Genomic DNA, 57,671 nt, shown 5'->3' with positions numbered 1-57,671 from the left:
GCCCTCTCTCCCGGCAAGGTGTTGGCCCAGTCGCGCTGAGCCCGCTTGGCGCTCGCATAGGCAGCGTCAATATCCGCGACATTCGCCTGCGGTACTTCGACGAGCGTCCGGCCGGTGTAGGGATCGAAATCCTTGAAGATCGTTCCTGCAGCGCCAGCGCCCGTCGATAAGGAGTTCGCCAAAGACATAAGGAGGGGGCGCGGAGGGAACAGAAGTGGTCATGAGCATGATCCTTTGTAGGTTGTGGAAACCCAGGCCGACAGCCTCATCGACAGCTTGGGGCCGCGTTTCCGTTGATGAAGGATCGTCTAGACATGGGCAATGTGGCGCGTTTTCCCTTAGGTGGACCGCGCCCGCCTGTACGTTGCTACTTCACGGGTTGTCCCGCAGCGGCGAGGATGAGTTCCGCAATTTCCTGCGGATGGGAGATCAGCGAGAGATGACCGGCCTTCACTTCGATTGTCCTGGCGCCCATACGCTTAGCCATGAAGCGTTCGAGATCGGGGTTGATCGTTCGATCTTCCGTCGAGACGGCATAAAAGCTCGGCTTCGACCGCCAGGCCGCCCGTGTGGTCTTACCCGTGAGCAGTTTCCTGTTGAACGGCTCCTGGACCGCATAGAGCACCATTGCCTTCGCTTCCGGCAGGTCGCCCGCGAAATCACGCAGGAACGCAGCTTCCGATAGGCGTCCTTCGTCGCCGTCGAAGACGATTCCCGCCGAGGCGGGTGGCGTCGGAAACATCCTGGCCAGCGCCGTATAGTCTTCGCCCGCGTCGGGTGCTCGCGCCGCCAGATACACGAGAGCAGAGACGTTCGGATGCATGCCGGCCTCGGTGACGATCATCCCTGAGAAGGAATGACCGACCAGAACCGTGGGGCCGTCCTGCCGGGCGAGCACCCGCTTTGCCGCAGCGACCGCTTCAGGTAGCGTCGTCAAAGGGTTCTGCACGGCTGTGGCATTGAGGCCCGCGGCCTGCAATCGTGCGATCACCTCTGACCAGCATGACCCGTCGGCGAACAGCCCATGTACCAGGACCACGTTTTTGGCGATGGACACGCTCGCCGATCGGGCCGTGGCCGGGAGGAGATTTGCCGCCGCCATCGCGGCAACTGCGATGGTAAAGGTGCGTCTGTCGATCTGAGGCATGAGCCCGTCCTTCCTTCGATCTTTGATCTTCGATGTCTTCGGGAGCGAGCGGGATCATCGCGTTCAGGTGCCCGAAGATGCGCTATTCAGTCGCGAAGCCACGGTAGGGCGCCAGTGGCACAATGCAGACCGCCTCTTGCATGCCCAAACCAAACAACGGCAGCCTGTTCAGGGCAGACTTTGCGCCGTCTTCGGATTCGACTTCGAGCAGGAGGCATGCACCCCCCACGTCGCCACGGTGCCAAATGTGGCGCACGATGCCCTCGCCATAGAGCTTGCGAACGGCGGCGGTTTCGGCTGCGAGTCTCTCGGGGGTGTATTCGGAGTCCGGAAATTTTTCGCTACGTCGGCGGGTTATGACGATGTATTGCATTTGATTGCTCCTGGTGTGTTGCCTCGAAGGGGAGCACAGCGGAGCGTTGCAGGAGCGGGATTGCGCCTGCAATGATGACTACGCGTGTCAGCTCTCAAGAGGTAGAAGGCATGAAAGCCTCAGGGTTCGAACGAGGTTGCGGTGGCCCGCTCGCGCCACGCCGCCATGTCGGATTGGACTTTCGCGATCTTTTCATCAATCCTGGCAAAGGCATCGGCGCCCAGCGGCAGCCGCAATGGCGGGACCTCGGATTCGGCCGCCGCGATGATCACCTGCACAGCCTTCGCCGGATCGCCAGGCTGGCTACCATCGCGGCTTCCGACGTTCGCGCGTGTCACACCGGCGGTCGACGCGTAGTCCTCGATCACGCGCTCGGCTTTGGACATGGATTGCGACGACAGGAATTCGGTGCGGAAGTAGCCGGGCTCGACGATCATCACGCGAATGCCGAAAGGTTTGACCTCCAGGGCAAGCGCTTCAGACATGCCTTCGACGGCAAATTTGGTCGCGTTGTAGATCCCGAACCCGGCCGAACCCGCCATGCCGCCAACCGACGAGAAGTTGATGATCAGGCCGGAACGCTGTTCTCTGAGTGAGGGCAGAACCGCTTGTATGACGTTCAGTGTTCCAAACACATTCGTTGCGAACACATGTCGCGCTTCATCCGGTGACACCTCTTCGACCGCGCCGACCATGCCGAAGCCGGCATTGTTGACTGCCACATCGATTGGCCCGACGGTCTCGATGATATCCAGGACGGCTGCACGCGCATCCTCAGGGTTCGTCACGTCGAGCTTGAATACAGTCAGATTTTCGTGACGAAGATCGCTGAGGCCGTTGCGTGTTGTACCAGCGACATGGTGTCCATTCTTCAGAAGTGCTTCCGACAATTGTTTTCCGAAGCCCCGGGAAATTCCAGTTACCAACCAATTCGACACGATTTAGCTCCTCTGCGTTGTTCATCTCGTGCAAAAAGGATACGATCGGCCACGCTCACCGTCCAATTGACTATCATCGGCTCTGTGATTAGAAAACCTTATGAGCCCGATCGGCGTTAAGCATCTGCGTTATTTTGTCGGCGTCGCCGACGAATTGCACTTCGGACGCGCGGCAGCAAAGCTCGCGGTGACGCAGCCGGCCTTGAGCCAGCAGATCGCGGCGCTGGAAGCGATTCTGGGTGTGCAGCTTCTGGTCCGCGATCGCAGAGGCGTCATACTGACGGCCGCAGGTGAGGTCTTTCAGGCGCAGGCCATCGAGATCCTGGCCCAGATGGACACGATGGTGGAGGTCACGCGTCGCACCGCGTTTCAAAATGAACAGCGAATCGCGATCGCTATGGTCGAATACACCGATCTGCCCTTTATCGTGCCGGCGTTGACGGAACTGCAGAAGCTCTATCCCAACGTCAAGATCAACCGCAAGGAGATGGTGTCGACGCAGCAAATCAAGGCGTTGATCACCCACCAGATAGACATTGGCATTGGTGTGCTGTTGGCGAATGAAGATCAGACGGCGAACGTTTCGACCCGGTTTGTCCTCGACGGGCGATGGCTATTGGCCGCGCCGCGCATTCACCCGCTAGCTCAAGTCAAGGTTATTCATCTGACAGATCTCCTGGACGAAAACCTGATCATCTTTTCCCGCAATGTCAACGAGCCGCTCTACGATGCTGTTCTGGCGAGCTTCCAACGAGCCAAGGTTGAGCCAAACTTCGTCTACGAGACAACACAAGCGCAGATCGGTCTGCGCATCGTCAAGGATAGTGGCGGACTCATGCTCGGCGCCGATTACGTGTTGAGAGAGAGGCACGATGACATCGTCTATATTCCGATCGAAGGACTCCCGAATTTGGACGTGCATATCTTTTGGCGGGAGCAGGAAAGCTCCGGTCTCGTCCTGGACTTTGTGGAGTTCCTCGCTGAGGCGGCACTACGTGGCTGAAGGCACACGGCATTTTTCCGCTGTGCTGGGATCCAGAAACCGCGTCGGGTAAGTATCTATCGACTATCTTCGCAACGGCCGTGGGGTCAACACCGTTGTACCGTTTTCTGTCTATGGCGAACCACAAGAATCAACATCCGGAATCGAACGCTACCCCATCGAATAGATCGCTCGAGCGCGGGCTTGAACTGCTGCGCGCGTTCGGTCCCGGTGCGACGCTTCTCGGCAACGGGGAACTCGCGGAACGCACCGGCCTGCCGAAGGCGACGGTGAGCCGCCTGACGCGAACGCTCGTGGAGGCGGGCTATCTCGAGCACGATATGGTACGCAGGGCGTACAGACTGGGCCTACCCGTGCTCAGTCTGGCGCAGGCGTTGCGCAGTGGATCCACAGTACTCAATGCTGCAGGACCGCTAATCCGCGATATTGCCCAGGCAAAGCGCATCAATGTCGGAATCGCGGGCGCCGACCGGGAAGAGATGGTCTACCTTGAGTCCATTCGTTATAACCAGCGAGCCTCATTACGCACGATCGTCTCTGGACAACGCGTGCCGATGGAACTGACTTCGCTCGGGCGCGCGTATCTCGCAGCGCTGCCGCTGACGGAATTCACCGCCCTGATGGACGCGTTCAAGCGGCGCAAACGGAGCGGCTGGGAGCGTCTCGCGCGGGAAATCACTGAGGCTGTAGACGATGTGCGCCGAAGCGGCTTCTGCGTTGCAAGCTGGCAGCCGGAAGTGATCGCACTCGCGACGCCCCTCGCCATTCCCGGACATCGTTTGCTGGTCCTCAACTTTAGCGTCCGCACGGCGGCGTCAAACGACAGCGTTGTAAGCGAACTCGCGGCGCCCCTGCTGCGTCTGCGCGACGAGATTACAGCCGCATGCGCCCGCCTGGAAGGCTGAAGACTGCAAGCCTCTCTTTCATTCCCGGCGTTCACTGATCGCGCGCGCTGGAATACCCAGCACCACTGCAAGACCGCCGAGAATGGAGACGAACGCAACCGCATAGAGCCCCACGGCGCTGCTGCCGAAGTGCGTCGATGCATAGCCGATGACCGAAGGTGCCGAAATCCCGCCAAACTGGCCGAGGCTGCTAATGAGGCCGATCCCGCTTGCTGCGGCGGTGCTCGACAGGTACGCGGGTGGGATCGTCCAGAACAGCGACAGCATGCCCAGATAACCAGCCGTCGCGATGCAAAGCAGTGCTACCAGAATGCCTGCGTGATTCGCCGCCGCCGGCAAAAGCGCGACGCCCAGCGCGGCCATCAATGCGCTTGCCATGAAATGCCACCGCCTCTCCAACATACGATCCGAGTTCCGGCCGAGCAGATACATCGCGACTGCCCCGGCCACATACGGAATCGCGGAAAGAAGCCCAATGTGCCAGTAGTTCGATACGCCGCTTTTCTGGATCACGCTCGGTGCCCAGATGTGCACGACGATGCTCGCCCACGGCACGCTGAAATAGGCGAACGTCAGGAAATAGAACTTTGGCTCCTTCAATGCGACCCAGATCGAACCATGAGCGCGTGCGGCCTTCGTTTGCGCGTCCCGGTTAAGCTCCGCAAGCAGGAGGGCCTTCTCGTCGTCCGAGAGCCAGGTCGCCTGCTCGGGGCGGTCCGTCAGATAGACATAGGCAAAGACACCGGCGATCACTGACGGAAATCCTTCGAGAAGGAACAGCCATTGCCAGCCGTTGTAGCCAAGTAAGCCCGACATGCTATTGAGAATCCATCCCGACACGGGCCCACTGATAATGCCGGATACGCAGATCGCCGTCATGAAGATTGACGTGACTCGGGCCCGCCGCGCGGCCGGAAACCAGTAGGTGAAGTAGAGAATCACGCCCGGGAAAAATCCTGCTTCCGCTGCGCCCAGCAATACGCGCGCGATGTAGAACTGCGTCGGCGTCTGCACGAATGCGGTGCCCGCCGAAACGATGCCCCATAGCGCCATGATCCGCATGAGCGTTTTTCTCACGCCGACTCGCGCGAGCCACAGGTTGCTCGGCACCTCGAAGAGCATGTAGCCCACGTAGAAGAGTCCTACACCCAGACCGAATGCGGCGTCGGAAAGACCAATGTCACGCGAGAACTGCAGGTGCGCAAAACCGATATTGGCGCGATCCAGATACGCGAAGACGTAACAAATAAAGAGGAACGGCAGCAGCCGCCAGGTGACTTTCCGGTAGACAGCCTCTGTCTGCGGTTGCGCGACGGCGCTTACGTCGATCGGATTGGAACGGGCTGCGTGCATCATGTCTCCGGGCTTGTATGGACCGCAGGATCGTCATGACAAGTGTCCTGCGTTGGAATCCATTATCGGTGCCGAACGCTCGATGACAATCAGCCAATTCCATACAGTGGAATTGCTCAACCCTTGGGATAAAACACGCTCCGTTCCACAGAATGGAATTGATGGGGTGTCGCGGGTGGGCGGTGGGGCTAAGCTGCATTGGCAGATTGACCAGTCAGTCGACTCCAATTCAACCATCGAGACACGCATGAGCACATCCACCATTCAAGTCACTATCGACTCACAGGTCGCCACGATCGCGCTGAATCGTCCTGAAAAGCGTAACGCCATCACCAACGAAATGCGCGCCGAACTGATCGCAGCGCTGGAGACCGTGTCGCGCGACCGTGACGTACACGCCTTGGTGTTGACTGGTAACGGCAAGGGATTTTGCGCTGGCGGTGATGTAAGCGGTATGGCGCAACGTATGGAAGCGCCCGCCGGCGAGGTTGCGTTCAATGGCTGGTCCCGTCAGCAACTCGTGCACTACACAGTCGATCTGCTTTACTCGATGCCCAAACCTACCATCGCCGCAGTCAACGGCGCGGCGGCTGGCCTAGGTGCTGATATGGCGCTCTCCTGCGACTTTGTCCTCGCGTCGCACGATGCGAGCTTCACGTGGAGCTATATCAAACGCGGGCTGATTCCCGACGGCGGTGGCATGTACTTTTTGCCGCGACGGGTCGGCCTCGCGCGGGCGAAGGAACTGATTTTCAGCGGGCGCAAGGTGGATGCGAAGGAAGCGTTGGAAATCGGCATCGCGGATCGCCTGAGCGAGCCGGATTTGCTCATCGCCAACGCCCACGCCTGGGCCGCCGAATTGAGCCAGGGTTCGGCCACAGCGCTCGCGCTGGGCAAGAGCATTCTCAACCAGAGCTACGAATTGTCCGCGCATCAGGTGTTTGCACAAGGCAGCCAGGCGCAGGCCGTCTGCTACACAAGCCGTGAACATCGCGACTCGGTGCTCGCATTTCTGAACAAAACCATGTGAGCACGAAGGACATCGACATGAACGCAATTTCAAAATTGATGCGTCCGGCGAGCGTAGCGGTAATCGGCGCATCGGCGGACGCAGCCAAGACTTCCGGCCGCCCAGTGGCTTACCTCAGGAAGCACGGCTTCGACGGCCACATCTACCCTGTTAACCCGCGTTACGACTCGATCGATGGCCTGCCCTGCTATCCCGATGTAGCGTCCTTACCGCACGCGCCCGATGTCGGTATCGTGCTGCTCGGGGCCGAGCGCGCCCACGTTGCGGTGCGGGATTTGGCGAGCCGCGGAACGAGCGCTGCAATCGTGCTGGCGAGTGGCTATGCAGAGATAGGCGAGGAAGGTGCCAGACGTCAGGCGCAATTGATCGAGGCAGCAGGGTCCATGCGCCTGCTCGGCCCGAATACGATCGGGCTCGTCAACCTGAGCGACCGCATCACGCTGTCGGCAAGCGGAGCACTGGAGACTGACACCTTCACGGTCGGTGGGATCGGCGTGGTATCACAAAGCGGGGGGATTCTTGGCTCGCTGTTGTCGCGGGCGGCAGCACGCGGTATTGGCCTGTCAAAGCTGGTGTCGACGAGCAATGAAGCAGACCTCGACATGGCAGATTTCGTCGATTATCTGGTGGACGATGATTCGACTTCCGTTATCGCGCTCTACATGGAAGGGCTGCGTCATCCGGAACGATTCCGGCGCGCGGCTTTACGGGCGGCGGCAGCAGGCAAGCCGGTCGTGGTGTTCAAGATCGGGCGTTCCGAATCAGGCGCGCGCTCGGCGGTCTCGCATACGGGTGCGCTGGCCGGTTCAGACCGCATGTACGACGCGCTTTTTAGCCAGGTCGGCGTGATTCGCGCCCAGACCTTCTCCGACCTGCTCGATATACCTCATGCGCTCGCTACGCGCCGCAAGCTCTCTGGGCGACGGGTGGCGATTCTGACCTCGACTGGCGGTGCGGGCACGCTCGTCACCGATGGCCTCGGCATGGCGGACTTTGAGACCCCGCCTCCTGATGAAGCAACTGCTGCAAAGCTGCGCGCGCTCCAGACCGGCGATCATGCAGTACTCGACCGCAATCCGATCGACGTGACGCTCGCGGGTCTACAGCCGGCTCTCCTGCGCGGTGCGATCGGCACGCTACTCGACAGTCCGACTTACGACGCAGTCGTGGTTATCGTTGGATCGTCGGGCCTCGCGATGCCCGACCTGATGGCTGGCGCAATCCGCGATTCGCTGCCCGGGAGTGACAAACCCGTGATGGCATTTGTGAGTCCTCACGCGCCGGAGATCACGCGTTTGCTTAACGAGCAGGGAGTGCCAGCCTTCCCTTCGCCCGAAAGCGTGACGAGCGCACTTGCAGCGATGTGGCAGCACGGCGAGTACATGCAACGCCCCGTGAGTGTTGCCGAACAACACGCTGAAGCAGAAGTCAACGTGAGCGATCTGCCCGCCGGATCACTAAACGAAGCGCAGGCGAAAGAGCTTTTTGCCCGCTTCGATGTGACAGCGGTACGCGAGCTTGTCGTCGGGAACGCGAACGAAGCCGAGAGCGCCGCTCGCGAGCTGGGTGACAAGGTCGTGCTCAAACTGCTGTCGAACACGATCACCCACAAGAGCGATGTCGGCGGCGTAGCGGTTGGGGTCACGGCTGACAGCATCGGGGCGCGCCTGAACCGCATGCGGGACGACGTTGAAACCGCGACCGGCGTATCCGCGAATGCGTTTCTCGTTCAGGAAATGGTGACGGGGGGGACGGAACTGATTCTCGGCCTTCATCGAGACCCGTTGGGCACAGCATTGCTGCTCGGCATGGGCGGCGTCACAGCGGAATTGTTCAAGGACACGACAATGCGACTCATTTCCATCGAAGTGCCGCTGTCGCGCGACGACGCGCTCGAGATGATTCACGAACTGAAAACGTGGCCGCTCCTCGACGGGTACCGTGGACGGCCACGCGCGGATATTGATGCCCTCGTGACCGCAATCGTTGCCTTTGCGCGAATGGCCGTGCGGCTTGGCGGGCGTATTGTCGAAGCAGAAATCAATCCGATCTTCGTGCTGCCGGCTGGACAAGGCGTGCGGGCAGTTGACGGCGTTGCTGTACTCGCATCGGAGCCTCACGATGAATGACGAGGCTCTGGTCGCACGCTTATCTGGATCTTGATGACATCGCTGGAGCCACACAACGGCCGCGCGATGTCGTCGGGTTGCGTTTCTTCAAAGCGGGCTGCCTCGGGCGCAAGACGGGCGGGGGTTACTGTCAATACGACGCTGGTTCAAACGCTCGCTAACGCCTCGATCGTCGCATCCAGAAGTGCACGTAGTCGCGCGACGCGACGCAGATCGCGGTGATAGCCAAGCCAGACATCGCGCCCAGGCGGCGCTTCGCCCAGATCGATCCGCCGAAGTCCAGGCGTCGCATCGCCAAGCGGGCACGGCAGCACGGCGAAGCCACTTCCTTCGACACACATGCGCGCCTGCACGCCACGATTGTTGCTGCCGAACACAATCTTCGCCTTGGGCAGCATGCGCTTGACCCACTCGACGTCGGGCAGCGAGCCGAACGCGCTGTCCATGCTGATCAGCTTATGACCGTCACCCTCCCCGCATGAAGGCGAGATCAGATCGACATGCCCGTACAGCGCATATTCGATGTGCATGAGCTTGCGCTGGATGACGTCGGGTTCGTCAAAGGGCGTGATGCGGAACACCAGATCCGCTTCGCGCCGAGCGAGGTTGTAGAGGCGCGAATCCGTGACAAGCTCCAGCGAGATACCCGGGTGCTTCGCCAGAAAGCGCGCGAACACCGGCGTGAGTATGTGCATGCCGAACCAGTCCGACGACGAGACCCGCAGCAGCCCGGTTAGCTGCGTTTCCTTGCCGGTTAACGCGCGCGTGAAGCCAAGCGCTTCCTCCTCCATTCTCTCGGCATAGGACAGCACAACCGCGCCGTCGTCTGTCAGGACGAAGCCATCGCTGGTGCGCTGAAACAGCGTGTGTCCGAGCGCTTCCTCGAGCGCGCGCAACCGGCGGCCCATGGTCGGCTGGGTCTGTCCAACGCGCTTTGCAGCCGCCCCCAGCGTGCCGCAGCGGGCAATCGCCAGAAAGATCCGAACATCGCTCCAGTCGAACGCCATCTCATTCATTTCTGTTTGACATCCGTGCAATAACGTTGATTTACATGCCTTTTGGCATGGCTCATTCTGCACGTATCGACTTGTTTGTTCCATCGGAAAGGAAATGATCATGACCATGCAGGCGCTCGTCCTCAATCGCTACAACGGCCCGCTCGAATTGACGGAAATCTCAATGCCACAACCCGCGCACGGCCAGGTGCGGGTGCGCATTGCCGCGAGCGGCCTCAATCCGCTCGACACCAAGATACGCGCCGGAAGCGCAGCGCATGCCAAACATCCGCTGCCGCTGCTGTTAGGCATTGATATGGCCGGCGTAGTTGACGCCATTGGCCCCGGCGTCACCGCGTTCAAGGTCGGCGACGAGGTGTACGGGATGACGGGCGGCGTTGGCGGCATTCAGGGCTCGCTGGCCCAGTATGCAGCAGTCGATGCCGACCTCCTCGCGATCAAACCGGCCAATCTTTCGATGCGCGAAGCCGCGGCACTGCCCCTCGCGTTTATCACGTCGTATTCCGGCATTGTCGACCGGGCGCGTTTGCAAGCGGGGCAAACCGTGCTGGTACAAGGAGGAGCAGGCGGTGTCGGGCATATCTCGGTGCAACTGGCGCGCGCACTCGGTGCACAGGTCTTCACGACAGCGAGTTCACGGGACCACGATCTCGTTGCGCGTCTAGGCGCTACGCCGATCGATTACCGGGCGCAGTCTGTCGAGCAATACGTCGAATCATTGACGCAGGGCGCAGGCTTTGACCTGGTGGTAGACACCGTTGGTGGCCCAACGCTCGATGCTTCGTTCGCCGCAGTCAAGCATTTTGGTCACGTGGTCAGCGCGTTGGGTTGGGGTACACATTCGCTGGCTCCGCTGTCGTTTCGCGAAGCGACGTACTCAGGGGTGTTCACCCTTTATCCGCTCCTGACGGGCCTGCATCGCGCGCACCACGGAGAGATGCTGCGCGAAGCCACACGACTGACGGAAGCCGGCAAGCTCACGCCGAATCTCGATCCTCGCCGGTTCGATCTAGGGTCCGCGGAACTAGCCTTTGACGCTATAACGGACGCCACTGCACGCGGGAAAATCGTGGTGGACGTCGCATAAGGTGCGCTGAGTTGACGTGGAAACTGGCTGAGGTTTCGATTTTTGCAGCAGCAAAGGGCAGCTATCAGCCGATGCCCCGCCGTTTGGCCGACTGTTGCCTACCCAGCTTCTATTGCCAGCCCGTGATTCAAAGAAACCAGCACCCGCTTGAAGCACGAACGCCGACCGCTGCCCCACCGCATGGCGACGGATCTCGGCGGCTGACCCGCAATCTTGAAATCTTGCGCTAGAATTACTGTATATTTATACAGTACTTTTGGAGCTTGATCGTGAATCGCACTGACGCGGCCGCTCGGCAGATACGTGCCCCAGATGAACGGGCCCGCTCCATCGATGCTGTCCTCGACTCAAGTATGTATTCGGAGGCGGGGGGAATAACGCTATGGCGCGCTTCGCAGCTGGCCGCCGGCTTCGATCGGGTGGTGTCGTGCGGCCACGCCGCGCTGGCCGCCGAGCTGCCGGGCGGCGGCTGGCCCGCGGGCGCGCTCACCGAACTGCTCACACCGCAGCCGGGCTGCGCGTCTGCTGCAGCCCGCATTGGCGACCGTTGGATCCCGCCCCTTGCTCTTGCTGCAGCCGCCGCACCGGCTGCAACCCGCCGGACTGGCGTGGCTGGGCGTTCCCGCAGGACAGGCCTGCGTGCTGCGCGCACCACGCACGGCTGATGCGCTGTGGGCCGCCGAGCAGATCCTGCGTGCCGGCACCTGCGGCGCCCTGCTCTTCTGGCAGGCCGAAGCCCGGCAGGAAGCGCTCCGGCGCCTGCATCTGGCCGCTCAGGCCTCGGACACCCTGCTGTTCCTGTTTCGCCCACTCGCGGCCGCCCAGGCGACGTCGCCGGCGCCGCTGCGGCTTGCGCTGCGAGCCGCCAGGGGCGGTATTGAAGTGATGTTCGTCAAGCGCCGCGGACCGCAGCGCGACGAACCCGTTTTCGTTTCTCTCGTACCTTCACCTGCCCTGTTGAGCCGATATGCAACTCTGGATCGGCGTACATCTGCCGCACCTCGCCCTCGAGTCGTTTCTCCCGCGCTGGTCGACGCCACGCAATGAGGTCGGGTTTGTCGTGCTGGAGAAGGACCGCGTTGTCGCGCTCGACCGCGCGGCGCACTCGGCCGGCATCGTGCCCGGCATGCGCCGCGGTGGCGTGTTGACGCTCGCCCCCGACGCGGTCATTCGGGAACGTGATCTCACCCGTGAAGCGGAGCTTGTTCGTGGCGTGGCGTTCGCCCTGCTGCAGTTCACCCCCCACGTGGTGCTGGCGGAGGAATCGGTCGTGCTGGCCGACGTCTCGGCGAGCCTGCGCCTCTTCGGCGGCATTCGGCCACTGCGCCGGCGGGCGGGTGAAACGGTGACCACGTTCGGCGTGACCGCGGCACTCTCTGTCGCACCGACGGGGCAGGCCGCGTGGCTCTTCGCCCGGTCATCGGCTGGCATCGCGCTCACGTTGCGCTCCGTCGACCGTACGCTGCGTCGCGTGCCGTTACCTGCCCTGCCGCCTGCGCGCCCCTACGCCGAATGGTTCGACGGACTGGGATGCGAAACGGTCGACGACGTCCGGCGACTACCCCGCGCAGGCCTCAAGAAGCGCTGCGGCACGGCGCTGCTGGATGCGCTCGATCGCGCAACGGGCGCGGCGCCCGAAGTGTACGAATGGCTGGAGTTGCCTCCCGCTTTCAGCGCGAGGCTCGAGCTGCCCGACCGGATCGAGCATGCGGAAGCCGGGGTTATCGTACTTTCCGTGCGAAATCTGGCGGTTTGATCCTGAAAGTCCATGTGGATCAACTACTTGCAAAATCGCCGAATGCGAGAAAGTCGCAGAACCGCTGAGCCTTACTGCAAGCGGTTCTTCACGCGACTACCGCCAGATTTTGCACGATTCGGACGAATTGAAATGAACGCGTCCCACCCCGTGACCAGGTGAGCAAAGAAAGGTGGATCCTCACGGGCCAACGGCATCGATGTGCCCACGTGGAAAATACGAAGTTTTCCAGGCAAACCGGAGGATCCATCGTGAAGCTTACGCCTGTTGGGATTGACATCGCAAAGTCGGTTTTTCAGGTGCATTACATCGATCAGGAAACCGGAGAAATCGTGAACAGGCCGATCAAGCGGGCAAAGTTCCTCGAGCACTTCGTGAATCGTGCGCCATGCCTGATCGGGATGGAGGCGTGCGGCGGAGCGCACCACTGGGCCCGGCAACTGGCGAAGATGGGACACCAAGTCAAGCTGATGCCAGCGGAGTTCGTCAAGGCGTTCAACATACGGAACAAAAACGATGCGGCGGATGCACGGGCGATCTGGCTGGCGGTACAGCAACCGAGCAAGGCAGTGGCAGTGAAGACCGAGATGCAGCAGGCGATGCTGGCGCTGCACCGGATGCGGCAGCAACTGATCAAGTTCCGCACGATGCAGATCAATAACCTGAGAGGGCTGCTCACGGAATACGGCGAAGTGATGAGCAAGAGCCGGAGCAAGCTGGACAAGGAAACACCGGCTGTGCTCGAACGGTTGGCTGAGCGTCTGCCCGCCGTGCTGATTGATACGTTTCGTGAGCAGTGGAACGCCCTGACGAAGCTAGACGAACAGGTTGCCGAGATCGAGCGACGTATGCGCGAGTGGAAGAAGGAAGACAAAGCGGTGAAGGCAATCAGTGAAATTCCCGGCGTGGGGCTGCTGACAGCAACGGCGGCAGTCGCGATGATGGGCGATCCGAAAGCATTTAGTTCGGGGCGGGAGTTTGCCGCGTGGATTGGGATCGTGCCGAAGCAGACGGGCTCGGGCGGCAAGGTGAACCTGCACGGGATCAGCAAGAGGGGCGACACGTATCTGCGCACACTGCTGATTCACGGCGCACGGAGTGTGGTGACACGCGGGAAGGCGCCCGGCGAGTGGGTTGAGCAGATGAAGACGCGACGGCCGAAGAACGTTGTGGTCGTCGCATTGGCCAACAAGATGGCCCGAACGATCTGGGCGGTGCTGGCCCATGACCGGCCCTACCAGAAGGACTATGTGAGCGTGAAGCCGGTCTGAAAGGCTCGCACACGATGTAGAAGATCAACTTTTAGCACAGGGTGAACGTCGAAAGGTTGCGCAGCAATCGAGTGTAATGACAAGCCAGGTAGGACCGGGACTCGATAGACCTGAGGGGTAATACGAGCTTTGAGCTCGCCGGACGAATGAGGATCGAGTCAGCGTATTTCATAGGGGCCAGCAGCAGACGTCGTGGCTGCATCAAGGCCGGATATAGATCCGCAGCCCATCCTGTCTATCGGAACACACGAGAAACTAGCGCAAACGGGACGCGTTCATATAGATTACCCCAACAGACAATTGTCGGAGCGCGCTATGGCGCGGCTGATCGCGAAACCCAAACAGCAACCATTTGATTTATATAAACTAAATATTAGGGGCTGACCGATAACCCTTGTTGAGCCTAGATCGCGCTATCGTCGTAATCTGCAATGAAATCACGGGGACGCCCAATTCGGCATCGGTCGGGGATTGGACCTTGAGGACTAGATCAGCCCCAAAAGCAGTAGCCGCATCGACGATTTCCGCGCCGGTGGCTGTAAAAGCTTCGTCAGGAAAGCTTGCGCCGGTGCCGGCGCCGCTCTGGATCGTGACCCGGTGGCCCTGGGTCACGTACTTCTTGACCGTTTCGGGCGTCGCGGCGACGCGGGTTTCGTGCGCCCTCGTTTCTGATGGAATGCCTATATTCATATGAGATCGTCTAATTTTCAGAATGTCTGAGGCGGTGGTAAATCAGCATGACTACGACTCTTCACCCCAGCGCACATCCGGCACACCGATTGCGGCCAGGCCGAAAACACAGGTTCCGCTGCACCTGTAGATGAAGGACCATCGAAACCCCCATATCCAGGCACGGCTCACAATGAGCGTTGCCGGAACTACGCACCCACAAATGTGAACCATGTATGATAATGTGAACGACAGAATCTGTCATCCACAGCGTATGAAAATGCTGCATATGCGTCCATCCTGGGCAGCGGCGCTCCATGCAGGCTTAGTCAGCGTGGCTCGAACGTCCAGCGGAAGCTCAACCAGGAGATGCAATGACTCAATCGGCAGGCACAGTCCTCATCACTGGTACCACCGGTGCGCAAAGCGATGCGACCAGTCCCGCACCCGGATCATATTCGCCGCTCATCAATGACGGAACTCGAGCGATGACTGATACCGCGCCGTCGTGGTTCGTATCGGCTCTGCGACAGCCACGCCAATCACATTTCACCCACTCCAGCGGCGTCCGTGTCCATTTCGTCTCCTGGAATGCCAATAACGTACACAAGCCTGGCTTGCTGTTTGCGCATGGATTTCTCGGCCATAGCCATTGGTGGGACTTTATCGCGCCCTCCTTCACGGACCGCTATCGTGTCTTCGCGCTTGATTTCAGTGGTATGGGAGAGAGTGGTCATCGCTCCGAATACCGCGCCGACAGTTTTGTTCGCGACATCGCCGCCGTAGTCGGGGCGGCGGGCATCGCCCCCGCTAACGTCGTAGCCCACAGTTTCGGTGGCTCACGCCTCCTGCAGGCTTGCGCGATGTTTCCCGAACTGATCCGTCAGGCTGTCGTGCTGGACTCTTACTACGCGCTGCCTGGAGATGACCTTCCGATCATCGGCAGGCGCCCCGCGCCGCGTCCCTATCCCGACGCCGGGACTGCCATTGCCCACTTCCGTCTCATCCCTGGTCAGGCATGCGAACCATGGTTGCTGGCGCATCTCGCGCGCATGTCGGTACGTCAAACCGATGCGGGTTGGACCTGGCGTTTTGATCCATCGCTGCGCGAGCTTCAACCGGTCGAAGGCGACGCCGGACTGCTGGGCCGCATCACAGTTCCGGTCACTTATGTCCATGCGAAAAAGAGCGCGGTGGTCAGCGCCGAGCGAGCGACCAGAATAGTGGCCGCCATCCCAGATGCGCGTGGGCCCGTGACGATGCCCGGCGCGCACCACCACCTCATGCTGGATCAGCCTCTTGCGCTGGTCGATCTTTTGCGGGACTTGCTGGAGCCGTCGACATGAACAGCGCCGCCCATCGCAACGACTGGATACCCGATGTCCCGTTGAATTTGCTGCTGTCGAGATCTGTGCAGGCCCATCCTGCAACACGCATGCACTTTCATACAGAGGAAGGCGTCGCGAGCGTCACCACGCTGGAACTGTTGAGCACGGCGGCGCGCCTCGCCAGCGGGTTGCGCGCCCTCGGGTTGCGAGCCGGTGACGCTATCGCCATGCAACTGCCAACGCAGCGGGAGACCGCGGTTCTCTACCTGGCCGCGCTGGAAGTCGGTGCGGTGCTGGTGCCGATCGTGCATATCTACGGGCCTGCCGAAGTGGGTTTCATCCTGCGGGATTCGCGGGCGCGCTTCCTGTGTGTGCCTGAGCGCTGGCGTGGGATCGACTTCCTGGAACGCATCGACGCGCTGGGCAGCCTGCCTGATCTGGAGCGCGTCATCGTCGTCGGCAATCGCACGCCACGCAACGGCATCACGCTCGAGGCCGTTGAAGCGCTTTCACAAGCATCGGCGATCGACGCCTATTCGCCGCCCCCGCAGCCACAGGACGTCTGCCTGCTGCTCTATACGTCGGGCACCACGGCAGCGCCAAAGGGTGTGCAACATACGCACCAGACCGTCGGCGCCGAATGGTCCATCCCCTTCATCGATGGCCCCGGGCCCTATTTCACCCCCTTCCCTGCCGGTCACATCGCCGGCTTCAATTTTCTGCTGCGCCCTTTCGTGACCGCGACGGAGATGGTGTACACGGACCGCTGGGATGCATCGCTCGCAGCCGAGCTGATCGAGCGCTATCGGGTACGCCTTTCCGGCGGCACGCCCTTTCATCTGCAGGGTCTGCTGGAGGCGGCCCGGCTCGAAGGGCATAATCTCTCGTCTCTCGCGGCCTACGGTCTGGGAGGAACCGGCGTCACACCCGAACATATCGAACTGGCGGATCGCGCCGGCTTCGCGGGCACTCGCGCTTATGGATTGACGGAACACTCGACGGTCAGCATAGGCTGGCGCGACAGCTCCTTCGAACAGCGCGCTTACACGGACGGACGCGTTCAACCTGGCAGTCTGGTGCGAATCGTGGATGAGATGGATCGAGACTTACCGTCCGGCAGCCAGGGGGAGATTCTGACCAAGGGCCCCGAGCTGTTCGTCGGCTACACCGACCCGACACTCAGCGCAAATGCATTTACCCCCGATGGCTGGTTTCGCACCGGCGACATTGGCAAGCTCGATTCGGCAAACTGTCTCACGATCGCCGATCGCAAGAAAGACATTGTGATTCGTGGCGGCGAGAACATTTCATCGCAGGAGGTCGAGCGCGTACTTGCCACGCATCCGGCGATACGGGACGTAGCCGTCGTCGGCCAAAACGACTCGCGGTACGGCGAGAAAGTGTGCGCCGTGGTCGTGCTTCAGAAAGGCGCGTTTCTCGACCTCGCGTCCGTACAAAAGCATTTTTCCGAGGCTGGCGTAGCGCGTCAGAAGACTCCGGAAAGTCTTTATATCGTTGCTGAGTTACCGCGCACAGCCTCGGGGAAAGTTCGAAAGCCCGACCTGCGCAGGCAGGTCAACGGGAGTTGACCGACTCATAACTGCTGGCACGTGGTTACGGAGAAACGACAACGCGCCGAGCACGACGGCATACCGTTTCATCCGGGATGGTTGTCCACTCAGATTTCCAGATTGTCGATCAGTCGCGTCGTGCCGAGCTTCGCCGCCGCCATCACCACGAGCGGTTCCACGCTGAGTTCCTGCGGATCAGGTGCTCGAAGGTCCGAGCGCCGGCGGATAGACACATAGTCTGGAACCCAGCCCCTTTCAGCGAGTATGCTAAACGCCTTTAGCTCGACCGATTTCAGATCGCTCGCGCCGCTTAGCATCCTGTCACGAACCTGATTCAGCGTCCGATACAAAGCAGGAGCTTCCGCTCGCTCCGAAGGCGCGAGGAAGCGATTGCGCGACGATAGCGCAAGGCCATCGACGTCGCGCACTGTTTCGGCGCCGATAATATCGACAGGCAAGGCAAACTGCGCGCACATCTCGCGAACGATCGTCAACTGCTGATAGTCCTTCTTGCCGAACATGGCCACCCGAGGCTGTACGCAAGACATCAGCTTCATGACAACCGTACACACGCCATGAAAGAAGCCGGACGGAACTCCCCTTCGAGCATGTCGCCAAGCGCATGCGGTGGATGAACACGATACTCCTGCGGCTGCGGATACATGTCACGCTCGGTCGGCGCAAATAGCACGTAGACATTTTCCTTCTGTAGCTTTTCGATATCGGCTTCGAGCGTGCGCGGATATTTTGCGTAGTCGTCATTCGGCCCGAATTGCAACGGGTTAACGAAGATACTGGCTACTATGGGGTCGCCATATTGACGTGCCAGGCGCATCAACGACAAATGACCTTCGTGCAGATTGCCCATGGTTGGAACGAAGGCGATTCGGCTCTGGCCACGCAGTTGGGCGCGCAATTCCTCAATGGATCTGACAAGTTTCATGCCGCTTCTTAACTCTATGTTCAGCTCGAAGATTGACTACATATTCGGATAGTTAGGACCGCCGCCACCCTCAGGCGTCACCCACACGATGTTCTGGGTCGGGTCCTTGATATCGCAGGTCTTGCAATGCACGCAGTTCTGCGCGTTGATCACGAGACGTTCGCTGCCGTCGTCGTTCTTCACGAACTCATACACCGCTGCGGGGCAATACCGCGCTTCCGGACCGGCATAGGTCTGCCAGTTCACGTTCACCGGCACCGACGGATCTTTCAGCGTGAGGTGAGCCGGCTGGTTCTCTTCATGATTGGTGTTCGAGATGAACACCGACGACAACCAGTCGAACGTCAGCTTCCCATCCGGCTTCGGATAAACAATCGGCTTGCACTGCGAAGCAGGCTTGAGCATCTCGTGATCGGAATGCTGGTGATGCAGCGTCCACGGCACGTTGCCGCCGAGCACCTTCTGCTCGAGGCCGACCATCAGCGTGCCGAGGTACAGGCCCTTGCTCATCCACTGCTTGAAGTTGCGCGCCCGATGCAGCTCGGTATGCAGCCACGAGGTCTTGAACGATTCCGGGTAAGCGGTGAGTTCATCGCTAGTGCGTCCGGCCTGCACCGCTTCAAACGCAGCATCGGCAGCCAGCATGCCGGTCTTGATCGCCGCATGCGAACCCTTGATCCGCGATGCGTTCAGGAAGCCCGCATCGTCACCCACCAGCGCGCCACCCGGGAACACGAGCTTCGGCAGCGACAGCAGACCGCCCGCGGTGATCGCCCGCGCACCGTACGACACCCGCTTGCCGCCTTCGAGTACCGCGCGGATCGCCGGATGCGTCTTGTAGCGCTGGAATTCCTCGAACGGCGACAGATACGGGTTCGTGTAGCCCAGACCGACCACAAAGCCCACCACCACCTGGTTGTTGTCCATGTGATAGAGGAACGAGCCGCCGTACGTGTCGTTCTCCAGCGGCCAGCCGGCAGTGTGCATCACCAGACCCGGCTTGTGTTTCGCCGGATCGATGTCCCACAGTTCCTTGATGCCGATACCGTAGACCTGCGGATCGACGCCTTCGCGCAGCTTGAACTTGTCGTTCAGCTGGCGGCCGAGGTGCCCACGCGCGCCCTCGCAGAAGAGCGTGTACTTCGCGTGCAATTCCATGCCGAGCTGGAAATTCTCGGTCGGCTCGCCATCCTTGCCGATGCCCAGATTGCCGGTGGCCACACCCTTGACCGAGCCGTCGTCGTTGTAGAGGATCTCGGCAGCAGGAAAACCTGGAAATATTTCCACGCCCAGCGCTTCGGCTTGCTGACCCAGCCAGCGTGTGACGTTCGCGAGGCTGATCACGTAGTTGCCGTGGTTCTTGAAGTTGTCCGGCAGCGCCCAGATCGGCACGTTCTTCGAGCCGGTTTCGGTCAGAAACAGGAATCTGTCTTCGGTCACGTCCACCGTCAGCGGCGCGCCTTTTTCCTTCCAGTCCGGGATCAGTTCGGTGATGGCGCGCGGATCCATCACCGCGCCCGACAGGATATGAGCCCCGATCTCCGAGCCTTTTTCCAGTACGCACACGCCAAGCTCGACGCCTTTTTCCGCCGCCAGCTGCTTCAGGCGGATCGCCGCGGACAGGCCAGCCGGGCCGCCGCCGACGATCACGACGTCGTATTCCATCGACTCGCGTGGACCGTATTGTTCCAGCGATACTCCTGCCATGCAAAGTGTCTCCCTGACCGACTTGCGGACATCTTTGTTTTGCAATCCAAAATTATCAATCCGGCCAGAAGGCACGAACTAGCGCATCAGAAGCACGCTTACTCAACGGAACCTCACCGCTGCATCAGTTCATATGCGCAAAGCGCCGCGATCTCCGTCACGCCGCCATCGACCGGAAGACACGCGCCGGTAATGAAGCGCGCTTCGTCGCTGGCGAGGAACAACGCGGCTGATGCGACGTCCCATGCGTCTCCTTCGATGCCGAGCGGCGCGATCTTCCGGCGCCGGTCCCTGGCCTCGTCGTCCAGCATGGATTCGACCATCGGCGTGAGGATATGACCCGGCGCAATCGCATTGGCGCGCATGCCGTCGCGCCCGTAAGCAACCGCCAGTTCACGCGTCAATGCAATCATGCCGGCCTTTGACGACCCGTAGGCAGCCGACCCATGACTCCTGATTCCCGCAGTTGAACTCACATTGACCACCGAGCCGCCCCCACCCGCGACCAGTTGAGGGGCCGCGCTGCGGCTCATCAGAAACGCGCTCGTCAGATTCACGTCGATGATGCGATCCCACGCGGCCTCGTCGAGATTATCGAAGCGGCCGCCCGCGCCTGCCACGCCGACGTTGTTCACCAGCACGTGGAGCGCGCCGTAACGCTCGACCGTGGCGGCCACGATACGGGCGCAGGCACTACTGTCAGTGACATCGGCAGCACAGACAAACGCATTGCCGCCCGCCTCATGAATCATCGCAAGCGTCTCGGCGGCTCGCGTCTCATGCTGGTCGACAAGACACACCGATGCGCCTTCACGCGCGAAAACACAGGCAATCGCCTTGCCCGTACCAACGCCGTTACCTTGCGAACCGGCCCCTGTCACGATCGCGACCTTACTCGCAAGACGCCGATGGAATGTTTTCGGATAAGGCATCTCGTTACCCAATACGAAGTAAACCGTTGAACAATTAATGAGGAGGACGCAAGACTGTCACGCGGCCTTCATGCGACGCCAGAATAACCTCGTCCCCGGGGTGAAAGCGCATGGGGATTTCCTCGAGCGGTACCTTGCCGCCATCGAGACCGCGGCTATACGTACTCTCATCGAGCATAAACGTTCCGCTGCGGCCGTCCTCGCCCTGCACCGCTACCTCATGCTGCGTGATAGAAGTGATATTGCCGACGATCGGCGTGTTACCGGACGCCGCCATCACCCGGATGTCCATCGAGAGCCGGAAGCGGTCCGAGTAATTCGCCACGCCGGTATGCGGAGTGTTCAAATGCATGATGACCACATCGCCCGGCCGATAAGTCGTGCGACGCCACGCGTGTGCGGGTACTGCGCCATCGGGAATCGGAAACAGCGGCGGCTGCGAAAGATCGTGCAAATATGGCCCTTTATGCAGCCCTTCGGCAAGTACCAGCCCGCCGACGTTCGCATCAATTTCCGCGAGCGGGATCCAGCAGATGAGGAACGGTATTCCCGCGTTGTAGAAACCGTCCTGATGAACGTAATCGAAGCGAGGACGTGAGCGGTCCTGTGCTGGCGGCGTCGCGCGGTATTCCACTGTCGGAATCCAGAACGGTTCGTCGGCAAGCAGTCTGGTGAAGAAACGATGGATGGCCGGCTCGGCAGCAAACGGTTTCCATATCTTGCGTGTTGCGAGCGGTTCCATACGGAACGGGAATTCGCCAAGACTCTTGCCGTTGTAGCGAGCGATCGGATCGCCAGGGGCAATCACGCCGAGCTGCGAGATCTCCTCGAGAAATTTGCTGCGCAACCGTTCGACCGCCTCCGTATCCAGCACGCCGCGGAAGAACCAATAGCCATCGCGCTCCCAAGCTGCATCAAGTGCCGCGCGGTCGTCGAGGATATCGTTCGATACGTGCAGTTCCTGCATGGCCGGCAGCACACCAGCTTCCAGTACTGAGGTCATTTCGTCTCCTTATTGTTCGTCGCGGCTCATTCGTGCGGCCGATATCCCACCCGTGGCGCTTGGGATTCGAGTCTAGTCTTGAGCTCAATTTAATGCAACTACTAGTTGCATTATTGGTGCCAGCAAATCCCGGACCTGGTTCGTGACGAAGGGTCTCATCAGATCGTCCAACCTCATCTCCTGCTGAGGATGCTGTTACATCGTCGCGCGCGGAGTCGACCGCCAACAACTTGGGGAAAACCACACGACGATATTCGTTGCGGTTTTCGAATGGTGTGCATATATTTGCATTCAATCGAAGATGCGTCTTTGGCAGGAATCGGGTGGATCACTCGAACTGCACGGTTTCACGGATGACGAAGTCAATACGCTGAAGCAGTTCATGGATCGCACGATCGCCAACTGAGCTGACAACATCCACCCGCCCTGCATTCCGCGCCGTCGTCCGGGCGCCTGAATTGCACCTAATCCAATCGCGCAGGAGTACCACATGGATCACGTCGAATCACCAACCCGGGAAACCGGGCCATCGCCGCAAGGTGGCGCCACTGCGGCGTTGCGTGTGCCGCACGTCTATCGTGGGCGAACGGTGGTGGGGAATGCAGTCACGCACGTATCGCGCGATCTTGGCAAAGGATTCTGCACGCCGGCGATAGATCTCGATGATCTCGTCTGGCCCCGTACACAGGCGGGTCCGGCATTCGATCTGCCGATTGCAAAAGTCATCGATTTCCTCGTCGAACTCGGTCCGCGGCTGCATCTGGATGTGAACAGCCTGATGCAACAGGCACTCGAATCGATGATCGAAGTGAGTCCGCTTGGGCGTCGAATTCTGGAGAATTGCTACCGCGATATCCCGAACCTGTTTTCCCGCGGCGTGATCGAAGATGAATTGCGCCTCAGCCTCGGCGAGGCCGGCTTCATTGACGGCTGGATGCCGCGCACATTGCGTGGCCGCCCAAGCCGTCTGCGCGCATTTCCGCCCAGACTGGTTCACATACTTGCCGGTAATTCGCCGATGGTGGCGGCGATGACGGTGATGCGCGCGGCACTGACCAAAGGCGTGCATCTGCTGAAACTGCCGTCCAACGATTTGTTCACCGCGACCGCCATTCTGCGCACGATGGCCGAGATCGACCCGGCACATCCGTTGACACAGTCGTTTTCGGCAGCTTACTGGCGCGGTGGCGACGAAAACGTCGAGTCGATCCTGTATCGCCCGCAGTACTTCGACAAGCTTGTCGTGTGGGGCGGCGAAAGCGCCGTGCGCCACGCGATGCGTTACGCCGGCCCCGGTCTCGAACTGGTCGCATTCGACCCCAAGGTATCGATCTCGCTGATCGGCCGGGAAGCGTTTGCTTCTGACGAACTGCTGAAGCAGGTGGCGCGTGCCGGCGCAGCCGACGTGCAGTCGTTCAATCAGGATGCGTGTAACGCGAGCCGCTATCAGTTCATAGAAGGCAATGAAGAAGACACCGACCGCTATTGCGAACATCTGGCAGCCGCGCTTGGCGAAAACTTTCGCTATGGCGACGGTCAGGGTCCTCTCGTACCGGCCGACATCCGCGAGGCAGTCGACGTATTGCGCGAGATGGAACCCCTTTATCGCGTGTTCGGGGGATACGACGGGAAGGGCCTCGTCATCAGGTCGGACGAGCGGGTGGACTTCCATCCCATCTGCAAAACCGTGAATGTCGTGCCGGTGCAAAGCCTGCGTGATGCCACCCGCTTTGCCACCGTGGCGACGCAGACCGTGGGCATTTATCCGCCGCATCGCGTCGTCGAAGTACGCGATGGGCTTGCATGTGCCGGCGTGCAGCGCATCGTGACGCTCGGCGAATCGATTTCGGACGGCGTCGGCGGCTATCCACATGACGGCATGTTTCCCATCCACCGTTTCATGAAGTGGATATCTGAAGAAGCGGGCGACGTAGTCGAAGCCGGCCGGCCCGTGTGAAATCCGCTTTGCTTTCATTCGGGAGAGATTTTTGATGACCGCTATACCGACATCCTCCGCTGTCTGGCTCATCACGGGTGTGTCGTCCGGCTTCGGCCGCGCCCTCGCCGAAGCCGTCCTGGCTCGTGGCGACCGGGTGGTCGGTACCGTACGCAACGCATCTCAGATCGCCGCCTTCGAACAGATGTCGCCTGCCGGATTCGCACATGGCGTCGTGCTCGACGTCACCGATTCAGCTGCCGTGCCTCGCGCAATCGCAGAGGCGCTTGCTCACGCAGGCACCATCGACGTGCTCGTCAACAACGCCGGATACGGTCTGTTCGGCGCACTGGAAGAGGTCTCCGACGCCGAGGCGAGGCAGGTCTTCGATACGAATTTCTTCGGCACCGTGAACACCATCCGGGCCGTGCTGCCGCACTTCCGTCAGCGAGGCTCCGGACATATCGTCAACCTGTCGTCTGTCGCGGGGTTGATCGGCATCACGGGATGCAGCTTCTATTGCGCTTCCAAGCATGCGGTCGAAGGCCTGTCGGAGTCGCTTGCGCGAGAACTCAAACCGTTCGGCGTGCACGTCACACTCGTCGAACCCGGCGGATTTCGCACCAATTTTGCGGGCGGCTCGCTGCGCTGGAGCGAAGCCGTCGAACCTGCGTACGCGGAATCCGTGGGCGGGATACGCGAACAGATGTCCCACTATCACGGTACGCAGTCCGGCGATCCGGCCAAGGCTGCGGCGGCGATCATCCAGGCGGTCTACACCGAACCGCCACCGCTGAGGTTGCCGCTCGGACCCGATGCCGTGAGCGTTGTGCGCAACAAACTTGCGTCCTTGCAGGAAAACCTCGACGCGTGGCTCGAAGTCTCAAGCGCCACGGATTTCGATCAATACCGCACTGGCGCGTGACGCAACGTTACGTCACGCCGGAGATACCATGTCGACGCTCAACCTCTTTTACGATCTGCTTGAACAGGACGGCGACCCGTTTCGCCGCCATCCCGACATTTTGCGCGCGCTTCAACTGACGGCAATGCAGGAGCGTTTCTCCCAACGCCGTGAACAGATCAGACTGCTAGGCCGTCGCGCCGCCGACACGGGCGTCGACGAAATCCGCAGCGAAGCCGACATGGTGCCGCTGCTGTTCGCGCACCAGATCTACAAGAGCTACCCCGAGCAGTTCGTGGAAAGCGGCCGCTGGAAGCACCTGAATACCTGGCTGCAAACGCTGACGAGCACACCGGTGACTGACGTCAATGTCGACGGAGTCGACAACGTCGATGCATGGATGGATCGTCTGCGTAACGCCGGACATCATGTGTTCAGTTCGAGCGGCACCTCCGGCAAATGCAGTTTCATCAATCAGACGCGCGCCGACCTGGACCACGTAACGGCCTCGTGCGTAAAACTCGGCGTGTATGGAAACAGGCTGATCGAACGGGATTTCGGCAAGCGTCCGGTGTTTCTGATGATGCCGCCGAGCGGCGCGCATCGCCATATCGGGCCAGTCCTGAGCGCCGCCACGCAGCTCGGCAGCGAAAGCACACTAATGTTCGATGAGCCGGCGCTCGCCTCCGCGACGATCGCGATGGGCCGCATGCGTCGAGCGCTCGCCGACGGCAGCGCAAAGCCGAGCGAAATAGCGGCCTTCCAGGAGCAGGCGGCAGCGCGTCAGCGACATACCGGTGCAATGATTGACCGTTTCCTGGACAAACTACTCGCTCGCCGCGATGGACCTGTGCTCGTGCAAGGCAACTGGTCGCTGCACTGGACGCTGGTCGACTACGCTCGCCGGCGCGGCGTGACGGATGGCATCTGTCATCCGGAGACGGTCATCACCACAGGCGGTGGACTGAAGGGTACTCAGGCGCCCGTCGATTTCCGCAAGCAGATCGTCGACTTCTATGGCATTCAACCGGAGAACGTCCAGAACAGCTATGGCATGTCCGAAATGATCGGCACCGGCCCTTGGTCCGACGTGGCACAAGGCTATGCGATCTGTCCGTGGATCGTCCCGTTCGTGCTCGACAAATCAGGCGAAAAGCTGCTGAATCCCGCCGATGGCAAGGGGGTAGTCGAAGGCCGCTTTGCGTTCTTCGATCTGCTTGCCGAAGGATACTGGGGCGGATTCATCACTGGCGACAAGGTGACAGTCGACTTTTCACCCAAGGGCGCCACAGACGGTTTCCAGGGGCCGCTCGTCAGACAGGTCGGCCGTTACGCGGATCTCGAGGAAGGCGAGGACAAGCTGTCGTGCGCGGGCACGATGGAATCTTATGTCCGCGGCATGATCGACGTGTGACGTAGCTGGCGCGCCGGCCTGCGCCAGGTCGGCCCCACTGGCGGACCGGCAGGGACGTGAGTACACTTTCTTCTTTTCCTTCGTGTCCCTCCGCCCATGGTCAAGCCCTCGGCACTTCGAGCTTCGCGCTCCGCTACCGTTGACGGCACTGCGACAGCCGCACCGCGCTCCGCGGGGCGCCCCACGCAGGACGCCGCCGCAGAATTGCGCGAAAGGCTCCTGAACGCAGCCACGCAGGCTTTCCGGGCAGAAGGGTTCGGCGGAGCCAGAGTCGAAGAAATCGCTGAGCGTGCGGGAATCAGCAAGACAACCGTTTACCGGCAATACGGCACCAAGGAAGACCTGTTTCGCGCTGCTATCTGGCACGGCATGTCGGATCTGCGTGGCAGGATCGAACAAGTGCTGAAACCGCGCCGCGACTTCTCGAAGACATTGCTGGTCCTTGTACGCACACTGACGGACCATATGGCGTCCACTGACACGATCGAAATCACCCGCGTCAGTGTCGGGGAATCGCATCGCTTTCCGGATGTAGCGAAGGGATTCCTGCAATATGTGAATGCGATGCTGGAACCGGTAGCGGCCTTCATCGCGTCGGCCGCTCAAGGCGGAACGATAAACGTCTCCGACGCGCCGCAGGCCGCCCGTGACCTGCTGACGCTCGTTGCCGGAAGCGTGGAAGTCCTGATGGGCATTCCAACCACGCCCGCGCAACGCGAGCAGCGTGCTGCCCACATTCAGCAGTTGCTGCTCTCGGCGTGGCAGTATCAATTGCCCGACCACCAGCACAACTCGCGAACTTAGGTCCCGCCCTCCTCCGTGCGTCTATCTGGCCCATCACCTGAAACTGGGCCGACGCGCTTTTTTGCGGCAGGAATATAGCGTATCATTATCCGTACGCAAGTCAACTATACGCACGGAGACAGGTATGATCACCGCGCCACTCTTTACGCCACTTTCGGTCCGCGGAGTTACGCTGGCAAACCGTATCGTCATGTCGCCGATGACGCGCGGCTTCTCTCCCGACGGCATGCCTGGGCCTGATGTCGCTGCATACTACCAGCGGCGCGCCGAAGGCGAGACGGGGCTCATCATCACTGAAGGTGTCGGCATCGATCATCCGTCGGCACTCGGTGAAGCCGGTCTCGGAGAAAACTCAATCCCGACACTGGCCGGGGTGGAGTCGGTCGCAGCGTGGCGGTGTGTGACGGATGCGGTACACACGAGTGGCGGTCTGATTTTTCCGCAGTTGTGGCACATGGGCCCGATGAAGGAAGCCAATACCGGTCCCGTTCCTGCTGCAGAGCCTATGCGCCCTTCCGGACTGTGGGGTCCGACCGGTCGCCTGGCCTCGCTCGATGCCGGCTATCTGGCGCGCGTGAGTGCCCCTACCCGCGCGATGAGCGATGAAGAAATCGCGGATGTCATCGCCGCCTATCGCCGCAGCGCGTCATACGCGAAGGCCGCGGGGTTCGACGGAATTGCCATTCACGGCGGCCATGGCTACCTGATCGATTCGTTTCTGTGGAGTGAGACCAATCAACGCACCGACGCCTGGGGCAAAGATCGGACTGCCAGGAGCCGTTTTGCCGTGGAAGTGGTCCGCGAAATCCGCGCGGAGATCGGTGAAGCCATGCCCATCAGTTTCCGCTTTTCGCAGTGGAAACAGCAGGATTTCAAGGCGCGTCTTGCGACCACACCTGCTGAACTCGAACAGACGCTCGCGCCGCTCGCCGAGGCGGGCGTCGATATTTTCGAGGCGAGCACGCGCTATTTCAATCGTGCGGAGTTCGACGGCTCGGAGATGAATCTCGCCGGCTGGGTGAAAAAGGTGACGGGCAAGCTGTCGATGACCGTAGGCGGCATCGGGATCAACAAAGGTTTCTATGACTCGATGGCCGGGACGGAAACCGTTGCCCAGCCCGACCTCACGCCGTTGCTCGAACGGTTCCTGCGCAACGAGTTCGATCTGATCGGAGTGGGACGCTCGCTGCTGCATGACGCGCACTGGGCTCGACGCGCCCGTCTGGGTGAACCGTTCCTCGGATTCAGCACGGATTCCCTGACGCGCTTGACCTGAGTGGCAAGGCCTTCGTGAGATCCTGAACGTCAAGGGGATCGCGATGGTCCGACTGACTGCGTCAGACCATCGCCTCGCAAACCAGCGTGCGCCAGCACGTCACCCTACGGAAGACCGCGCCCCCTGCACAGCTCTATGAACGGCCAGTAACCGGAATCGCCGCGCCAGTCACGGCCGAGGCAGCCTCGGAGGCGAGGAAGAGGATAACTGCCGCGATGTCAGCAGGCAGCACCCAGCGTGAAAAGTCTGCATCAGGCATGTCCTTGCGATTCTGCGGCGTATCGATGGTGCCTGGCAAAATCGCGTTCACTGTAATGCCGCGATCCTTCAGTTCGTCGGCGAGCGCTTCGGTAAGACGCAGCACGCCCGCTTTCGACGCCGCATAGGCCCCCATCCCCGCGCCTGCGCGCAGCGCCGCCCCTGCACCGATATTGACGATGCGGCCGCCTTGCGGTCCAGCACCAAACTGGTCGAGCGCGGCCCTCGATGCCGTCGCCGCCGTGCGAACGTTCATCTGGTACATCAGATCCCAGGCATCCAGATCACTATCAGCCAGCGTTTCCCAGCGAAAACCACCGGCCACGTTGATCAATGCATTCAGCGATCCAAAGCGCTCGACGACCGACGACATCGCGGTCCGTGCGCTGCCGAGATCGGTCAGATCGACGCCGCCCAGCCGCCATTGCGCGCGCTGCTCGTCGAGAGCCGACGCGTCGGGCACGGATGCCCGATCCACCAACGCAACCTTCCATCCATCGGCGGCAAACGCGTCGCCAACCGCCCGTCCGAGTGTGCCGAATCCACCGGTAATCGCGACTACTCGTTGCATGTAAAACACCCCTGTTTCGTGACGGATCTGGCGCTGGTCATGCTTGGCCAAAACGGCTTAGCGGCCCTTGAAAACCGGATCGCGCTTCTCGCGAAACGCATTCACCGCTTCCTGATGATCCTCGGTCTGATTGGACAGCGCCTCATAGGCGATAGACGCATCGAGTATCGAGTGCGCCAGTTGCTTCAAACCAATGTTGATCGAGGTCTTGGTCCACTGGATGGCCTGCGAAGCGCCCGATGCCAGACGCTTCGCCATCGTGGCCACGACCGCATCGAGTTCGTCAGCTGGAACGGCATAGTTGATCAGGCCGAGACGGGCCGCCTCCTCCGCGCCCAGCAGATCGCCGGTCAGCAGATATTCCTTGGCCTTCGCATAGCCGATGAGTTGCGGCCAGATCACCGCCCCGCCGTCACCCGCGACGAAACCCACCTTCACATGAGGATCGCCGATCTTCGCGTGGTTTGCCGCGTAACTCAGATCGCAAAAAAGCGCGATGGTCGCCCCGAGTCCCACCGCATGACCGTTGATCTTGGCAATGACGGGTTTCGGACAGTCGAGCATTGAAAAGATAATTTTCTTCGCGCGCTGCATGCCGGCGAGGAATTGTGACGGATCGTCGATCACCTGTTGCATGTGCTCGATATCGCCGCCGGCGCTAAATGCGCGGCCTGCCCCCGTGAGCACGACAACCCGGGTCTCGGGATCTTCCGCAACGTCTACGAAGAGCCGCGAGAACTCGACGTCCATCTGTTCGTCGAACGCATTCAACGTATCGGGCCGGTTGAGGGTAACGGTGAGGATGCCGCCGTCACGCTCCAGCAACAACGCCTGATAGTCCAGTAAATTCATGGCTAGCCTGTCCACAGTGACGCAAACATGCGGGGACATTGCAACCCCTCACGCTTGCGTAGTCATTTCATCTGTTAAAAAGCTCCTGATGCTTGCAGCCCGATGTCTCCCGTGCGGCCGCACAACATCGAGCGGCTAGGCCCGGGCGGGCATGAAGCGGCGCCCGTTGTCGTACATGATTTTCCGGGTGTCCTCCGCGGACAACGGCCCGCACGCTTCGCTTGCGAAATCGATGGGTTCAGGCACGCCTTCCGCATGCGGATAGTCGGAGCCCATCAACAGGAAGTCCGCCGAACCGGTCTGCTCGACGATCTGCGCGAGGTCATCTTCCGGATACGCTACCACGAAGACATTTTCCTTGAAAATCTGGCTCGGCCGGCTCTTCAACTGACCACAGGGCCAGTAGCCATTCTTCGACATCCCCCGGCACTTGTCCATCTTGACCAGCATCGACGGTACCCACTCCGCGCCGTTTTCCGCGCTGCACAGTTTGACGTTCGGAAAACGCTCGAAGAAATTGTAGAAGATGAAGGACGACAGTGTTTCGATCACGGGACGCTCGCCGTAACCGTGCATCCACACGAAAGCGGTCTGGCGCTGGCGCGACTGCTGTACCGGTTCGCCCCATACGGCCATGTGGTCCTTCATGTAGATGGCTTCCGAAACGTGGAAGGTCACGCATACACCCGCCTCGTTCAGAATCGCCCAGTACGGATCGAAATATGGGTCGCCAGGTGCGCGTCCATTGAACGGACCCATCGGCATCAGAATCACACGCACGCCATTCGCCACCAGCCACTTTGCTTCGGCGACGGCGGAGTCGAGATCGTCGAGCGTAACGATCGGCGTGCTGTAAATACGATCCTTGTAGTTGAAGGTCCAGTCCTCAAGCATCCAGCGGTTGTATGCGTGCAGTACAGCGTTTGCCGCAACGGGTTCGTTCAGATAGGAAATGCACGCCACCATTTCGCCGACATACATCGTGCACGCCTCGACGCCGAACTCATCCATTTTCTTCAGACGCGCGTCACGGTTGAACATGTCCGGAGTCGGCGGAACCCGCATTTCGACGTTGCTCTGGCCGTCCTTCATGGCTCGCAGCCATTCGTGCAGTTTCCCCGGCGGCGGCACGAGCCCTTCTGCCGACGTGTAGCCTTCGCTGATCTCCACCTTGCGATCGCCGACGTACATGCAGCGGTTTCCTTCTGCGGTAACCCGGCTGGTAAAGCCCCATTCTTTCTTGAACTTCTCGGGCAGGTAACGGCTGAACGCATCCTCCACTTCGTAGAAATGCGTGTCGGCGTCGTAAATCTTTCCTTGGTAGGTCTGCATGAAAAAGTCTCCTGTTGATATGAAGCGAGCAATCAATGCCGCGCCTGTTGGCCTGCTGATACCGGAGTATCGGCACACGCAGTCGACGTTCAAACCCCCATATCGAAACCAGAAGGACCGATACCGGATTGATATCGGCGAAAGCGACCATCACAATGCGCAGGACATACGCGAAATATTTTATGTAACTATGCGCACGTCGTTCAACTATGAGAAAATAAACAAAAGCCGACCTAAAAAGGAGACATCCAATGCACGCTGATGCACTGCCGCAATCGTCTTCGCGTCAACCGCTCGTCGAAGGTCCTCGACGCTGGTTCCTGCTTGCGCTACTGATATCGGCGGTCTCGGCGTCAGCCGGCATCACCGTGATTTACACGATGCTCGTGACGCTCTACAGGGTTTTCCCCGGATCAGCCTCGGTTGGCTGGACGGTAACCGCCTACTGGCTTGGCGCGGCGGTCTTCGCGGCAATCTGTGGACGGCTGGGGGACCTGCTCGGCTACCGGCGTGTCCTGCTCATCGTACTCGCGATCGCTACCGTGGGAGGCATCGTGTCGGCGTGCGCGCCAAACCTCGCCGTGCTGATCGCCGGTTGCGTGATGCAGTCGATCGCGTCGGGCATCACGCCGCTTTCCATGGGGCTCGTCCGCGAAAATCTGCCGGCCCGCGAAATACCTTCTGCAGTCGGACTCGTCACCGCGGCCGGCATGGTTTCGGCCGGATTGATCTACATTTGCGCCGGTATCGTGATAGATCGCTACTCATGGCAAGGCGGGTTCTGGCTAAAAGTCGTGCTGTGCACGATGACAATCGCGGCGGTACGTTTATGTGTGCCGAAATCGAGCCCCAGGCCCGGCACGCAAATCGATTTCGTGCGCGGCCTCGCCTTCGCACCGGCGTTGTGTGCGATTCTCTTTGCGGTGCAGGAAATCCACACATGGGGACTGCGGGATCCGCGAACCGCCGGCTTGCTGATCGGCGGCGCAGTGGTACTGTGGCTCTGGGCGCGGCATCAGCGCAGCGTGGCGGACCCGCTTATCAACATCCGCTTACTGGCCAAACGTCAGGTGATCCTCGCGAACGCCTGCATGATGTGCATCGCGGTCGGCGCCATGCAACTCGGACAAGTGTTCTCGCTCTTTTTGCAACAGCCGGCATGGACACGCGCAGGGTTCGGACTGACAGCGACCGGCGCGGGCCTGCTCATGTTCACCTTTAACGTCACCGCGATGCTTGCCAGTCCGTGGAGCGGTCGCGTTGCCGCACGTCATGCCGCGCGTCCGGCGGCGCTGATCGGCATGAGCATGCTAGTGGTTGCCTGGGCGTGCCTGATCCCGCTTCATCGCAGTGTGGTGCTGTTCGTTCCAGGCGCGATGCTCTGTTCGTTCGGGCTCGCGTTTGCGCAGACGGCTGTCTACAACCTGATTATCGAAGCGACACCCGCGCAACAGACAGGCGAAGCGACCGGCCTGCTCTACGTGTTTTTCTCATGCTTCTTCGCGGTTGGCGCGCAAGCGGTTTTCACGCTGCTGCAGGGCGCCTCCGTGAGCAGCGGCGGCACCTCGTTTCCGGCGGCGCAAAGCTATGTGGTGGTGTTTGGATATGTCGCCGGCAGTGCGCTGCTAGGGCTCGTTATCGCATACGCGTTGCCGAAGCGTCGCGGCCCGGAACACCGTCTCAGTGTTATCGAAGGCGCCGGCCTGAGCGGCCCGGCACGCATGCAATGAGTCGGAGCGGCACCCTCTCACGGGCGCCGCTGTTTGGGACCCGTGAGAGCGCCGTGAAGAACCGTGACGCGCCTCGCCAGACCTACTCTTCCTCGCTCGCTTTACCCAACGCCGAGGCCCGCTGCGCGACCGCAAGCATGTGTTCCTCAAGATGCTCGCGTTGGCGATCGAACCGCTCCAGCGGCGCACCGACCGCCATCGCCGCGATCACCTCTCCATTCGGCCCGAAAATCGGCGACGACAGACCTGCCGAGTCGGGCAGCAGTTCGCCGCGGCTGACCGACAAACCCGTCTCGACGATATGTTGCAGTTCCTCGCGCAAGACTTTCTTGTTGACCGTGGTTTGCTCCGTATGACGCTCGAGTTTGACGGTGCGCAGGTACTCGGTCACAAATTCGTCCGGCGCATAAGCCAGCAGAACGCGCCCGGCAGCAGTGCAATACAGTGGCCGACGCATGCCGACTATCATCGAGTATCGAATGGACTGTGCGCTTTCGATAACGTCGACGTACGTAATGACCTTATGTTCCGGGTCGAGCACACCGATATAGACCGTCTCGTGAGTCCGCTCCGACAATTCGACCAGATACGGACGCAGCATCTTCGAGAAATTCCATACGGCCATCACATTCGCGGACAGCCGGAAAATGGACGGTCCCAGCCGGTAACGGCCACCGTCGTGCATCAGAAACCCTTCTGCCACAAGCGGCCGCAACAGATTCAACAAGCTACTCTTGGGCGACTCCAGTGCGACGTTCAGTTCTGCCAGCGACATCCCGTCCGACGCTTTTGCCAACACATCGAACAGCCCGAGCAGACGAGTCAGCGAACGCGGTCCGGTTACATCCTTGTCAGCCGAAGCCAGGATTTCTTTCGACATATCACTCCCCTTCCATTTGATCGCACCCATTATAAATGAACCATTCACATAGTCTCACGGCGGTCGCCGGTTTAGCATACATATTCTTTGCGGATTCGGGATTACGCCAAGACCATAAAACGGCATGCTTGCATTATAATTGAACGACGTTCATAAATGTGTTCGACACGATACCGTTCTGCGTCATGAGCCGGTTTGATCCGCATCGTGCGAGCGTTCAATAGTCGTATCGCGAAGGAGTAGATTCATGAGTGCACTAAAGGACCGGGTTGCCATCGTCACGGGCGGCGGACAAGGACTAGGACTGGGGATTGCAATTGCGCTGGCGAGCGAAGGCGCGAACCTCGTTCTGACGGGACGCACCGAAGCAAAGCTGCGAAAGGCTGAAACCACGCTGAAGGAGCATGGCGCTCAGGTGCTCGTGGTGCCTGGCGACACGCGCAGGCGTGCTGACGCGGACAAAACCGTCGGCCTCGCCATCGAGCATTTCGGGCGCATCGATATCCTTGTGAACAACGCGCAAAGCAGCACGCCGGGCGTGCCGCTGGAAGCGGTAACCGATGAAAACTGGTGCGAAACGCTCGAGTCCGGTCTCTACGGCACGCTGTATTTCATGCAAGCCGTCCTGCCCCACATGAAGCAGCAAGGTTCCGGCCGGATCGTCAATTTCGCCTCGCGCACCGGCATTGAAGGTACGCAGGGATTCGCCCCGTACGCCGCCGCCAAGGAAGGTATCCGAGCCTTGTCGCGAGTCGCCGCGCGCGAATGGGGGCCCTTCGGCGTCACGGTCAACGTTGTGTGTCCCGCGGCGCTCACGCCTGCTGCCGACGCCTATCTGGAAGCGAATCCGGTAGAGCGCGCGCGTTACCTGGCCGAAATCTCGCTGGGCCGTTTTGGCGATCCGGAGAAGGATATTGGACGAGTCGTTGCATTCCTTTGCAGCGAGAGCGCGGGTTACGTGACAGGACAGACCATCAATGTCGATGGCGGACAGACGATGCTCTAACCTTGCACAGGCAGGCCGATGACCAGGACCTCCGCGCGCACTGCAGCTCGGATTTCTCCTCCATCGAGCTTCGCGAGAGTGCGATGAAGTTTGGCCTTGACTCGTTCACCCCGAGTCGGGCCATTTTTTTTACGTGTTGTTCAGGCGCTGCATAACAACGCCCGACGAATCACGCCGCAGGATCAAATGACCTTGCGCGCACGCAGTGCGTCGATTTCCGCACTCGACATGTCCAGCAAATCGCGCAACACGACTTCGGTATGCTGGCCGAGCGTCGGTGGCGGCGTGTACGCATCGATCGGTGTGCCGGACATCTTCACCGGGTTGGCGACCATGCGTACTGCATCGTTTGACAGCGGATGCGCGACCTCCACGCACATCTGCCGTGCCTGGACATGCGGGTCTGCGAACACCTGCTCCAGATTGTTGATCGGACCCGCCGGCACACCTGCGGCATCTAGCGCAACCAGCAATTCGTCACTCTGCCACTGCGCGATCAGCGGCTCGAACGCGTCACCGAGCGCCCGGCGGTTCCTGACCCGCAGCGCGATCTCGCTAAAGCGCGGGTCCGTTGCGAGCTCCGGGTGATCGAGTACCTTGCATAGCCGCGCGTACTGCTCGTTGTTCCCTGCCACGATCATGATGTCTCGATCCGCGCACCGGAACATCCGGGACGGCATGCCTCCGTTACCCTCGGTGCCGCGCCGCACCGGCACCTCGCCGGACACCAGGTACTGACTCGCATAGTGCGACGTGGCAGCTATCATCGAGTCCAGCAGCGAGAGGTCGATGTACTGCCCTTCGCCGCCTTGCTCGCCGCCTGCATCGCGATGATAGAGGGCCGCCACGATCGCGGACGCCGCGTACTGGCCGCACAGAATATCTGCGAGGCTCGGACCGGTTTTCATGGGACCACCGCCCGGCATGTCGTCGCCGTTGCCCGTGATGCTCATCAAGCCACCCATCGCCTGGAAGATCGAATCGTAGCCGGGCCGCGGACTGTACGGCCCCGTCTGCCCGAAACCTGTGATCGAGCAGTAGACGAGGCGCGGATTGACGAGCTTGAGACTCGCATAATCGAGCCCGTATCGCTTCAGGTCCCCCACCTTGTAGTTTTCCAGCAGCACGTCGCATTTCGCCGCGAGCGACCGGATCAACGCCTGCCCGTCCGGGGTGGCGATGTCGCAGGTAATAGACTTCTTGCCCCGGTTCGCGCTGATGAAGAATGTCGATTCTCGCGTGTCGTTGCCATTGCGATCTTTCAGAAACGGCGGGCCAAACTGACGCGAATCGTCACCCTTGCCCGGGCGTTCCACCTTGATCACTTCCGCCCCCAGATCCGCCAGCATCTGCGCGCCCCACGGGCCTGCGAGAATGCGGCTCAGATCGAGCACGCGAATCCCGGACAACGCACCTTTCGTCATATCGAATCGTTTCCGTTGAATTCGTACCGGACGCTGCGTCCGGAGCTGTCGTCTTCCAGCGTCGGGGACGCTCGCCTGCGCCCCGCCTTTTATCGTGGCCGTTTGCCTTGCTTGCCGCCAGACTAGCGCCCAATGAATCTCGCGGTACGCCTTTCGACAAACGACTGCACGCCTTCCCTCGCGTCTTCCGTGTTGTAAAGAATCTGTTGGGCCGACTGGATCTTCGAATACGCGTCCAGCCATCCCGACCCAAGCGACACGCGCGCATTGGCCATGGTAGCCTGCACGGCCAGCGGAGCCTGCGCGGCAATACGCTCCGCGATTTCCAGCGCCCGCCCGAACTCCTCACCCGCCGGCACCACTTCCTGCACGAAATTCATGCGATACGCGTCCTGTGCCGTGAATTCGTCGCCGGTGAGCAGGATCTTCATCGCGTTGCCCCACCCTGCGCGATCCACCATCCGGATCGTTGCACCGCAGCCTGCCATGATGCCGCGCTTGACCTCCATCTGGGAAAAGCGGCAATTGTCGGCGGCCACCGCCACCTCGGACGCCAGCATCAGCTCGACAGCCACCGTAAAACTGATTCCCTTCAGTGCGATCACCACCGGCTTCTTGCGTAACGGTTCGCGCAGATTGAACGGGTCGACTTCGCCAACCGGAAGCAATGGTTTGCCTTCGCGGCGCAACGGAACGATCTTCGGCATGTCGAGGCCGGCGGTGAAGTGATCGCCCTCGGCGTAAAGCAGCCCGCAGAAAAGGTCAGGACTCGCTTCGAGAAGCGTGTACGCCTTGGCCAGTTCCTCGAACATTTTAGGGGTAAAGCCGTTGCGCTTTTCCGGACGATCGATGCCGATCAACAGAATATGGCCGCGCTGCTCCGTACGTATCTGTCCGTCCTCATGGCGTGTCGTCATGCCGTGCCTCCTTGCGTCATTTTGATGGGGCGCTAGCCCGAAGCTCAATTGACAAAGCCTCGTCGCGCATTCACAATTATAAACACCGTTCAAATCGCGGGCAAGTCTGTATACCGGCGATCCGTCCAGATTCGTGCTGCGATGCAGCGCGCCGGAACTCGTTACGGGTACCGATGCATGCCTCGTTGCCGGGACGGCATGCTGGCATACGTGTTCGTCCGGATTCATGCGAGGAAAACTCATGGCCTATGAAACGCTCATCGTCGAAACACGCGGCAAGACCGGCCTCATCAAGCTCAACCGACCGCAAGCGTACAACGCGCTTAGTAACCTGTTGATGGACGAACTGACTGTTGCGCTCGACGCTTTCGAAGCCGACGAAGCGATCGGTGTAATCGTACTGACCGGAAGTGAAAAAGCCTTTGCCGCCGGCGCCGACATCAAGATGATGGGCGAGTGGACCTACATGGACGTGTTCAAGAACCAGTTCATCACGTCCAACTGGGAACGCACGGCACGTTGCCGGAAACCCGTGATCGCCGCGGTGGCCGGCCTCGCGCTGGGAGGCGGTTGCGAACTGGCAATGATGTGCGACTTCATTCTCGCCGCCGACAACGCCAGCTTCGCACTGCCTGAAATCACGCTGGCCACCATCCCCGGCGCGGGTGGCACGCAACGTCTCACGCGCGTACTCGGCAAATCGAAGGCGATGGAAATGATTCTCACCGGACGCAGGATGGATGCTATCGAAGCCGAACGCTGCGGGTTGGTCAGCCGTGTCGTGCCCCTCGATGAGTTACTGGACGAAGCGTTGAAGACGGCCGACGCCATCGCTGGATTCTCGCAACCTGTCGTTGCAATTGCGAAGGAATGTGTCAATCGCGCCTACGAGTCGAGTCTCGCCGAAGGAATCCTGTTCGAAAGGCGAATGGCCTATTCAACCTTCGCTACCGAAGACCGCAAGGAAGGCATGGCCGCATTCGCAGAAAAGCGCAAACCGGTGTTTCGCCATTGCTGAGCACCGGGCGGACGCATGAATTCGCAGTCGCCGGAGTCAGCTGAACGACCTTCGTTCGACTGATCTTTTTCAACCTGTCATTCGCTATCCCGGCTTCACGACCGACTATGAGCTCTCAAAACAATCGCATCACCGAACTGCTCGGCATCGACTACCCGATCATCCAGGGCGGTATGCGCTGGGTGGCCCGCGCGGAACTCGCGGCGGCAGTGGGCAATGCCGGTGGCCTCGGCTTCATTTCCGCGCACACGCATGCGAGTGCCGATGCACTGGCGCGAGAAATCGACCAGGTGCGCGCGCTCAGCAACAAACCGTTCGGCGTGAATCTGACGCTGCTCGGCGGCAACGCCGGGCTCGACTATGACGGCTACGTGCGCACCATCATCGAGCACGGCGTGACGGTTGTCGAAACAGCCGGCAGCAATCCCGCGAAGTACATCGAAACGTTCAAGGCAAACGGCGTCAAGGTGATCCACAAATGCGTCGCCGTGCGGCACGCTTTGAAGGCCGAGGCGCTCGGCGCGGACGCGGTGAGCATCGACGGATTCGAATGCGCGGGGCATCCGGGCGAAGACGATATTCCGGGGCTGATCCTGATCCCCGCCGCCGCGGACAAGCTGAAGATTCCGCTGCTCGCCTCAGGCGGCTTCGCGGATGGCCGGGGCCTGATGGCCGCGCTCGCACTCGGCGCGGACGGTATCAATATGGGCACGCGCTTCATGCTGACACAGGAATCGCGCGTGCATCCGGCGATCAAGCAACGCCTGCTGGAAGCCACCGAACGCGATACCTTGCTGGTCGGACGCACGCTCCGCGATTCGAGCCGCGTGATCAGGAATACCGTCAGCCTCGCGGCCATCGAACTGGAAAACGCAGGCGGCGCCACAGCCGCCGACCTGTATGCGCTGACCGGTGCGAGCCGCTGGATGGACGCATTCGCGAGTGGCGATGTTGAAGGCGGAGCCTTTCCGGCCGGCATGGTAACAGGACTGATTCACGATCTGCCCACCTGCGCCGATCTGCTCGCGCGAATCATGCAGCAGGCTGCCTCCATCGCGCAACGGGCCTTCGCATTCAAGGTGCCTGCCGCATGAAGCTTTCGGGCGTTCGCGTCGTCGATCTATCGCAGTTCATGCCTGGGCCGATGCTCGCATCGAATCTTGCCGACCATGGCGCCGACGTCATCAAACTGGAACCGCTGTCGGGCGAGGCGGCACGCGGATCGCTCGAGTCGGACAGCGAGTTCTTTGTGGCGCTCAATCGCGGCAAGCGCAGCATCGCAGTGGATCTGAAACACCCCGACGGCCTCGCCATCGCGCGTAAACTGATCGACGCGGCCGACGTCGTCATCGAGTCGTCGCGGCCGGGTGTGGCGGCGCGCCTGGGCATCGATTACGACACGGTGAGCCGCACCAATACGCGCCTTGTCTACTGTTCGCTGACCGCGTTCGGCCAGACCGGCCCGCTTGCGCAAGTGCCCGCGCACGACCCGGTCATCCAGGCTATGGCCGGCACATTGCCGCGCGATGAGCGCGGCGCGCCCGTGACCTCAGGCGCCTCGCTTGCCGCGCTGGCCGGTTCGTTGACGGCGTTATCCGCCGTGTTGATGGCCTTGTTGCATGCGCGTGAAACGGGTGAGGGAGACTTCGTCGATATTTCGCTGTACGACGCAGCGCTGTGCGCACAGCCGCATTTGACCGCTCGCGCGCTCAACCCTGCAGCGAGCGGTCGGGTCGATAGCGCATACGGCAGCAACGCGATTGCCCTACTCGCCGCGTATCAGACGCGCGATGCGCAGTGGCTTTGCCTGGGTGGACGCGAACTCGACTTCGCGACCAATCTGCTGACGCCGCTAGGCCGCCCGGATCTGATTAGCGTCGCGGTCGGACCGGCCGGCGCAGCACAAGCCGGACTAAGCGCCTTCCTGACGAGGAGGTTCCTGACACGCACACTGAGCGAATGGCTTGCGTGGTTCGAAGGCCGTCATATCAGTGTCGCGCCTGTAATGACGCTGACCGATGCGCTAGCGCAGCCACACACGCGGGCCCGTCAGATGGTGAACGTCGATGCGAACGGCCGCCGGCATCTCGGCAGCGCGATCCGGTTCCAGCGCGATCCGGCACAACCATCACTGTCGATTCCGGCCATCGGCGAGCACACAGCGGAGATTCTCGACACGCTCGGCTACGCCGCCGAACACATCGCCGCGCTTGGTGCTGCCGGTGTCATTCGCACACAGAATGCCGCCGCGAAAACATAGCGCCGAGCCATTCCGTTCGCCCTCCGTCAGCCTCATGCCCATACTCCTGCAAGCCGGCTCCATCGACTTTCGCTCCATCGTCCGCCCTGGCGACAACGTCATGTGGGGTCAGGCGAACGCGGAACCGGTGCCGCTGACTCAGGCACTCATTGCGCAGCGACGGGAGATCGGCCGGTTCCGTGTGTTTCTGGGCGTGAGCACCACCGATACATGCCGGCCTGAACACGCCGACTGCATCGACTTCGTTTCCTACTGCGGCTCCGGCGCCAATCGCGCTTTGGCGCGGGCCGGCGCACTCGACGTGTTGCCCTGCCACTACTCGCAATTCCCGCAGATGATGCGCTCCGGCCCGCTCAAAATCGACGTGCTGCTGCTGCAACTGGCACCTGCGGATCATGAAGGCCGCTACAGCCTGTCGATCGCGCACGAGTATCTGGTTCCGGCGCTGGACACCGCCCGCGTCATCGTTGCGGAAATCAACGAGCAGGCACCGTGGACGTATGGCGAGCGCTATCTGCGACACGCCGACCTCGACTTCATTCTGCCGACATCGCGCGCGCCGCTCGAAAATCCCCCCAGCAGAATCGGCGAAGTCGAACTGGCGATCGCGACCCATGTTGCCGGTTTGATCGAGGACGGCTCGACGCTTCAATTCGGGCTCGGTGCGATTCCCGAAGCCGTGCTTGCGCGTCTGTCCGACCGGCGCAATCTGGGGGTTCACTCGGGTGCGATCGGAGACAAGGTCGCCGATCTGATGGACGCCGGGGTGATCAACAACACGCGCAAGAATGTCGACAGGGGTTTGACGATTGCCGGCGTGATGATGGGCGGCCGCCGCATTCATGGGTTCGCACATCGCAACCCGGCCGTACAGTTTCGCTCAACGAACTACACGCACAATCCTGACGTACTGGCCCGCATCGACCGTTTTGTTGCCCTGAATTCGGCGCTCGAAGTCGACCTCAGCGGGCAGATCAACGCAGAAGTGGCCAACGGCAGCTATGTTGGCGCCGTAGGCGGCGCACTCGATTTCCTGCGCGGGGCACGGCATGCCAGAGGCGGTCTGCCCGTAGTCGCGATGCCGTCGACAGCGGGCAAGGCCGCAAGCCGCATTGTCGCGGCGCTCAGCGGCCCCGTCAGCACGCCGCGCAGCGATGCCGGCATCATCGTCACCGAATACGGCGTCGCGGACCTGCGCGGACTCACCTTGAAACAGCGACGCGAGCGCCTGCTGGCGATCGCCCACCCCGACTACCGGGTCGCGCTCGAATGCTCAAACGCCGGAGCCCTCTGACGCAATCCGGTCTGGACGCTGTCGGCGACAAGATCCATCCCCATTGAAGGAACGCATATGAAACGCGCAGCGATCGTCTGTCCCGTACGCACGCCGGTCGGCACCTTTGGCGGCGGCTTGCGCAGCGTGCCGGTCGAGGAACTGGGCGCACTGGTGACCCAGGAAGTCCTCAAACGGACCGGGCTCGATCCCATGCGGATCGACGACGTGGTGTTCGCGCAGTCGTACGCGAACAGCGAAACGCCTTGTGTGGGACGCTGGATCGCCTTGCAAGCCGGACTGCCGGTCGATGTGCCCGGCATGCAGCTTGACCGGCGCTGCGGCGGCGGACTCCAGGCGCTGGCGACGGCAGCCATGATGGTCCAGACCGGCGCGGCCGACGTCGTGCTGGCGGGCGGTGTCGAGAGCATGAGCAACATCGAGTACTACAGCACCGACATGCGATGGGGTGCACGCGCGGGTTCGGTACAGTTCCACGACCGGCTCGCGCGTGGCCGCGAACGCTCGCAACCGGAGGCGCGCTTCGGACACATTTCGGGAATGATAGAAACGGCTGAAAACCTCGCCAACGACTTTCACATCAGCCGTGAAGAGGCCGACGAATATGCGGTGCGCAGCCATCGTCGCGCGGCTCAAGCCTGGGCGTCGGGCCGCATGGCAGCCGAGACCGTGGCGGTCGCCGTCCCGCAGAAAAAAGGCGCCCCGCTCGCCTTTGCCCAGGACGAAGGCTTTCGCGAAGACGCCAGCATGGAGAGCCTCGGCAAGCTGCGCGCACTGATCCCGGGTGGCACCGTCACCGCAGGCAATTCCAGCCAGCAAAACGATGCCGCAGCCGCGTGCCTCGTCGTCGCAGAGGACAAACTCGAAGCACTCGGTCTGGAGCCAATGGCATATCTGAATGGCTGGGCCGCGGCAGGTTGCGAGCCGTCGCGCATGGGAATCGGCCCCGTGCCCGCCGTCCAGAAACTGATGGCACGCATCGGCTTGTCGATCGATCAGATGGATCTTGTCGAACTGAACGAAGCATTCGCCTGCCAGGTGCTGGCGGTGCTCAAGGGATGGGGATGGAACGACCCGGAGCGGCTCAACGTCAACGGCTCCGGCATCTCGCTGGGTCATCCGATCGGTGCCACGGGCGTACGCATGATGACCACACTGCTCTTCGAGCTGCAACGGCGCAAGGGTCGCTACGGTCTCGAGGCAATGTGCATCGGCGGCGGTCAGGGGCTGGCCGCGATATTCGAACGGGCTTGAGCGCGGTGGCTTGATTGCCCGCCACGGGCTGCGGCAGCACGAGCCGATGCCATAGACTCGGCTCGTGCTGCACGGGCGTCGTGGCGCGGATTCGATCTCCGGCAAATGTAAGTTGTCGAGCGAGGAGGAGTCCTGTTTCAGCTTCGGTTGCAAAAGCGCTCGCGCTGAATCCGCACTTCGTCCAAGGCCATCAAGGTATCGTATATGGCTCGCGCCCTTTGCATACCAGCGTCGAAGTCCTCGCATGCCACGGAGGCGGTAATCGCTTCCAGTGCTTGTACAGCCGCGTGAGCCGTGGGAGCGTCAGCCAGTGCCGCACGCGCCTGTGCAAGAACCCGTGTTGCGTGGCGATGGCTGACGGCACGATGTCTGATCAAGGGCAGCGAAAAATCGTTACGCTCGACAAGCGAGTGCGCCAGTTGCGTGGCGGCCTCCAACGCCTGACCAGGCTCGACGATACGGTCGAACAGCGCGGTACCGGCAAACGATGACGCGGGCGCCACACTCGCGGACAGGATCATGTCGATGGCTCGGGTAAGTCCCACCGCGCGTGGCATGCGTTGCGTGCCCGACAGCGGGATGGTTCCGAGTCCGACTTCCGGCAGCCCTATGCGTGCGTCTGCTTCGACAACGCGATAGTGACACACGAGTGCCGTTTCCAGACCGCCGCCTATGGCGAGGCCATGGATCGCTGCAATGACCGGCTTGTTCATCGATTCGATGAACGGGTGAACGTGTATCGACAGTCTAGGCGGCGCGGCCGCCGAAGGTGTGCCAAATTCGCGGATATCGCCGCCCGCGGAAAAACCTTTGCCCTTGCCGATGAGAATGATCGCTCGCGCATCGCCGTCGTCTCTCGCCTGCCTGAAGGCGCCCAGCAGACCGGATCGCACTGCCGCGCTCAAGGCATTGACCGGCGGATAATCGATCGCGATCGTGGCGACGTTCTCCACACAACCATACTGCACGGCTGCGAGCATTACACTTCAATCATCACGAAGTCTGCCTTCGCCGCTCCGCATTCCGGGCAGACCCAGTCTTCGGCAATGTCCACCCAGCGGGTGCCAGCCGGAAAGCCTTCGGCGGGAAGCCCAACGGCTTCGTCGTAGAAGAATCCACAGAAGATGCATTGCCACTGTTTCATCGATGTCGTTCTGCCAGGGGTTTGAGTGAAGAGACGTCGTATCGCCTCTTCGTTCACAATATGCAACGCTGTTCAGTTTTGTTATTATAGGCTGACGAACTTTCTACATCAACGCCTGAAACGAATGGAGACGAGAGTGAGCGATATCGTGAAAGACAAGGTGGTGGTCATAACCGGCGCGGGCGCGGGTATCGGCCGTGATTTCGCGCTGCAGTTCGCGGCAGCCGGCGCGAAGGTGGTGGTCAACGACCTGGGGCGCCATGCGGAAAGCGGCGAGTTCGCGGCGCAGCGGGTCGTGGCGGAAATCAGGGAAGCAGGCGGCGAGGCGGTGGCGAGTACGGATAGCGTGGCCGAATGGGACTCGGCACAAAAAATCGTGCAGGCAGCGCTCGACACCTTCGGGAGAGTCGATTGTGTGGTCAACAACGCGGGCATCGTACGCGACCGCATGTTCTTCAACATGAGCCCGGAAGAATGGAAGGCCGTGGTCGACGTGCATCTGAACGGTTCGTTCTTTGTGGCCCGCGCCGCCGCACCGCACTTCAAGGCGCAGAACGGTGGCAGCTACGTTCACATGACATCCACCTCCGGTCTGATCGGCAATATCGGCCAGGCTAACTACTCGGCTGCAAAGATGGGTGTCGTGGGCCTGTCGAAGTCGATCGCACTCGATATGGCGAAATTCAACGTGCGTTCGAACTGTATCGCGCCGTGGGCATGGACCGCGATGACCGCATCGATTCCGTCCGAGACGCCCGAGCAAAAGGCGCGCGTCGAGATCATGAAGAAGATGGAAGCGCGCAAGGTGGCACCGCTTGCGGTCTATCTTGCATCGGATCGCGCAGCGAAGGTGTCGGGACAGATCTTCGGCGTACGCGCCAACGAAATCTACTTCTTCAACCAGATTCGCATGGTGCGTTCGCTGCATCGCGACGGCGGATGGACCCCGGAGTCGATCGCCGAACAGGTGATGCCCGCGTTCGAGTCGAGCTTCTTCCAGAACGTGCCGTCACTCACATTGACGCCCTGGGATCCGGTTTAATACGGTCCCGGCACGTCACCAGCCGCGAGCGACCTCGGGCGACCTAGATGGCCGGCCGGCTCAACCGCTGTCCGGTGCGTCGCTATTCCGCGCGCCGGTCGAGCCGCCTGCCATCGCCAACTGACGCCGCGCCTTGAGCAGAACCGGCAGATCCACCATCCGTCCGTCGACGGACACCGCGCCGCCACCGGCGCGCACAAATGCTTCGACCACTTCCCGCGCCTTCGCCAGTTCATCCTCGCCCAGACTGAACGAGGCATTGACTTGCGCTACCTGCTTCGGATGGATGCATAGCTTGCCGCCGAAACCCAGGCGTCGCGCGGCCGATGCATCGGCCGCGAGTTGCGCGGTGTCATCGAGCGTTACGGTTACGCCATCCACTGGCGGTAGCAGACCTGCGACCCGCGACGCTAGAACGATCCTCGAGCGGGCATAGAGAAGCGCATCCCATGAACCTGAGCAATCCAGATCCAGTTCGAAATCGACCGAACCGAATACGAGTCGCTCCACGCCGGGCGCCCTGGCCACCTCGAGGACCTGCCACACGCCGAGTGCCGATTCGACGATCGGCAGAATCGGCTTGCCGCTCACGCGCGCAACCTTAAGAAGAGCTTCCGCGCTCTCCGCTTTCGGCAATACGACGCCATCGATGCCGCGCGCCGTGAGCAACGCCAGGTCGTCATCGAACCATGGCGTACCGACGCCGTTGATGCGCACAAGCACGCGCGTGGTCGATGCAGCAAATGCCGATGCGCCATCCGCGACATATTGACGAGCCTGCGCCTTGTCCGCTTCAGCGACTGCATCTTCGAGATCCACGATCACGGTATCGGCGCCAGAGGTGAGCGCCTTGTTAAAACGCTCAGGCCGTATCCCCGGAACAAACAGAAATGAACGCATAACACCCCATGAAAATTAACGTCAGATGCCGGAAATAGGCGGCGTCCGCTATCGGCGACAAAGGCGACGGTTACCCCAGAACGGCATCCGCTTGCATGCGCAAGGTGCCGTCGCTACCTGCGATCCACAGTTTGAGCGTCTTGCCGTCATCGCTGTCCGGACGTCCACAAACAACGAATGGCGCCGTGTCGATCACCGGACTGACTGCCCGAAACGAAAACGCCACGACCCGCGCGCCGGGAAGAGCCGATCGCACCAGATCCAGCAGCAGCAGCATCGCCAGAAACGGGCCATGTACCACAAGTCCCTGATAGCCTTCCTGCTCCATTGCATAAGGCCGGTCGTAATGAATGCGATGACCGTTGAGCGTCAATGCGGAATAGCGGAACAACTGCACGGGATCCGGATGGATCTCCCGCGTCCATTGCGCGCCTTCGGGAGCCGGCTGGAGTACAGGTGGCTTTTCGCCCGAGGCAGGATGGTCCCGATAGGCAATGTCCTGATGCTCCGTGATCGCCACGCCTGCCGCATCGCTGATCTGATGCAGCACCTTGACGAACACAAGGTCGCCGCTTCGACCTTGCTTGTGCGCCACGTCCGCGATCGTCGACAAACGGATGACCGCATCGCCGGCCTTCAGCTCCCGTAAAAACGTCAGCTGACTGCCCGCCCACATTCGCCGCGGCAAGGCCACCGGCGGCAGGAAACCGCCGCGCTTCGGATGTCCGTCCGGACCCACCAGCGACTGCCGGTGCAACGGTAAAAAGTAGAGCCAATGCCACAACGGAGGCAATGCATCACCGGGGGCGACCGAGGTGTCTTCTTTGTCAAGCGTAGCGGCAAGCGCGGCGATCGGCGTCAGGCCAAGCGTGTCGGAAACGCGCTCGCTTCTACCGATCCACTGCTGCAAATAGGCGACATCGACAGCCATAGGTCATTAGCCCAGATTCAATGCTTCGCGGATCGCCCGCGCGACGGGCAGCAGAGGGTCTTCCTCTGGCGAAGTCGGATTAAACATTTTGTTGTGGCAAATCGCAACGGCCAGACCGGTATCCGGATCGGCCCAGCCAATCGAGTTGCCCTGCCCCGGATGGCATAAGGCGCGCGGCGATTGAACGGCGGTCACCGGCGGATGAGCGCCGCCGAACCAGAACCCACCGATAGTGATCGGAATCGGAAACCCGAACATCACCGGGTCAGGTTCTGCGCTGTTCGCCCGCGGCATATTCAGCGTCGCGACGAGCTCCTCCGACAGCAACCGCACACCGTCAAGCTCGCCGCCGCCCGCAAGCATCGCCCAGAAGCGCGCTTCGCTGCGTGCATTGAATATGCCGCCAACCCCCGCCACTTCCGCGCGGCGCACATCGGGCCGCTCGAACACCGTTGGATTCAGCGCGACCTGCTCAGGCATCGAGGCGAGGAACAGCGGCGGCAGATATTGCGCCGGCACCGGCACCATTGCGTCAGTGAGGTTCGCGATACGTGGCTCGACCTCATCGGGGATACCGATCCAGAGGTCAGCGATGCCGAGAGGCGCGGCGATTTCCTCGCGCACGAAGCGTCCCAGCGAACGCCCTTCCGGATCCGCCCGACGTACCAACTCGCCGATGATCCAGCCGAAGGTCATCGACAGATAGAGTGTTTTCGTTCCCGGCTCCGCCAACGGTTTCAGGTCGGCAATCGCCGTGGTCATCCACTGCCAGTCGCACATCCGTTCGGGCGTGACCCCGCCGGGCATCTGCGGCACGCACGCACGATGCGTCAGCACGTCGCGAACCGTCGTGCGCGCCTTGCCGTGCGCACCGTATTCGGGCCAGTAGCGTGTAACGGGTGCATCGTAGTCGATGTGGCTCCGATCGGCCAGAATGTGCAGCGCGGTCGCCGCCACGGCCTTCGTGACTGAATAGACGTTGAACAACGTTTCGCCATCCACAGGACGCCCCGTCGCCTGATCCGCCACCCCGCTCCATGCATCCACAACCAGCTTGCCACCCTGATAGGCGGCCACCTGGACGCCGATTTCGCCGCCCTCGCGAGTCGCATGGTCGAGCGCCTGCTGGACGATCGCAGTGATGTTCGACGCTTGCGCCGTCAAGTTCATGCCATCGCTCCCTGATAGGAATTTCGCGTATGAAGGTTCGTGTCACGTTCGCAATACCGATCACGCCATGTCAACGTGCGTCCGCCAGAATCAGATCGCCTGCGCGCCACGCCATGGCCATCATCGGGCCGTTCGTGTTGCCGGAAATCATCGTCGGCGTGACGGACAGGTCCATAACGCGCAGTCCGTCGACGCCGCGCACGCGCAGCCGTGAATCGAGTACCGCAAGCGTGTCGCTCCCCATCCTGCAGGTGCCGCAAGCGTGGTAGCCCGACTGGCCTTCGCGCCGGTAGAGTTCGAGAATTTCGTCGTCGGACTTAAGCGCGGAGCCGGGACGTGTTTCGCCATCCAGCAGCCTTGCCAGCGGTTCCGCTGCGAAGACATTGCGCATCAGCCGGAATGCATTGATCGCCAGCCGCTGATCTCGGGGATCGGCGAGATAGTTGGCGACCACCTCCGGAGGGACATTACGGTCAGCGGAAACGATCTTCACGTGTCCCTGGCTCTCGGGTCTGAGCGGATAGCTGAAAAGCTGCATGCCGGGAAAAGCTTCGAAACCGTAGCCTCGGGCACCGAAATCCAGCGAGTACGGCGCCATCATCAATTGCACATCCGGCCGGGCGGCATCAGGCGCGGTTTTAACAAAGCCACCCACCTGATACGAACCCAATGCCATAACACCGCTATGGAACAGAAAATATCGCAGCGCATTGCGCCACAAACGCATCCCGGCGAACCGCCGGTTCTGCGAGTCTCGCCATTGCCGCAGACGCGCCTGAATCATGTAAAGCAAATGTTCACGCATATTCAGACCGACGCCGGGGCTCGGCGCGACGACGCGGATACCGAGCGACTGCAGATGTTGCGGATCGCCCACCCCCGACAGTTGCAATAACCGCGGCGACTCGAGCGCGCCGGCTGACAGCACCACTTCGCGGCGTGCGCGGTAAGTGGTCTCGAAGCCGGCACGTTTGCATTTGACACCCACCGCGCGCGTCCCTTCGAAGATGACCCGGGTCACTTCCATCCCCGTGACGACAGTCAGATTCCTGCGTTTCCTCGCCGGCTTGAGGAACGCTTCGGCTGAACTCTGCCGGCGGCCGTTACGAATCGTGTATGTCAGGTAGGCGACGCCTTCGTGATCGAACCGGTTGATGTCTTCGAGCCTTCGCACGCCAAGCGACCGGCAGGCGTCCAGCACGGCTTCGCCGAGGCGATTGCGCTCGGCGTACAACGACACTTTCAGCGGGCCGTCCTTGCCGCGCAGTTCGTCAGCGCCCAGCGCGTGGTCTTCGATACGCCTGAAGCACGGCGCCACGTCCCGCCAGTTCCAGCCTTCCACACCGAGCGCCGCCCACCCGTCGTAGTCTTCGGGATGGCCGCGCATATAGACCATGCCGTTGATGCTGCTCGATCCGCCGAGCATCTTGCCGCGCAACCAGACTTCATTGCGATGGCCGTTGCCGCTATCCGGCCGAACCGGAATGAACCACGCATGAACGGGGTCATCCAGCAGTTTTCCAAATCCTTTCGGCATCCGGATCAAAGGACTGGCATCTTCCGGACCCGCTTCGATCAGAAGCACTTCATGGCGCCCGCTCTCCGAGAGGCGGTTGGCCAGCACACACCCTGCGGCCCCTGCCCCCACGACGACAAAGTCGAAGTCGGTCATCAGTTCAGTCTCCGGCGGCTGGCTGGATCGGTCGAATCTCAGCCGAATACGACCGGAATCGTATGCGGCACGCGCATCATGATGCCGTTGATCAATGGCGCGGGCGCCGCGGGGTCAAGCCGCAGGTTCGGCAACCGGTCAAGGATCGCGTTGAGCGCGCGAGTCATCTCGACGCGCGCCAGATGCTGACCGATGCACACGTGAGGTCCATAGGCGAAAGCAAAATGCCGATGCGCTCTGGCGCGGAAAATGTCGAACCGGTCGGGATCCGTGAAACGGCCGGGGTCGCGATTGGCGCTGCCCGCTACCACATCGATAAAGGCGCCCGCCGGAATCTCGACGCCACCCAAGGTCACATCCCGCGCCGCCATGCGCGACTGCATCACGACAGGTCCATCCCAACGCAAGGCTTCTTCAATGGCGTACGGCACGAGCGTGCGCTCGTGCCGTACTGCATCAAGTTGATCCGGATTGCGCAGCAGACCAAGCAGCAAAACGCTCGTCGCGCGATATGTGGTGTCGCCGCCCGCGTTCACCAATTGCCTCAGAAACGAGATCACCACCTCTTCGGGCAAGCGTTCGCCTTCGACTTCAGCCGTCGCCAGCATGCTCACCAGATCGTCACCGGGATGCTCGCGACGCTGCGCGACGAGTTGCGTGAAATACGCGCCCAGCTTCGTCGAGGCCTCGACCCCGTGCTCGATATCCACCGAAACAAGCGTCTGGGCGATCGCGAGTTTGTGGAATATCCCGACGTCTTCGGGCGGCAGCGCAAGCTGCCGATAGATGATATTGAATGGGTAATGAAGCGTGAATTCCTGTACGAGGTCGGCATGACCGCGGCGGCAAAACCCGTCCATCAAGTCGTTCACCACCGGATCAACCAGCGTATCGCCCCACGCCGCCACCGTATTCGGCATGAACGCCTTCTGGAAGATACGCCGGTAACGCGGATGTTCGGGCACGTCCATGGTCGAGATGCTGCGGCCGAAGCTGATGCCGATATTGCGCTCATAGGCCCGATTCGAAAACGTCGCCGGATCACCCAACACCTGCGCCACTTCGTCATAGCCAAACACACAGTAGTGCTCGACGTCCTGCATCGTCAGATCGGCGGGCGTGTCCATCAACACGCGATAGTCGCCTTTCTGCACCGAGCCCCGCTCGCGCAACGCGGCGATGCGCGGGTAAGGGTCGCTATCCGCACCATAGGCCAGCGCATCCTCGAAAAAGGGGTTGAAGACAGGATCGTCGAAATCCTGAAGACGCAGCCGTTCATCCATGATGCCGTCTCCTCACGTTGCGTTTTATGAGTTCGCCGAGGCGTTCTCGTAGATGCCACATAGAGTTCTAATATTCGAACTATGTTCTATTTGTTGCGATTGTGCAATAAGGATTTTCCGTCCAGCAACGCGAACGGGAACGGGGTGGTCAATAGGGAACCCGAGAGTTGACAGTCCGTCCGAGTGACGTTCACAATTGAGAATATCATTCAAAAATAATAATTATTGCCAGTGCGTCGCAGTCCGCACGATAGCCATACGGGACGGGAGTGAGCGTTTATGAGCACTGCAGCAACCTCAGAGGACATCGCACTGATTGTCGGTGCCGGCCACGCAGCGGGCGAGTGCTCAACCAGCATCCGGGACCAGGGATGGCCTGGCCGCATCGTTCTGATCGGAGAGGAGCCGCATCTGCCGTATCAGCGCCCGCCTTTGTCGAAGGCGTTTCTGTCGGGCGAACTCAGCGCGGAACAGCTTTATTTGAAGCCGCAGGCCACTTACGACAAGGCCCGGATCGAATTCATTCCCAATACCCGGGCCGAGCGCATCGACCGCGCGACGCATGTGGTGACCCTGTCGGACGGTCGCGAGATCGGTTATTCGAAGCTCGTGATCGCGACGGGTGGCCATGCACGCAGGCTCGCATTGCCGGGCATCGAAGCGATCGAAAAGCAACCGAACTTTCACTACCTGCGCACGCTCGACCACGTCGCACGCATCCGCATGCAGTTCCATACGGGGGCACGCCTCGTCATCATTGGCGGCGGGTACATCGGCCTCGAAGTCGCGGCTGTTGCAGTGAAGCGAGGGCTGCACGTGAGCGTTCTCGAAGCATTACCTCGCGTGCTCGCCAGAGTCACGGCGCCGGAACTTTCTGCGTTCTATGAACGGGTGCATCGCGAAGCCGGCGTCGATGTGCGCACCAGCACGGCGGTCAGCGGCTTCGAACTGGACGCATCCGGCGATGCCGTCGCAGCCGTGGTCTGTGCCGATGGTTCCCGTATTCCCGCCGATCTCGTCATCGTCGGCGTCGGCTTGCAACCCGCCACGGAACTGGCCAGCGCAGCGGGCCTCGCCGTGGATAACGGCATCGTGGTGGATGAGCACACCCGCACGTCCGACCCCGACATCTTCGCCATCGGCGACTGCACCAACCACCCCAACGGGCTACTTGGCAGACGCTTGCGGCTGGAGTCCGTACCCAATGCCATGGAGCAGGCGCGCACGGCAGCGGCCACGCTGTGTGGCAAGGAGCGCGTCTACAACAGTGTGCCGTGGTTCTGGTCCGATCAATATGACTTGAAACTGAAGATGGTCGGCCTGTCGCAGGGTTATGACGAACTTGTCATGCGCGGTGCGCCTGAAAGCCGTTCGTTCTCCGCGCTTTACCTGAAAGGTGGCGTGATGCTCGCGGCCGATACCGTTAGCCGTCCGCAGGAATTCATGCTGGCCAAGCGTTTCGTCGGCGAGAAGATTCCAGTGCGCGCCACCGACCTCGCAAACGATTCGATCCCGCTCAAAAACCTGCTCCCCTCAGCCTGATTGATCATATTCACTCCAGCTACATCATGCCCATCATTCGATTCATTCAACCGGACGGCCATGAAACCACTGCGACGGCCAACGTCGGCGAATCCGTCATGCAAACCGCCGTCAATCACCAGGTGCCGGGGATTCTGGGGGATTGCGGCGGCAGTTGCAGCTGCGCGACCTGTCATGCGTACGTCGACGAAGCGTGGGTCAACCACATGCCGTCCGCCGAGCCGTATGAGATCGACATGCTGACGTGCGCGATGGACGTGCGGGAAAACAGCCGCCTGACGTGTCAGATCAATGTCACGCCGGAACTCGACGGTCTGGTGGTTCGCCTGCCCGGCGCTGCCTGAAAGCGGTGCGGTGGGCACGCTTGCGCTGTCCACCATCACCAGCCCCTCGCCGCTTTGTGAAGTGGAGTGAATCAGGGCGAACGCGTCAGCACACCGATCGCGGCCGGTTCAACCGCCTCCCAGAAAGACGCCCAGGTCGGAAACGACTGCGGCAGGCGCGGCTGGTATTTGTCGCTCTCGTACTTGCCGGGCCAGTTCTGCAAGCGCGGCGTCCCCGGGCGCTCCAGCCAATCGGTCGAATACCAGTGCCGTTCGTCGCGACGTTCGAAATACCACGTCCCCTCGCGCCGTACGTAGTGGTCGAAATAGCAGATCGCCATGACCACCCAATGACCATTGTCCTCATGCTCGGCGCGGCAATACACCTGGCCTGTCGCATGATCGGCATCGACCAGGTCGATCGCATGCCCGCAGATCTGATGAATGCTGCGGTAAAAGCTGCGCAGGATATGCTCCGACCCATAGAACGTTTTCAGCGCGGCACGCCCTACACCCCATCGCCCGCAATTCACGTCGTCGGTAAAGAGCGTGACAAGGCTGTCCAGATCACGCGAATCGACAGCGAGCGCGTAGCGCATGGGCAATTGCTGGATCGCCAGTTGCGCCTCGATACGGTCGATTCGAGCAAGCAGATCGGCATCGATAGTCATGTCGTCCTCTTCGCGCCAACCGTCACGCCGCCCGCGGTGCGGGCGCGAATTTCATCGGCGTAGTACGGTTGATGCGACAGCAGCCCACCGTCCACGTTGATGATTTGGCCGGTGACAAAAGCCGCCTCATCGGACGCCAGGTAGACCACCGCATGTGCCACGTCTTCCGGCTTCCCGAGGCGCGGGGTGAGATGATGACTCAGCATCATCTCACCCACGGGTCCCGCGTAATGGCCTATTGTTGCCGGTGTCACGATCAGGCCGGGCGCAATCGCGTTGCAGCGAATGCCCTCCTTGCCGTGCTGAGCGGCCACGTAACGCGTCAACGCTTCGATGCCCGCCTTGCACACACCGTAAGCGCTATAGCCGAGCGCACCAGCCTGAGCCGCGCCCGACGACGTATTGATGATCGAGCCGCCGCCGCGCGCCCGCATCAGCGGGATGGCATAACGTGACGCCAGCATGGTGCCGCGCAGGTTGATGCGCATCGTGTCGTCCCAGACAGAGACATCGACGGCTTCTACGGCGGCATCGACCGTGCTCGACAGCGAGGTGGCCGCCGCATTGTTGTGCAGCACGTCGAGGCCGCCCCAGGTCTCGACGGTAAGCGCAAACAACGCCGCTATTGAAGCCTCGTCGCCGATATCGACCCGCGCGGCAATCGCCCGGCCGCCCTGCTGCTCGATACGCTGGGCCTGCGCCACGGCGCCGTCGAAATCCCGGTCCGCCACGACCACCTGCCCGCCTTCAGCAGCCAGCATCGCGGCACACGCCGCACCGATACCGGACGCCGCGCCCGTGACGATGGCGATCCTGTCTTTGACTCGTAACATAAGCGCTATTCCTTCTGATTGGACACGTGGTCCGATTCAATGCGGCGCGGCGAAGCGCGCGAGGTGCAAGTCGATGTCGCCGTACAGCTTTTCCATCATCGTCATCTTGCGGAAGTAATGGCCGACCTGATATTCCTCGGTGATCCCCATACCGCCATGCAGCTGAATACCCTGCGCACAGACGAAACGGCCTGCCCGGCCGGCGACCGCCTTGGCCGCCGAGATGACGCGGCTGCATTCCATTGCCGGCCGATCCAGGTGCGCAATGCCGCAGTAGAGTATCGAGCGGGTCTCCTGCACGGCGACAAACATTTCGGCCATACGATGCTGCAACGCCTGAAATTTGCCGATCGGCTGACCGAACTGCACGCGAGCCTTGATGTACTCGGCGGTGATGTCCATCACGGCTTCCATCACGCCGAGCATCTCGGCTACGCTCGCTAGCGTGGCGAGTCCGGTCGCCACTTCGAGCACTTCGCGGGCGCGATCGGAGGCAACCAGCAACGAGGACGCATCCAGTTCGACGTCGCGAAACTCAATGTCCGCGGCACAAGATCCATCGAGCAGACGATATGTCCGGCAGGTCACGCCCGCCGCACGGCGGTCCAGCACGAAAATCGCGACGTCTTCCGCTTGCTCGTTCAGACGCGCGGTCACCAGCAACTGGTCCGCCGAACCGCCCGCCATCACCAGCGTCTTGGCGCCGCTCAGCAAATAGCCAGCAGCCGTCTTGCGTGCAACTGTACGATCACCGCAGCCCAGCTTGAACCGTGAGCCCGCTTCACTGTCGGCCAGCGCGAGCAGCAGCCGGCCTTCGATCACGGCCGGCAGGAGTACCTGCCGTTTGGCATCCGAGCCGCTACGGTCAATGATGGCCGAACATAGAAGCGCGGTTTGCACGAAAGGCTCGAGCACCATGCCGCGCCCGAATGCTTCCATCACAATGGCAGTTTCGACAAACGAGCAGGCAAGACCGCCGACATCCTCAGGCAGCATCAGGCCGAGCCAGCCGAGGTCAGCATAGTCCTGCCAGCGCGCGCGGCTAAAACCCTCTTCGCTCGCGGCAATCTCCCGGCGCTTCTCGAATCCGTACTCCTGCTGAATGAACCGGTCCACGCCGTCCTTCAGCATCAACTGTTCTTCGGAGAGGTTGAAGTCCATGGTCAAAGTCCAAAGGCGAGACGGGCAATAATGTTTTTCTGCACCTCCCGCGCACCGCCGTAAATGGTCGACGCGCGGCCGATGAGGTAGCCGGTCGTGCGGCCCGCCACGTAGCCTGGCCATGCGTCATCGTCATCGGCTAACGAATCGGCGAAGCGCCAGTCGCCGTGTTGCTGGAAGCGCATGCTGCGCGGACCGAGCGCATCGATCTGCAATTCCGTGACGCGCTGCTGCATCTCCGAGCCACTGATTTTGAGCGCCGACACCACCGCGTCGAGATTGCGCGTGTTCTTTTCCTCGGCCAGGATTCGTAACACCGACCATTCGAGTGCCAGCAGATCCACTTCAACCGACGCCAGCTTGCGGGCAAATTCGGCTGTGTCGATCAGACGCACGCCGTCCACCATTTCCCGTTCGGCGATGCTTTTGGCGCGCTGCAATTCCCGCTTGTTGAAATAGAGAAACGCGCTGGTGGTGCGCTCCTTTTCGAGCAGATATTTCGCGTAGGTCCAGCCCATGCCCGCCTCGCCGACCAGGTGTGTGCGCGGCACGCGAACGTTCTCGAGAAAGACCTCGTTCAGACCCGTTCCGCCTTCGATTGAAACGATCGGGCGCACGGTGATCCCAGGCGTATCCATTTTGACGAGCAGGAACGAGATGCCGCGCTGCGGCTTGACCGTCGTGTCCGTCTTGACGAGGAAGAAGCCCCATTCGGCAATCGAAGCGTCGCTGGTCCAGATCTTCTGACCGTTGATCACGTATTCGTCACCGTCGAGGACGGCGGTGGTCCTGAGACCCGCCAGGTCCGAGCCCGCGTTCGGCTCCGAAAACCCCTGACACCAGAATTCGTCCCCGGAGAGAATGGCGGGTAGAAAACGCTTCTTCTGCCAGTCCGAGCCGAACGCGATGATGACGGGCGCCACCATGTGGGTTGCCTGCCAGCCGTAGTCCATCGCGTCCGCGTTATACAGCTCTTCCATGAAGATATGCTTGCGAAAAGCCGCCCAGCCGGTGCCGCCGTGTTCCACCGGCCAATGCGGTGCGCCCCACCCGCGCTGGTGCAGAATGCGCTGCCACGTACGAATGTCCTCCTTCAACGGAGGATGCGCCCCGATCGTCCAGCGATGCGAAATCGCGGCGGGCAACTGCTCCCTGAAAAACTGCCGGACTTCCTGACGAAACGTTTCGTCCTCCGGGGTGTACTCGAAGTGCATGCCTGATTCCTCCTGCTATGTCCCCATCCGCGCGTCCACCGAAGGTCGCACTGCCTCGCGGCCGCCGCCCGCTTGCGCCGGTTATTTGATCGACCTAGTGCCCCTTGAAAGAGGGGCTGCGTTTTTCCCGCGCGGCGAGCCGTCCCTCGGCGGCATCGTCGGAATTCACCGCGAGTGCAACGGAATTCAGCTCGTGCAAGAGAAACTCTTCCATGCTGCCGGCGTTCAGGCGGAAGAGTTCTTTGGTCAGTCCGATCGAGAACGTCGGCATGGCCGCCAGTTCGGCGGCGAGCGCTTCGGCGGCATTCATGAGGCCCGCGTCCTCTACGACACGGCTTGCCAGTCTCGCCTCGAACGCTTCCTGTCCAGTCAGCTTGCGGTTGAGATACATGATCTCCTTCGCGCGAAATTCTCCGCAGTGGCGGGCGAGCAGATGCACCATGCCGCCCTCGGGCAAGGTTGCGCGCATCAGAAAGGCCGGGATGAACTGCGCC

General features: G+C 61.2%; 51 protein-coding genes and 4 pseudogenes (2 of these 55 cut by a window edge). 26 read left to right on the top strand and 29 right to left on the bottom strand.

From position 1 onward, the window contains the following. From AC3WLT_RS16820 to AC3WLT_RS16805, 4 genes are all read right to left on the bottom strand, one after another. On the bottom strand, positions 1–188 hold the 5' end (the start) of the coding sequence (locus AC3WLT_RS16820) for an aldehyde dehydrogenase family protein (protein ID WP_492592825.1). The gene continues 1,255 nt to the left of window position 1, outside the view; 188 of the gene's 1,443 nt are visible here — the first part of the coding sequence; it begins with the start codon at positions 186–188; the stop codon falls past the left edge of the window. Positions 189–367: 179 nt separating this feature from the next. Further along, positions 368–1,102, bottom strand: coding sequence for an alpha/beta fold hydrolase (locus AC3WLT_RS16815; protein ID WP_492592845.1), 735 nt, complete (start codon positions 1,100–1,102; stop codon positions 368–370). Positions 1,103–1,229: 127 nt separating this feature from the next. Beyond that, positions 1,230–1,520 (bottom strand): muconolactone Delta-isomerase family protein, encoded by a 291-nt coding sequence (locus AC3WLT_RS16810; RefSeq protein WP_097389185.1) that lies wholly within the window; start codon positions 1,518–1,520, stop codon positions 1,230–1,232. A 119-nt stretch (positions 1,521–1,639) separates the two neighbouring features. Continuing rightward, positions 1,640–2,458, bottom strand: a complete 819-nt coding sequence (locus AC3WLT_RS16805; protein ID WP_492592824.1) for an oxidoreductase — start codon at positions 2,456–2,458, stop codon at positions 1,640–1,642. A 100-nt stretch (positions 2,459–2,558) separates the two neighbouring features. Between AC3WLT_RS16805 and AC3WLT_RS16800 the strand changes: the two genes are divergently transcribed. Both AC3WLT_RS16800 and AC3WLT_RS16795 read left to right on the top strand, forming a co-directional pair. Next, complete coding sequence (locus AC3WLT_RS16800) at positions 2,559–3,461, top strand: LysR family transcriptional regulator (RefSeq protein ID WP_492592823.1); 903 nt, start codon at positions 2,559–2,561, stop codon at positions 3,459–3,461. A 113-nt stretch (positions 3,462–3,574) separates the two neighbouring features. Continuing rightward, a complete protein-coding gene (locus AC3WLT_RS16795) occupies positions 3,575–4,366 on the top strand; it encodes an IclR family transcriptional regulator (RefSeq protein ID WP_492592844.1) in 792 nt (263 codons plus the stop codon). 18 nt (positions 4,367–4,384) lie between these two features. Here the strand turns inward: AC3WLT_RS16795 and AC3WLT_RS16790 are convergent, their stop codons facing one another. Continuing rightward, complete coding sequence (locus tag AC3WLT_RS16790; protein ID WP_492592822.1) at positions 4,385–5,719, bottom strand: MFS transporter; 1,335 nt, start codon at positions 5,717–5,719, stop codon at positions 4,385–4,387. Positions 5,720–5,966: 247 nt separating this feature from the next. Here AC3WLT_RS16790 and AC3WLT_RS16785 point away from each other — a divergent pair, with 247 nt between their 5' ends. Next, complete coding sequence (locus AC3WLT_RS16785) at positions 5,967–6,749, top strand: enoyl-CoA hydratase/isomerase family protein (RefSeq protein ID WP_492592843.1); 783 nt, start codon at positions 5,967–5,969, stop codon at positions 6,747–6,749. A 17-nt stretch (positions 6,750–6,766) separates the two neighbouring features. After that, a complete protein-coding gene (locus tag AC3WLT_RS16780; RefSeq protein WP_492592821.1) occupies positions 6,767–8,878 on the top strand; it encodes an acetate--CoA ligase family protein in 2,112 nt (703 codons plus the stop codon). Positions 8,879–9,024: 146 nt separating this feature from the next. Here the strand turns inward: AC3WLT_RS16780 and AC3WLT_RS16775 are convergent, their stop codons facing one another. Next, positions 9,025–9,894, bottom strand: a complete 870-nt coding sequence (locus AC3WLT_RS16775; protein ID WP_492592820.1) for a LysR family transcriptional regulator — start codon at positions 9,892–9,894, stop codon at positions 9,025–9,027. A gap of 100 nt (positions 9,895–9,994) precedes the next feature. Between AC3WLT_RS16775 and AC3WLT_RS16770 the strand changes: the two genes are divergently transcribed. The 4 genes and pseudogenes from AC3WLT_RS16770 (at position 9,995) to AC3WLT_RS16755 (ending at position 14,008) form a co-directional block, all read left to right on the top strand. Next, on the top strand, positions 9,995–10,981 hold the full coding sequence (locus AC3WLT_RS16770; protein WP_492592819.1) for a zinc-dependent alcohol dehydrogenase family protein: 987 nt from the start codon (positions 9,995–9,997) through the stop codon (positions 10,979–10,981). Between the two features lie 353 nt (positions 10,982–11,334). Further along, a pseudogene (gene imuA, locus AC3WLT_RS16765) lies at positions 11,335–12,028 on the top strand (translesion DNA synthesis-associated protein ImuA). Continuing rightward, positions 11,949–12,710: pseudogene (locus AC3WLT_RS16760) on the top strand (Y-family DNA polymerase); the annotation flags it as partial. The pseudogenes imuA and AC3WLT_RS16760, both read left to right, overlap by 80 nt. 278 nt (positions 12,711–12,988) lie before the next feature. Then, positions 12,989–14,008, top strand: a complete 1,020-nt coding sequence (locus AC3WLT_RS16755; protein ID WP_492592818.1) for an IS110 family RNA-guided transposase — start codon at positions 12,989–12,991, stop codon at positions 14,006–14,008. 450 nt (positions 14,009–14,458) lie between these two features. Here AC3WLT_RS16755 and AC3WLT_RS16750 read toward each other — a convergent pair. Further along, a pseudogene (locus tag AC3WLT_RS16750) lies at positions 14,459–14,698 on the bottom strand (NAD(P)(+) transhydrogenase (Re/Si-specific) subunit alpha); the annotation flags it as partial. Between the two features lie 353 nt (positions 14,699–15,051). Between AC3WLT_RS16750 and AC3WLT_RS16745 the strand changes: the two are divergent. Both AC3WLT_RS16745 and AC3WLT_RS16740 read left to right on the top strand, forming a co-directional pair. Beyond that, on the top strand, positions 15,052–16,023 hold the full coding sequence (locus tag AC3WLT_RS16745; protein WP_492592817.1) for an alpha/beta fold hydrolase: 972 nt from the start codon (positions 15,052–15,054) through the stop codon (positions 16,021–16,023). Next, the gene (locus AC3WLT_RS16740; RefSeq protein WP_492592816.1) at positions 16,020–17,594 is read left to right on the top strand and encodes an AMP-binding protein; all 1,575 of its coding nucleotides are present in this window, start codon (positions 16,020–16,022) and stop codon (positions 17,592–17,594) included. The genes AC3WLT_RS16745 and AC3WLT_RS16740 overlap by 4 nt, the downstream gene beginning before the upstream one ends. Positions 17,595–17,683: 89 nt before the next feature. Here AC3WLT_RS16740 and panC read toward each other — a convergent pair. From panC to AC3WLT_RS16720, 4 genes and pseudogenes are all read right to left on the bottom strand, one after another. Continuing rightward, positions 17,684–18,519: pseudogene (gene panC / locus AC3WLT_RS16735) on the bottom strand (pantoate--beta-alanine ligase). Positions 18,520–18,555: 36 nt separating this feature from the next. After that, positions 18,556–20,226, bottom strand: a complete 1,671-nt coding sequence (locus AC3WLT_RS16730; protein WP_492592815.1) for an electron transfer flavoprotein-ubiquinone oxidoreductase — start codon at positions 20,224–20,226, stop codon at positions 18,556–18,558. A 113-nt stretch (positions 20,227–20,339) separates the two neighbouring features. Next, complete coding sequence (locus AC3WLT_RS16725) at positions 20,340–21,158, bottom strand: SDR family NAD(P)-dependent oxidoreductase (RefSeq protein WP_492592814.1); 819 nt, start codon at positions 21,156–21,158, stop codon at positions 20,340–20,342. Positions 21,159–21,192: 34 nt separating this feature from the next. Continuing rightward, entirely contained in the window at positions 21,193–22,125 is a 933-nt protein-coding gene (locus tag AC3WLT_RS16720) for a phytanoyl-CoA dioxygenase family protein (protein WP_492592813.1), read from the bottom strand. A 526-nt stretch (positions 22,126–22,651) separates the two neighbouring features. Between AC3WLT_RS16720 and AC3WLT_RS16715 the strand changes: the two genes are divergently transcribed. From AC3WLT_RS16715 to AC3WLT_RS16695, 5 genes are all read left to right on the top strand, one after another. Next, positions 22,652–24,118, top strand: a complete 1,467-nt coding sequence (locus tag AC3WLT_RS16715; protein ID WP_492592812.1) for an acyl-CoA reductase — start codon at positions 22,652–22,654, stop codon at positions 24,116–24,118. Positions 24,119–24,152: 34 nt separating this feature from the next. Further along, positions 24,153–25,022, top strand: a complete 870-nt coding sequence (locus AC3WLT_RS16710) for an oxidoreductase (protein ID WP_492592811.1) — start codon at positions 24,153–24,155, stop codon at positions 25,020–25,022. Positions 25,023–25,050: 28 nt separating this feature from the next. Beyond that, entirely contained in the window at positions 25,051–26,415 is a 1,365-nt protein-coding gene (locus AC3WLT_RS16705; protein WP_492592810.1) for a hypothetical protein, read from the top strand. A gap of 204 nt (positions 26,416–26,619) precedes the next feature. After that, complete coding sequence (locus AC3WLT_RS16700; RefSeq protein ID WP_492592809.1) at positions 26,620–27,219, top strand: TetR/AcrR family transcriptional regulator; 600 nt, start codon at positions 26,620–26,622, stop codon at positions 27,217–27,219. Then, positions 27,140–28,495, top strand: a complete 1,356-nt coding sequence (locus AC3WLT_RS16695) for an NADH:flavin oxidoreductase (RefSeq protein WP_492592808.1) — start codon at positions 27,140–27,142, stop codon at positions 28,493–28,495. The genes AC3WLT_RS16700 and AC3WLT_RS16695 overlap by 80 nt, the downstream gene beginning before the upstream one ends. Positions 28,496–28,628: 133 nt before the next feature. Here AC3WLT_RS16695 and AC3WLT_RS16690 read toward each other — a convergent pair whose 3' ends face one another. From AC3WLT_RS16690 to AC3WLT_RS16680, 3 genes are all read right to left on the bottom strand, one after another. Next, a complete protein-coding gene (locus AC3WLT_RS16690) occupies positions 28,629–29,324 on the bottom strand; it encodes an SDR family NAD(P)-dependent oxidoreductase (RefSeq protein WP_492592807.1) in 696 nt (231 codons plus the stop codon). Positions 29,325–29,381: 57 nt separating this feature from the next. Continuing rightward, positions 29,382–30,176, bottom strand: coding sequence for an enoyl-CoA hydratase/isomerase family protein (locus AC3WLT_RS16685; protein WP_492592806.1), 795 nt, complete (start codon positions 30,174–30,176; stop codon positions 29,382–29,384). 135 nt (positions 30,177–30,311) lie between these two features. Continuing rightward, positions 30,312–31,508 (bottom strand): amidohydrolase family protein, encoded by a 1,197-nt coding sequence (locus AC3WLT_RS16680; RefSeq protein WP_492592805.1) that lies wholly within the window; start codon positions 31,506–31,508, stop codon positions 30,312–30,314. Between AC3WLT_RS16680 and AC3WLT_RS16675 the strand changes: the two genes are divergently transcribed. Next, on the top strand, positions 31,507–31,770 hold the full coding sequence (locus tag AC3WLT_RS16675; protein ID WP_492592804.1) for a hypothetical protein: 264 nt from the start codon (positions 31,507–31,509) through the stop codon (positions 31,768–31,770). The genes AC3WLT_RS16680 and AC3WLT_RS16675 overlap by 2 nt on opposite strands. Continuing rightward, entirely contained in the window at positions 31,760–33,238 is a 1,479-nt protein-coding gene (locus tag AC3WLT_RS16670) for an MFS transporter (RefSeq protein WP_492592803.1), read from the top strand. The genes AC3WLT_RS16675 and AC3WLT_RS16670 overlap by 11 nt, the downstream gene beginning before the upstream one ends. Before the next feature lie 82 nt (positions 33,239–33,320). Here AC3WLT_RS16670 and AC3WLT_RS16665 read toward each other — a convergent pair whose 3' ends face one another. Continuing rightward, positions 33,321–34,118 (bottom strand): IclR family transcriptional regulator, encoded by a 798-nt coding sequence (locus tag AC3WLT_RS16665; RefSeq protein WP_492592802.1) that lies wholly within the window; start codon positions 34,116–34,118, stop codon positions 33,321–33,323. 247 nt (positions 34,119–34,365) lie between these two features. Here AC3WLT_RS16665 and AC3WLT_RS16660 point away from each other — a divergent pair, with 247 nt between their 5' ends. After that, complete coding sequence (locus AC3WLT_RS16660; RefSeq protein WP_492592801.1) at positions 34,366–35,124, top strand: SDR family NAD(P)-dependent oxidoreductase; 759 nt, start codon at positions 34,366–34,368, stop codon at positions 35,122–35,124. Between the two features lie 182 nt (positions 35,125–35,306). Here the strand turns inward: AC3WLT_RS16660 and AC3WLT_RS16655 are convergent, their stop codons facing one another. Continuing rightward, the gene (locus tag AC3WLT_RS16655) at positions 35,307–36,548 is read right to left on the bottom strand and encodes a CaiB/BaiF CoA transferase family protein (protein ID WP_492592800.1); all 1,242 of its coding nucleotides are present in this window, start codon (positions 36,546–36,548) and stop codon (positions 35,307–35,309) included. A 122-nt stretch (positions 36,549–36,670) separates the two neighbouring features. Continuing rightward, entirely contained in the window at positions 36,671–37,465 is a 795-nt protein-coding gene (locus tag AC3WLT_RS16650) for a crotonase/enoyl-CoA hydratase family protein (protein ID WP_492592799.1), read from the bottom strand. Between the two features lie 241 nt (positions 37,466–37,706). Here AC3WLT_RS16650 and AC3WLT_RS16645 point away from each other — a divergent pair, with 241 nt between their 5' ends. From AC3WLT_RS16645 to AC3WLT_RS16625, 5 genes are all read left to right on the top strand, one after another. After that, on the top strand, positions 37,707–38,483 hold the full coding sequence (locus AC3WLT_RS16645) for an enoyl-CoA hydratase (RefSeq protein WP_492592798.1): 777 nt from the start codon (positions 37,707–37,709) through the stop codon (positions 38,481–38,483). 107 nt (positions 38,484–38,590) lie between these two features. After that, positions 38,591–39,577: an NAD(P)H-dependent flavin oxidoreductase gene (locus AC3WLT_RS16640; protein ID WP_492592797.1), complete on the top strand. Its 987-nt coding sequence runs from the start codon at positions 38,591–38,593 to the stop codon at positions 39,575–39,577. After that, positions 39,574–40,743: a CaiB/BaiF CoA transferase family protein gene (locus AC3WLT_RS16635; RefSeq protein ID WP_492592796.1), complete on the top strand. Its 1,170-nt coding sequence runs from the start codon at positions 39,574–39,576 to the stop codon at positions 40,741–40,743. The genes AC3WLT_RS16640 and AC3WLT_RS16635 overlap by 4 nt, the downstream gene beginning before the upstream one ends. 34 nt (positions 40,744–40,777) lie before the next feature. Then, the gene (locus tag AC3WLT_RS16630; protein ID WP_492592795.1) at positions 40,778–42,037 is read left to right on the top strand and encodes an acetyl-CoA hydrolase/transferase family protein; all 1,260 of its coding nucleotides are present in this window, start codon (positions 40,778–40,780) and stop codon (positions 42,035–42,037) included. Positions 42,038–42,094: 57 nt separating this feature from the next. Continuing rightward, a complete protein-coding gene (locus AC3WLT_RS16625) occupies positions 42,095–43,291 on the top strand; it encodes an acetyl-CoA C-acetyltransferase (RefSeq protein WP_492592794.1) in 1,197 nt (398 codons plus the stop codon). 137 nt (positions 43,292–43,428) lie between these two features. On the opposite strand, the gene AC3WLT_RS16620 is transcribed toward AC3WLT_RS16625, so the two are convergent. Then, positions 43,429–44,271, bottom strand: a complete 843-nt coding sequence (locus AC3WLT_RS16620) for an enoyl-CoA hydratase-related protein (protein WP_492592793.1) — start codon at positions 44,269–44,271, stop codon at positions 43,429–43,431. Further along, positions 44,271–44,435, bottom strand: coding sequence for a rubredoxin (locus AC3WLT_RS16615; RefSeq protein ID WP_492592792.1), 165 nt, complete (start codon positions 44,433–44,435; stop codon positions 44,271–44,273). Before AC3WLT_RS16615 ends, AC3WLT_RS16620 begins: the two co-directional genes overlap by 1 nt. A 136-nt stretch (positions 44,436–44,571) precedes the next feature. On the opposite strand from AC3WLT_RS16615, the gene AC3WLT_RS16610 reads away from it, so the two are divergent. Then, positions 44,572–45,477, top strand: a complete 906-nt coding sequence (locus tag AC3WLT_RS16610) for an SDR family NAD(P)-dependent oxidoreductase (protein ID WP_492592791.1) — start codon at positions 44,572–44,574, stop codon at positions 45,475–45,477. Positions 45,478–45,537: 60 nt separating this feature from the next. Here AC3WLT_RS16610 and AC3WLT_RS16605 read toward each other — a convergent pair whose 3' ends face one another. The 5 genes from AC3WLT_RS16605 to AC3WLT_RS16585 all read right to left on the bottom strand — a co-directional run bounded on the left by AC3WLT_RS16605 (position 45,538) and on the right by AC3WLT_RS16585 (position 51,433). Next, positions 45,538–46,377, bottom strand: coding sequence for an HpcH/HpaI aldolase/citrate lyase family protein (locus tag AC3WLT_RS16605; protein ID WP_492592790.1), 840 nt, complete (start codon positions 46,375–46,377; stop codon positions 45,538–45,540). A gap of 70 nt (positions 46,378–46,447) precedes the next feature. Then, positions 46,448–47,308, bottom strand: a complete 861-nt coding sequence (locus AC3WLT_RS16600) for an HTD2 family dehydratase (protein ID WP_492592789.1) — start codon at positions 47,306–47,308, stop codon at positions 46,448–46,450. Between the two features lie 6 nt (positions 47,309–47,314). Next, complete coding sequence (locus AC3WLT_RS16595) at positions 47,315–48,478, bottom strand: serine hydrolase domain-containing protein (RefSeq protein WP_492592788.1); 1,164 nt, start codon at positions 48,476–48,478, stop codon at positions 47,315–47,317. A 70-nt stretch (positions 48,479–48,548) separates the two neighbouring features. Continuing rightward, positions 48,549–50,150, bottom strand: coding sequence for a GMC family oxidoreductase (locus AC3WLT_RS16590; RefSeq protein ID WP_492592787.1), 1,602 nt, complete (start codon positions 50,148–50,150; stop codon positions 48,549–48,551). Between the two features lie 38 nt (positions 50,151–50,188). Then, entirely contained in the window at positions 50,189–51,433 is a 1,245-nt protein-coding gene (locus AC3WLT_RS16585; RefSeq protein ID WP_492592786.1) for a cytochrome P450, read from the bottom strand. A gap of 279 nt (positions 51,434–51,712) precedes the next feature. Between AC3WLT_RS16585 and AC3WLT_RS16580 the strand changes: the two genes are divergently transcribed. Together AC3WLT_RS16580 and AC3WLT_RS16575 are read left to right on the top strand one after the other, a co-directional pair. Beyond that, positions 51,713–52,975, top strand: coding sequence for an NAD(P)/FAD-dependent oxidoreductase (locus AC3WLT_RS16580; RefSeq protein ID WP_492592785.1), 1,263 nt, complete (start codon positions 51,713–51,715; stop codon positions 52,973–52,975). Between the two features lie 26 nt (positions 52,976–53,001). After that, positions 53,002–53,319 carry a 2Fe-2S iron-sulfur cluster-binding protein gene (locus AC3WLT_RS16575; protein WP_492592784.1) on the top strand — a complete coding sequence of 106 codons (318 nt, stop codon included), beginning with the start codon at positions 53,002–53,004 and terminating at the stop codon, positions 53,317–53,319. 71 nt (positions 53,320–53,390) lie between these two features. Here the strand turns inward: AC3WLT_RS16575 and AC3WLT_RS16570 are convergent, their stop codons facing one another. The 5 genes from AC3WLT_RS16570 to AC3WLT_RS16550 form a co-directional block, all read right to left on the bottom strand. Further along, entirely contained in the window at positions 53,391–53,969 is a 579-nt protein-coding gene (locus AC3WLT_RS16570) for a nuclear transport factor 2 family protein (protein ID WP_492592783.1), read from the bottom strand. After that, positions 53,966–54,802 carry an SDR family oxidoreductase gene (locus tag AC3WLT_RS16565; protein WP_171926213.1) on the bottom strand — a complete coding sequence of 279 codons (837 nt, stop codon included), beginning with the start codon at positions 54,800–54,802 and terminating at the stop codon, positions 53,966–53,968. The genes AC3WLT_RS16570 and AC3WLT_RS16565 overlap by 4 nt, the downstream gene beginning before the upstream one ends. Before the next feature lie 36 nt (positions 54,803–54,838). After that, positions 54,839–55,963: an acyl-CoA dehydrogenase family protein gene (locus tag AC3WLT_RS16560; RefSeq protein ID WP_492592782.1), complete on the bottom strand. Its 1,125-nt coding sequence runs from the start codon at positions 55,961–55,963 to the stop codon at positions 54,839–54,841. 2 nt (positions 55,964–55,965) lie between these two features. Beyond that, positions 55,966–57,177: an acyl-CoA dehydrogenase family protein gene (locus AC3WLT_RS16555; protein WP_492592781.1), complete on the bottom strand. Its 1,212-nt coding sequence runs from the start codon at positions 57,175–57,177 to the stop codon at positions 55,966–55,968. A gap of 94 nt (positions 57,178–57,271) precedes the next feature. After that, positions 57,272–57,671 carry the 3' portion of an enoyl-CoA hydratase/isomerase family protein gene (locus tag AC3WLT_RS16550; protein WP_492592780.1) on the bottom strand. The gene runs 380 nt beyond the window's last position, so only the last 400 of its 780 coding nucleotides appear in the window; its start codon lies beyond the right edge, outside the window; its stop codon occupies positions 57,272–57,274.

It is taken from the genome of Paraburkholderia sp. FW306-2-2C-D06C, assembly GCF_058781505.1.
Note: the sequence above shows the minus strand (reverse complement) of the source record. Positions and strands in the feature narration are given on the sequence as shown.

Coding starts and splice junctions, on each gene's coding strand:
- AC3WLT_RS16815 (WP_492592845.1), bottom strand. CDS start 1,102: ATGGCGGCGGCAAATCTCCTCCCGGCCACGGCCCGATCGGCGAGCGTG.
- AC3WLT_RS16810 (WP_097389185.1), bottom strand. CDS start 1,520: ATGCAATACATCGTCATAACCCGCCGACGTAGCGAAAAATTTCCGGAC.
- AC3WLT_RS16800 (WP_492592823.1), top strand. CDS start 2,559: ATGAGCCCGATCGGCGTTAAGCATCTGCGTTATTTTGTCGGCGTCGCC.
- AC3WLT_RS16795 (WP_492592844.1), top strand. CDS start 3,575: ATGGCGAACCACAAGAATCAACATCCGGAATCGAACGCTACCCCATCG.
- AC3WLT_RS16790 (WP_492592822.1), bottom strand. CDS start 5,719: ATGCACGCAGCCCGTTCCAATCCGATCGACGTAAGCGCCGTCGCGCAA.
- AC3WLT_RS16785 (WP_492592843.1), top strand. CDS start 5,967: ATGAGCACATCCACCATTCAAGTCACTATCGACTCACAGGTCGCCACG.
- AC3WLT_RS16780 (WP_492592821.1), top strand. CDS start 6,767: ATGAACGCAATTTCAAAATTGATGCGTCCGGCGAGCGTAGCGGTAATC.
- AC3WLT_RS16775 (WP_492592820.1), bottom strand. CDS start 9,894: ATGAATGAGATGGCGTTCGACTGGAGCGATGTTCGGATCTTTCTGGCG.
- AC3WLT_RS16770 (WP_492592819.1), top strand. CDS start 9,995: ATGACCATGCAGGCGCTCGTCCTCAATCGCTACAACGGCCCGCTCGAA.
- AC3WLT_RS16745 (WP_492592817.1), top strand. CDS start 15,052: ATGACTCAATCGGCAGGCACAGTCCTCATCACTGGTACCACCGGTGCG.
- AC3WLT_RS16740 (WP_492592816.1), top strand. CDS start 16,020: ATGAACAGCGCCGCCCATCGCAACGACTGGATACCCGATGTCCCGTTG.
- AC3WLT_RS16730 (WP_492592815.1), bottom strand. CDS start 20,226: ATGGCAGGAGTATCGCTGGAACAATACGGTCCACGCGAGTCGATGGAA.
- AC3WLT_RS16725 (WP_492592814.1), bottom strand. CDS start 21,158: ATGCCTTATCCGAAAACATTCCATCGGCGTCTTGCGAGTAAGGTCGCG.
- AC3WLT_RS16720 (WP_492592813.1), bottom strand. CDS start 22,125: ATGCAGGAACTGCACGTATCGAACGATATCCTCGACGACCGCGCGGCA.
- AC3WLT_RS16715 (WP_492592812.1), top strand. CDS start 22,652: ATGGATCACGTCGAATCACCAACCCGGGAAACCGGGCCATCGCCGCAA.
- AC3WLT_RS16710 (WP_492592811.1), top strand. CDS start 24,153: ATGACCGCTATACCGACATCCTCCGCTGTCTGGCTCATCACGGGTGTG.
- AC3WLT_RS16705 (WP_492592810.1), top strand. CDS start 25,051: ATGTCGACGCTCAACCTCTTTTACGATCTGCTTGAACAGGACGGCGAC.
- AC3WLT_RS16690 (WP_492592807.1), bottom strand. CDS start 29,324: ATGCAACGAGTAGTCGCGATTACCGGTGGATTCGGCACACTCGGACGG.
- AC3WLT_RS16685 (WP_492592806.1), bottom strand. CDS start 30,176: ATGAATTTACTGGACTATCAGGCGTTGTTGCTGGAGCGTGACGGCGGC.
- AC3WLT_RS16675 (WP_492592804.1), top strand. CDS start 31,507: ATGAAAAAGTCTCCTGTTGATATGAAGCGAGCAATCAATGCCGCGCCT.
- AC3WLT_RS16680 (WP_492592805.1), bottom strand. CDS start 31,508: ATGCAGACCTACCAAGGAAAGATTTACGACGCCGACACGCATTTCTAC.
- AC3WLT_RS16670 (WP_492592803.1), top strand. CDS start 31,760: ATGCACGCTGATGCACTGCCGCAATCGTCTTCGCGTCAACCGCTCGTC.
- AC3WLT_RS16665 (WP_492592802.1), bottom strand. CDS start 34,118: ATGTCGAAAGAAATCCTGGCTTCGGCTGACAAGGATGTAACCGGACCG.
- AC3WLT_RS16660 (WP_492592801.1), top strand. CDS start 34,366: ATGAGTGCACTAAAGGACCGGGTTGCCATCGTCACGGGCGGCGGACAA.
- AC3WLT_RS16655 (WP_492592800.1), bottom strand. CDS start 36,548: ATGACGAAAGGTGCGTTGTCCGGGATTCGCGTGCTCGATCTGAGCCGC.
- AC3WLT_RS16650 (WP_492592799.1), bottom strand. CDS start 37,465: ATGACGACACGCCATGAGGACGGACAGATACGTACGGAGCAGCGCGGC.
- AC3WLT_RS16645 (WP_492592798.1), top strand. CDS start 37,707: ATGGCCTATGAAACGCTCATCGTCGAAACACGCGGCAAGACCGGCCTC.
- AC3WLT_RS16640 (WP_492592797.1), top strand. CDS start 38,591: ATGAGCTCTCAAAACAATCGCATCACCGAACTGCTCGGCATCGACTAC.
- AC3WLT_RS16635 (WP_492592796.1), top strand. CDS start 39,574: ATGAAGCTTTCGGGCGTTCGCGTCGTCGATCTATCGCAGTTCATGCCT.
- AC3WLT_RS16630 (WP_492592795.1), top strand. CDS start 40,778: ATGCCCATACTCCTGCAAGCCGGCTCCATCGACTTTCGCTCCATCGTC.
- AC3WLT_RS16625 (WP_492592794.1), top strand. CDS start 42,095: ATGAAACGCGCAGCGATCGTCTGTCCCGTACGCACGCCGGTCGGCACC.
- AC3WLT_RS16620 (WP_492592793.1), bottom strand. CDS start 44,271: ATGCTCGCAGCCGTGCAGTATGGTTGTGTGGAGAACGTCGCCACGATC.
- AC3WLT_RS16615 (WP_492592792.1), bottom strand. CDS start 44,435: ATGAAACAGTGGCAATGCATCTTCTGTGGATTCTTCTACGACGAAGCC.
- AC3WLT_RS16605 (WP_492592790.1), bottom strand. CDS start 46,377: ATGCGTTCATTTCTGTTTGTTCCGGGGATACGGCCTGAGCGTTTTAAC.
- AC3WLT_RS16600 (WP_492592789.1), bottom strand. CDS start 47,308: ATGGCTGTCGATGTCGCCTATTTGCAGCAGTGGATCGGTAGAAGCGAG.
- AC3WLT_RS16595 (WP_492592788.1), bottom strand. CDS start 48,478: ATGAACTTGACGGCGCAAGCGTCGAACATCACTGCGATCGTCCAGCAG.
- AC3WLT_RS16590 (WP_492592787.1), bottom strand. CDS start 50,150: ATGACCGACTTCGACTTTGTCGTCGTGGGGGCAGGGGCCGCAGGGTGT.
- AC3WLT_RS16585 (WP_492592786.1), bottom strand. CDS start 51,433: ATGGATGAACGGCTGCGTCTTCAGGATTTCGACGATCCTGTCTTCAAC.
- AC3WLT_RS16580 (WP_492592785.1), top strand. CDS start 51,713: ATGAGCACTGCAGCAACCTCAGAGGACATCGCACTGATTGTCGGTGCC.
- AC3WLT_RS16575 (WP_492592784.1), top strand. CDS start 53,002: ATGCCCATCATTCGATTCATTCAACCGGACGGCCATGAAACCACTGCG.
- AC3WLT_RS16570 (WP_492592783.1), bottom strand. CDS start 53,969: ATGACTATCGATGCCGATCTGCTTGCTCGAATCGACCGTATCGAGGCG.
- AC3WLT_RS16565 (WP_171926213.1), bottom strand. CDS start 54,802: ATGTTACGAGTCAAAGACAGGATCGCCATCGTCACGGGCGCGGCGTCC.
- AC3WLT_RS16560 (WP_492592782.1), bottom strand. CDS start 55,963: ATGGACTTCAACCTCTCCGAAGAACAGTTGATGCTGAAGGACGGCGTG.
- AC3WLT_RS16555 (WP_492592781.1), bottom strand. CDS start 57,177: ATGCACTTCGAGTACACCCCGGAGGACGAAACGTTTCGTCAGGAAGTC.